Annotated in this window: 41 protein-coding genes, 2 tRNA genes, 3 rRNA genes and 5 pseudogenes (2 of these 51 only partly in view); 18 read left to right on the top strand and 33 right to left on the bottom strand. The window is 58.2% G+C overall.

Translation table 11 applies throughout. The features are described from left to right. The 4 genes from FFH21_RS03700 to FFH21_RS03680 form a co-directional block, all read left to right on the top strand. On the top strand, nt 1-1,153 hold the 3' portion of the coding sequence (locus FFH21_RS03700) for a sigma-54 dependent transcriptional regulator (protein ID WP_011167664.1). It extends 185 nt beyond the left edge of the window; the window shows 1,153 of its 1,338 coding nt (coding positions 186-1,338); the start codon falls outside the window, past its left edge; the stop codon is at nt 1,151-1,153. A gap of 330 nt (nt 1,154-1,483) precedes the next feature. After that, nucleotides 1,484-2,101: a TetR/AcrR family transcriptional regulator gene (locus tag FFH21_RS03690; RefSeq protein WP_041924425.1), complete on the top strand. Its 618-nt coding sequence runs from the start codon at nt 1,484-1,486 to the stop codon at nt 2,099-2,101. An 81-nt stretch (nt 2,102-2,182) separates the two neighbouring features. Further along, the gene (locus FFH21_RS03685; protein WP_041924424.1) at nt 2,183-3,292 is read left to right on the top strand and encodes an efflux RND transporter periplasmic adaptor subunit; all 1,110 of its coding nucleotides are present in this window, start codon (nt 2,183-2,185) and stop codon (nt 3,290-3,292) included. Then, nucleotides 3,289-6,378 carry an efflux RND transporter permease subunit gene (locus FFH21_RS03680; RefSeq protein WP_011167661.1) on the top strand — a complete coding sequence of 1,030 codons (3,090 nt, stop codon included), beginning with the start codon at nt 3,289-3,291 and terminating at the stop codon, nt 6,376-6,378. The genes FFH21_RS03685 and FFH21_RS03680 overlap by 4 nt, the downstream gene beginning before the upstream one ends. Nucleotides 6,379-6,380: 2 nt before the next feature. Here FFH21_RS03680 and thiO read toward each other — a convergent pair whose 3' ends face one another. Genes thiO through FFH21_RS03645 form a run of 7 tightly spaced genes read right to left on the bottom strand, consistent with a single transcriptional unit; the run spans nt 6,381 to nt 13,324 of the window. Beyond that, nucleotides 6,381-7,493: a glycine oxidase ThiO gene (thiO, locus tag FFH21_RS03675; protein ID WP_011167660.1), complete on the bottom strand. Its 1,113-nt coding sequence runs from the start codon at nt 7,491-7,493 to the stop codon at nt 6,381-6,383. 27 nt (nt 7,494-7,520) lie between these two features. Next, nucleotides 7,521-7,925, bottom strand: coding sequence for a type IV pilin protein (locus tag FFH21_RS03670; RefSeq protein ID WP_011167659.1), 405 nt, complete (start codon nt 7,923-7,925; stop codon nt 7,521-7,523). A gap of 11 nt (nt 7,926-7,936) precedes the next feature. After that, nucleotides 7,937-11,137: a pilus assembly protein gene (locus tag FFH21_RS03665; protein WP_011167658.1), complete on the bottom strand. Its 3,201-nt coding sequence runs from the start codon at nt 11,135-11,137 to the stop codon at nt 7,937-7,939. Continuing rightward, the gene (locus FFH21_RS03660) at nt 11,121-11,627 is read right to left on the bottom strand and encodes a PilX N-terminal domain-containing pilus assembly protein (RefSeq protein WP_019741791.1); all 507 of its coding nucleotides are present in this window, start codon (nt 11,625-11,627) and stop codon (nt 11,121-11,123) included. The genes FFH21_RS03665 and FFH21_RS03660 overlap by 17 nt, the downstream gene beginning before the upstream one ends. A gap of 11 nt (nt 11,628-11,638) precedes the next feature. Next, nucleotides 11,639-12,346: a PilW family protein gene (locus FFH21_RS03655; protein WP_011167656.1), complete on the bottom strand. Its 708-nt coding sequence runs from the start codon at nt 12,344-12,346 to the stop codon at nt 11,639-11,641. Beyond that, nucleotides 12,343-12,858 (bottom strand): type IV pilus modification protein PilV, encoded by a 516-nt coding sequence (pilV, locus tag FFH21_RS03650; RefSeq protein WP_011167655.1) that lies wholly within the window; start codon nt 12,856-12,858, stop codon nt 12,343-12,345. The genes FFH21_RS03655 and pilV overlap by 4 nt, the downstream gene beginning before the upstream one ends. Continuing rightward, entirely contained in the window at nt 12,848-13,324 is a 477-nt protein-coding gene (locus FFH21_RS03645; protein ID WP_004659632.1) for a GspH/FimT family pseudopilin, read from the bottom strand. Before FFH21_RS03645 ends, pilV begins: the two co-directional genes overlap by 11 nt. Before the next feature lie 131 nt (nt 13,325-13,455). On the opposite strand from FFH21_RS03645, the gene FFH21_RS03640 reads away from it, so the two are divergent. Then, a complete protein-coding gene (locus FFH21_RS03640) occupies nt 13,456-13,956 on the top strand; it encodes a GspH/FimT family pseudopilin (protein WP_011167654.1) in 501 nt (166 codons plus the stop codon). 6 nt (nt 13,957-13,962) lie between these two features. Here the strand turns inward: FFH21_RS03640 and ispH are convergent, their stop codons facing one another. From ispH to murJ, 6 genes are all read right to left on the bottom strand, one after another. After that, complete coding sequence (gene ispH, locus FFH21_RS03635) at nt 13,963-14,910, bottom strand: 4-hydroxy-3-methylbut-2-enyl diphosphate reductase (RefSeq protein WP_004659634.1); 948 nt, start codon at nt 14,908-14,910, stop codon at nt 13,963-13,965. 57 nt (nt 14,911-14,967) lie between these two features. Further along, complete coding sequence (locus FFH21_RS03630; RefSeq protein ID WP_011167653.1) at nt 14,968-15,444, bottom strand: peptidylprolyl isomerase; 477 nt, start codon at nt 15,442-15,444, stop codon at nt 14,968-14,970. Then, nucleotides 15,437-15,943, bottom strand: coding sequence for a signal peptidase II (gene lspA, locus FFH21_RS03625; RefSeq protein ID WP_011167652.1), 507 nt, complete (start codon nt 15,941-15,943; stop codon nt 15,437-15,439). The genes FFH21_RS03630 and lspA overlap by 8 nt, the downstream gene beginning before the upstream one ends. Beyond that, the gene (gene ileS / locus FFH21_RS03620; protein ID WP_011167651.1) at nt 15,936-18,767 is read right to left on the bottom strand and encodes an isoleucine--tRNA ligase; all 2,832 of its coding nucleotides are present in this window, start codon (nt 18,765-18,767) and stop codon (nt 15,936-15,938) included. The genes lspA and ileS overlap by 8 nt, the downstream gene beginning before the upstream one ends. Nucleotides 18,768-18,787: 20 nt before the next feature. After that, a complete protein-coding gene (ribF, locus tag FFH21_RS03615) occupies nt 18,788-19,714 on the bottom strand; it encodes a bifunctional riboflavin kinase/FAD synthetase (RefSeq protein WP_004659638.1) in 927 nt (308 codons plus the stop codon). 122 nt (nt 19,715-19,836) lie between these two features. Next, nucleotides 19,837-21,375 (bottom strand): murein biosynthesis integral membrane protein MurJ, encoded by a 1,539-nt coding sequence (gene murJ, locus FFH21_RS03610; protein WP_011167649.1) that lies wholly within the window; start codon nt 21,373-21,375, stop codon nt 19,837-19,839. Nucleotides 21,376-21,625: 250 nt separating this feature from the next. Here murJ and rpsT point away from each other — a divergent pair, with 250 nt between their 5' ends. Next, nucleotides 21,626-21,904: a 30S ribosomal protein S20 gene (gene rpsT / locus FFH21_RS03600; RefSeq protein ID WP_003344603.1), complete on the top strand. Its 279-nt coding sequence runs from the start codon at nt 21,626-21,628 to the stop codon at nt 21,902-21,904. Between the two features lie 201 nt (nt 21,905-22,105). Here rpsT and FFH21_RS03590 read toward each other — a convergent pair whose 3' ends face one another. From FFH21_RS03590 to rplU, 5 genes are all read right to left on the bottom strand, one after another. Next, nucleotides 22,106-22,576: a CreA family protein gene (locus tag FFH21_RS03590; protein ID WP_011167648.1), complete on the bottom strand. Its 471-nt coding sequence runs from the start codon at nt 22,574-22,576 to the stop codon at nt 22,106-22,108. Between the two features lie 27 nt (nt 22,577-22,603). Further along, nucleotides 22,604-23,722 (bottom strand): glutamate 5-kinase, encoded by a 1,119-nt coding sequence (proB, locus tag FFH21_RS03585; protein ID WP_011167647.1) that lies wholly within the window; start codon nt 23,720-23,722, stop codon nt 22,604-22,606. A gap of 89 nt (nt 23,723-23,811) precedes the next feature. Then, complete coding sequence (gene cgtA, locus FFH21_RS03580) at nt 23,812-25,035, bottom strand: Obg family GTPase CgtA (RefSeq protein ID WP_002551973.1); 1,224 nt, start codon at nt 25,033-25,035, stop codon at nt 23,812-23,814. A 216-nt stretch (nt 25,036-25,251) separates the two neighbouring features. After that, complete coding sequence (gene rpmA / locus FFH21_RS03575) at nt 25,252-25,527, bottom strand: 50S ribosomal protein L27 (RefSeq protein WP_002551972.1); 276 nt, start codon at nt 25,525-25,527, stop codon at nt 25,252-25,254. 32 nt (nt 25,528-25,559) lie between these two features. Next, on the bottom strand, nt 25,560-25,871 hold the full coding sequence (gene rplU / locus FFH21_RS03570) for a 50S ribosomal protein L21 (RefSeq protein ID WP_002551971.1): 312 nt from the start codon (nt 25,869-25,871) through the stop codon (nt 25,560-25,562). A 239-nt stretch (nt 25,872-26,110) separates the two neighbouring features. Between rplU and FFH21_RS03565 the strand changes: the two genes are divergently transcribed. After that, complete coding sequence (locus FFH21_RS03565; RefSeq protein WP_011167646.1) at nt 26,111-27,079, top strand: polyprenyl synthetase family protein; 969 nt, start codon at nt 26,111-26,113, stop codon at nt 27,077-27,079. A gap of 45 nt (nt 27,080-27,124) precedes the next feature. On the opposite strand, the gene FFH21_RS03560 is transcribed toward FFH21_RS03565, so the two are convergent. From FFH21_RS03560 to selD, 5 genes and pseudogenes are all read right to left on the bottom strand, one after another. Next, entirely contained in the window at nt 27,125-28,057 is a 933-nt protein-coding gene (locus FFH21_RS03560) for a LysR family transcriptional regulator (RefSeq protein WP_011167645.1), read from the bottom strand. A gap of 58 nt (nt 28,058-28,115) precedes the next feature. Further along, the gene (locus tag FFH21_RS03555) at nt 28,116-28,703 is read right to left on the bottom strand and encodes an NAD(P)H-dependent oxidoreductase (RefSeq protein ID WP_011167644.1); all 588 of its coding nucleotides are present in this window, start codon (nt 28,701-28,703) and stop codon (nt 28,116-28,118) included. A gap of 198 nt (nt 28,704-28,901) precedes the next feature. Further along, complete coding sequence (locus tag FFH21_RS03550; protein ID WP_041924423.1) at nt 28,902-29,666, bottom strand: sulfite exporter TauE/SafE family protein; 765 nt, start codon at nt 29,664-29,666, stop codon at nt 28,902-28,904. 32 nt (nt 29,667-29,698) lie between these two features. Then, nucleotides 29,699-30,799: a tRNA 2-selenouridine(34) synthase MnmH gene (gene mnmH, locus FFH21_RS03545; protein ID WP_011167642.1), complete on the bottom strand. Its 1,101-nt coding sequence runs from the start codon at nt 30,797-30,799 to the stop codon at nt 29,699-29,701. A 23-nt stretch (nt 30,800-30,822) separates the two neighbouring features. Further along, nucleotides 30,823-31,833, bottom strand: a pseudogene (gene selD, locus FFH21_RS03540) (selenide, water dikinase SelD). A gap of 235 nt (nt 31,834-32,068) precedes the next feature. On the opposite strand from selD, the gene FFH21_RS03535 reads away from it, so the two are divergent. From FFH21_RS03535 to phnE, 4 genes and pseudogenes are all read left to right on the top strand, one after another. Further along, nucleotides 32,069-32,920, top strand: coding sequence for a putative selenate ABC transporter substrate-binding protein (locus FFH21_RS03535; protein ID WP_011167641.1), 852 nt, complete (start codon nt 32,069-32,071; stop codon nt 32,918-32,920). Continuing rightward, complete coding sequence (locus FFH21_RS03530; RefSeq protein ID WP_011167640.1) at nt 32,917-33,714, top strand: phosphonate ABC transporter ATP-binding protein; 798 nt, start codon at nt 32,917-32,919, stop codon at nt 33,712-33,714. The genes FFH21_RS03535 and FFH21_RS03530 overlap by 4 nt, the downstream gene beginning before the upstream one ends. Then, the gene (locus FFH21_RS03525) at nt 33,708-34,535 is read left to right on the top strand and encodes an ABC transporter permease (RefSeq protein WP_004667304.1); all 828 of its coding nucleotides are present in this window, start codon (nt 33,708-33,710) and stop codon (nt 34,533-34,535) included. The genes FFH21_RS03530 and FFH21_RS03525 overlap by 7 nt, the downstream gene beginning before the upstream one ends. Next, nucleotides 34,532-35,299: pseudogene (gene phnE / locus FFH21_RS03520) on the top strand (phosphonate ABC transporter, permease protein PhnE). Before FFH21_RS03525 ends, phnE begins: the two are co-directional and overlap by 4 nt. A 67-nt stretch (nt 35,300-35,366) precedes the next feature. Here phnE and ggt read toward each other — a convergent pair. Further along, nucleotides 35,367-36,440, bottom strand: a pseudogene (gene ggt / locus FFH21_RS03515) (gamma-glutamyltransferase); the annotation flags it as partial. A 166-nt stretch (nt 36,441-36,606) separates the two neighbouring features. Here ggt and FFH21_RS03510 point away from each other — a divergent pair. The 7 genes and pseudogenes from FFH21_RS03510 (at nt 36,607) to FFH21_RS03475 (ending at nt 43,522) form a co-directional block, all read left to right on the top strand. Then, nucleotides 36,607-37,221, top strand: coding sequence for a hypothetical protein (locus FFH21_RS03510; protein ID WP_230383607.1), 615 nt, complete (start codon nt 36,607-36,609; stop codon nt 37,219-37,221). 103 nt (nt 37,222-37,324) lie between these two features. Continuing rightward, nucleotides 37,325-38,722 (top strand): annotated as a pseudogene (gene istA, locus FFH21_RS03505) (IS21-like element ISPsy20 family transposase); the annotation flags it as partial. 90 nt (nt 38,723-38,812) lie between these two features. Next, nucleotides 38,813-39,730, top strand: a pseudogene (locus FFH21_RS03500) (LysR family transcriptional regulator); the annotation flags it as partial. A gap of 159 nt (nt 39,731-39,889) precedes the next feature. Further along, entirely contained in the window at nt 39,890-41,149 is a 1,260-nt protein-coding gene (locus tag FFH21_RS03495; RefSeq protein WP_004666928.1) for an IS256-like element ISPsy17 family transposase, read from the top strand. A 232-nt stretch (nt 41,150-41,381) separates the two neighbouring features. Further along, nucleotides 41,382-42,551 (top strand): polymorphic toxin type 44 domain-containing protein, encoded by a 1,170-nt coding sequence (locus FFH21_RS03485; protein WP_011167635.1) that lies wholly within the window; start codon nt 41,382-41,384, stop codon nt 42,549-42,551. Continuing rightward, the gene (locus FFH21_RS03480) at nt 42,526-42,954 is read left to right on the top strand and encodes a hypothetical protein (RefSeq protein ID WP_038820017.1); all 429 of its coding nucleotides are present in this window, start codon (nt 42,526-42,528) and stop codon (nt 42,952-42,954) included. The genes FFH21_RS03485 and FFH21_RS03480 overlap by 26 nt, the downstream gene beginning before the upstream one ends. A 148-nt stretch (nt 42,955-43,102) precedes the next feature. Beyond that, on the top strand, nt 43,103-43,522 hold the full coding sequence (locus tag FFH21_RS03475; protein ID WP_038820019.1) for a hypothetical protein: 420 nt from the start codon (nt 43,103-43,105) through the stop codon (nt 43,520-43,522). 96 nt (nt 43,523-43,618) lie between these two features. Here the strand turns inward: FFH21_RS03475 and FFH21_RS03470 are convergent, their stop codons facing one another. From FFH21_RS03470 to FFH21_RS03430, 9 genes are all read right to left on the bottom strand, one after another. Then, a complete protein-coding gene (locus tag FFH21_RS03470) occupies nt 43,619-44,023 on the bottom strand; it encodes an NUDIX domain-containing protein (RefSeq protein ID WP_011167634.1) in 405 nt (134 codons plus the stop codon). Nucleotides 44,024-44,143: 120 nt separating this feature from the next. Continuing rightward, complete coding sequence (gene recD / locus FFH21_RS03465) at nt 44,144-46,237, bottom strand: exodeoxyribonuclease V subunit alpha (protein ID WP_011167633.1); 2,094 nt, start codon at nt 46,235-46,237, stop codon at nt 44,144-44,146. After that, entirely contained in the window at nt 46,234-49,926 is a 3,693-nt protein-coding gene (gene recB, locus FFH21_RS03460; protein WP_011167632.1) for an exodeoxyribonuclease V subunit beta, read from the bottom strand. Before recB ends, recD begins: the two co-directional genes overlap by 4 nt. Then, nucleotides 49,923-53,399 carry an exodeoxyribonuclease V subunit gamma gene (gene recC / locus FFH21_RS03455; RefSeq protein ID WP_011167631.1) on the bottom strand — a complete coding sequence of 1,159 codons (3,477 nt, stop codon included), beginning with the start codon at nt 53,397-53,399 and terminating at the stop codon, nt 49,923-49,925. The genes recB and recC overlap by 4 nt, the downstream gene beginning before the upstream one ends. A 194-nt stretch (nt 53,400-53,593) precedes the next feature. Beyond that, a 5S ribosomal RNA gene (gene rrf / locus FFH21_RS03450) occupies nt 53,594-53,709 on the bottom strand. Nucleotides 53,710-53,869: 160 nt separating this feature from the next. Beyond that, a 23S ribosomal RNA gene (locus FFH21_RS03445) occupies nt 53,870-56,762 on the bottom strand. Nucleotides 56,763-57,001: 239 nt separating this feature from the next. Continuing rightward, nucleotides 57,002-57,077 (bottom strand) — tRNA-Ala (locus FFH21_RS03440). A gap of 30 nt (nt 57,078-57,107) precedes the next feature. Further along, nucleotides 57,108-57,184 (bottom strand) — tRNA-Ile (locus FFH21_RS03435). 123 nt (nt 57,185-57,307) lie between these two features. Beyond that, nucleotides 57,308-57,671: ribosomal RNA gene (locus tag FFH21_RS03430) — 16S ribosomal RNA — on the bottom strand (it continues 1,175 nt past the right edge of the window). The 16S, 23S and 5S rRNA genes sit together here with 2 tRNA genes alongside, the layout of an rRNA operon.

The raw sequence follows: 57,671 nt of genomic DNA, 5'->3' as shown, positions 1-57,671 counted from the left end.
CGGCCTTGAGCTGGTGCAGCATATTCAGCACGGCTACCCCCATGTGCCAGTGGCGATGATCACTGCCCACGGCAACCTGGACACCGCGATTAATGCGCTCAAGGCCGGGGCTTTCGATTTTGTGACCAAGCCGGTTGACCTCGGCAGGCTGCGCGAACTGGTCAATAGTGCGCTGAGCCTGCCTTGCGCCCAGCCAGCCCGCAGCATCGACAGCCGCCTGCTGGGCGACTCGCTGGCGATGCGTACCTTGCGCAACCAGATCGGCAAGCTGGCCCGCAGCCAGGCACCGATCTACATCAGCGGCGAATCGGGCAGCGGCAAGGAGCTTGTAGCGCGGCTGATCCACGAGCAGGGTCCGCGCATCGATAAACCGTTCATACCGGTGAATTGCGGGGCCATTCCTTCCGAGCTGATGGAGAGTGAATTCTTTGGCCATCGCAAGGGCAGTTTCAGCGGTGCCCACGAAGACAAGCCCGGTCTGTTTCAGGCGGCACATACCGGGACGCTGTTTCTCGACGAGGTGGCCGACCTACCGCTGGCCATGCAGGTAAAGCTGTTGCGAGCCATCCAGGAAAAATCAATCCGCAGTGTAGGCAGCCAGCAAGAACAGATTGTGGACGTACGCATTCTGTGCGCCACGCACAAGAACCTTAATGCAGAGGTTGCGGCAGGCCGTTTCCGTCAGGATCTGTATTACCGGTTGAACGTGATCGAAGTGCGCGTCCCCTCATTGCGCGAACGGCGCGAGGACATCGATCAACTGGCAGCCAGTGTTCTAAAGCGACTTGCTGGCAATGGCACGCAACCGGTGGCGCGCCTGAATGCGCAGGCGCTCGACACGCTGAAGAGCTACCGATTCCCCGGCAACGTGCGCGAACTGGAAAACATGCTGGAGCGCGCCTACACGCTCTGTGAAAACGATGAAATCCATGCCAGCGACCTGCGCCTTGCAGAGTCCGCCAGCCCCCAGGAGCACAACGGTCCTAGCCTGGCCGACATCGACAACCTTGAAGACTACCTGGAAAGCATCGAGCGCAAGCTCATTCTGCAGGCCCTGGAAGAAACCCGCTGGAACCGTACCGCAGCGGCAGAAAGGCTCAGCTTGTCCTTCAGATCGCTGCGTTACCGGCTGAAGAAACTGGGCCTGGATTGAGCGCTCCGTACGGCACAGCCTGACCGACTATCGTGCGACGCTCCGCGTCGGCATGCGTTTCTGGACGCTCTGCGTCCTATCCTGAATAGGCGGCGCAGCGCAGATTTGTGACGCAGAGCGTCACGCAAGGCATTCCCACGCTGGAGCGTGAGGAACGATAAGTGTCTGGGCAACGATAATCTGCGACGCTCCGCGTCGGCATGCCATTTCTGGACGCTCTGCGTCCGGTCCCGGTTGGATGTCGCGTGCGTTGAGACCGTAATGTTCGTGACCAATCCCCAACAATGTCACTTATTGTCCACTTACTCCAATATCAGTAAGCTCCGCCCCATGAGCAAAAACATCAGCAATCCCGCAGCAGGTCGTGGTCCGGTGGACCATGAGATTCGTGATCAGATCGTGATTGCGGCCACCGAACATTTCAGCCAGTACGGTTACGGCAAGACCACCATGTCCGATCTCGCCAGGGCGATCGGCTTTTCCAAGGCGTACATTTACAAGTTCTTCGAGTCCAAACAGGCCATCGGCGAGATGATCTGCGCCCACTGCCTGAGTGAAATCGAGGCCGAAGTCAGCGCCGCAATCAGCCAAACGGACCAGCCACCGGAAAAGCTGCGACGCATGTTCAAATCAGTCGTTGAAGCCAGCATTCGCCTGTTTTCGCAGGACCGCAAGCTGTACGAAATCGCCACATCGGCAGCTACCGAACGCTGGCAGGCAACGTTGGTTTACGAGGAACACCTCAAGGCAACTCTCCGGGACATTCTGCAGGAAGGCCGACAGACCGGCGACTTTGAGCGCAAGACGCCTCTTGATGAAACGGTCATGGCGATCTATTTGGTCATGCGCCCCTACATCAACCCGCTGCTGCTGCAATACAGCTTCGAGCACACCGACGAAGGGCCGAGTCAGTTATCCAGCTTGGTGCTGCGCAGTCTGTCGCCTTAACAAAACAACACTTGTGACTATTGACTAAATTGGTCACTGGAATCAAAGTGCAGACACTGATCACTGCACATTGAGATTCCCATGCTCCGGCACCGATTCGTTTTGCTTGCTCTCGCCAGTGTTCTGCCGGCTGTCCTGACCGGCTGCAACGAAAAAACGCCAGCGGACCCGCGCACAGAAGCGCCATTGGTGCGCGTTGCGAGCCTCCAGGAGGCCGGCCTGGAGCCCCGTTCCTTCACCGGAACCGTAGCGGCGCGGGTGCAAAGCGATCTTGGTTTTCGGGTGTCCGGCAAGGTGCTGGAGCGGTTTGTCGATACCGGGCAGGCCGTCAACCGCGGTCAACCGTTGATGCGTATCGACCCAGCCGACCTGAAGCTCGCTGCCAACGCCCAACGCGAAGCAGTGAATGCGGCCAGAGCCAAGGCAAAGCAGGCCGCAGACGAAGAGATACGTTACCGAAGCCTGCGCAGCAGTGGCACCATTTCAGCGTCAAGCTACGACCAGATCAAGTCGACGGCGGATTCGGCCAAGGCTCGACTCAGTGCAGCCGAAGCGCAGGCAGAAGTTGCTCTCAATGCAACTCGCTACGCAGACCTTGTGGCGGATGCCGACGGCATTGTCATGGAAACCCTCGTTGAGCCAGGCCAGGTCGTCAGTGCAGGGCAAGCCGTGGTAAGCGTGGCACACGCCGGACCGCGTGAAGCGGTTATTCAACTTCCGGAAAACCTGCGCCCCCGTATCGGTTCTACCGCCCAGGCCACGCTGTTCGGTAATCAGGACCTCAACGCCACAACACGGTTGCGACAGCTGTCGGACGTTGCGGACCGTCAGACCCGCACCTTTGAAGCTCGCTGGATACTCGAGGGCGAGATGGCAAATACCCCACTGGGCACCACCATCACAGTGAAAATCCCCAGCGCAGATAGCGCCGGGCAAAGCACGTTGCGGGTGCCAATCGGCGCGCTGTATGACGCAGGCAAGGGACCGGGCATCTGGGTCATTCAAGGGGAGCCAGCACAGGTTTACTGGACGCCAGTAGTGGTTCAGCAGCTTGATGACGAGCAAGCCCGCATCAGTACGCAGCTCAAGCCAGGCACGCGAATAGTCGCACTTGGCGCGCACCTTCTGCACGAAGGCCAGCAAGTAAGAGTGACCGCTCAAGCGGCCTTGGCACAGAGCGCGCGCCCATGAGTAATGACCGTTTCAATCTGTCAGCGCTGGCCGTCCGCGAGCGCTCGATTACCCTGTTCCTTGTTTGCCTGATTTCGCTTGCCGGGATCATTGCCTTTTTCAAACTGGGCCGGGCCGAAGACCCGGCATTTACAGTCAAGGTAATGACCGTGGTGTCCGTCTGGCCGGGAGCAACCGCCCAGGAGATGCAGGATCAGGTGGCGGAGAAGATCGAAAAACGCCTTCAGGAGCTGCGCTGGTACGACCGCGCTGAAACCTACACCAGACCGGGCATGGCATTCACAACCCTGACTCTGCTCGACAGCACGCCGCCGTCGCAAGTGCCGGATGAGTTTTACCAGGCGCGCAAGAAAATCGGTGACGAGGCCATGCCCCTTCCGTCCGGGGTTATCGGGCCGATGGTCAACGACGAGTATTCGGACGTCACCTTCGCGCTATTCGCGCTGAAGGCCAAAGGCGAGCCGCAGCGCGTACTGGCGCGTGACGCCGAATCGCTGCGCCAGCGCTTGCTGCATGTGCCGGGAGTGAAGAAGGTCAATATCGTGGGTGAGCAGCCCGAACGAGTCTACGTCGAGTTCTCTCACGAGCGACTGGCAACGCTGGGAATAAGCCCTCAGACGGTATTCGCCGCGCTGAATGACCAGAACGCGCTGACTGCCGCGGGCTCGGTCGAAACCCGAGGACCGCAGGTATTTATCAGGCTCGACGGCGCTTTCGATGAGCTGCAGAAAATTCGCGATACGCCTGTTGTGGCACAGGGCCGGACATTGAAGCTGGCGGACATTGCCACAGTAAAACGCGGTTACGAAGATCCGGCGACGTTCATGATTCGCAACGGCGGCGAGCCTGCGCTGCTGCTGGGGATTGTCATGCGCGATGGCTGGAACGGGCTGGACCTGGGAAAGGCACTGGACCAGGAAGTGGGCGCGATCAACGCCGAACTGCCACTGGGCATGAGCCTGAGCAAGGTCACGGATCAGGCCGTCAATATCAGTTCGGCGGTCGATGAGTTCATGATCAAGTTCTTCGTCGCACTGCTGGTTGTCATGCTGGTCTGTTTTATCAGCATGGGCTGGCGTGTGGGTGTGGTGGTTGCTGCCGCAGTCCCGCTGACCCTGGCGGTGGTCTTCGTGATCATGGCCATGAGCGGCAAGAATTTCGACCGGATCACGCTGGGCTCGCTGATCCTGGCACTCGGGCTGCTGGTAGATGATGCGATCATCGCCATCGAAATGATGGTGGTGAAGATGGAAGAAGGATACGACCGCGTCGCTGCCTCTGCGTATGCCTGGAGCCACACCGCCGCGCCGATGTTATCCGGCACGCTGGTCACCGCCGTCGGCTTCATGCCCAACGGCTTCGCGCGCTCCACGGCAGGCGAATACACCAGCAACATGTTCTGGATCGTCGGTATCGCGCTGATTGCCTCGTGGGTGGTCGCCGTGTTTTTCACCCCGTATCTGGGCGTCAAATTGTTGCCTGATGTGAAGCAGATCGAAGGTGGACATCAGGCGCTTTACAACACGCCGCGCTACAACCGCTTCCGTCGGATTCTGGCGCGCGTCATTGCAGGCAAATGGCTGGTAGCAGGCTCGGTCATCGGGCTCTTTGTGCTGGCCGTGCTGGGCATGGGACTGGTCAAGAAACAGTTCTTTCCAGTGTCCGATCGTCCTGAAGTATTGATCGAACTGCAGATGCCTTATGGCACCTCGATTTCTCAAACCAGTGCAGCCGCTGCAAAAGTGGAAAGCTGGCTGGCCGAACAGGCGGAAGCCGGGATCGTCACCGCCTACATTGGTCAGGGTGCGCCACGCTTCTACATGGCGATGGGGCCGGAATTGCCTGATCCGTCATTTGCCAAGATCGTGGTACGTACCGACAGCCAGGAACAGCGTGAAACGCTGAAACACCGATTGCGCCAGGCTATTTCCGAGGGGCTGGCTGCAGAAGCGCGGGTAAGGGTCACGCAACTGGTCTTCGGCCCCTATTCGCCCTACCCCGTCGCTTACCGTATTGCCGGACGCGACCCGGAAACACTGCGCAGCATTGCGGCGCAGGTGCAACAGGTTCTGAACGCCAGCCCGATGATGCGCACCGTCAATACCGACTGGGGCACACGTACTCCGGCGCTGCATTTCACTTTGCAACAGGACCGTATGCAGGCCATGGGGCTGAGTTCCAGTCAGGTGGCTCAGCAACTGCAGTTTCTCCTGACAGGTCTGCCCGTTACGGCAGTGCGCGAGGATATTCGCACCGTGCAGGTGGTTGCACGCTCCGCTGGCGACACCCGACTTGATCCGGCAAGGATAATGGACTTCACCCTCACCGGCGTCGACGGGCAACGTGTTCCGCTGTCGCAGATTGATACCGTTGATGTGCGTATGGAGGAACCGGTGATGCGACGGCGCGACCGCACGCCGACCATCACTGTGCGGGGCAACATAGCCGACGGCCTGCAACCACCGGATGTGTCGACAGCCATAACCCGACAGTTACAGCCGATTATCGACAAGCTGCCCAGCGGTTACCGGATCGAGCAGGCAGGTTCAATCGAGGAGTCCGGCAAGGCCATGACAGCGATGTTGCCATTGTTTCCGATCATGCTGGCGGTCACGCTGATCATTCTGATTCTTCAGGTGCGTTCGATATCCGCCATGGTCATGGTCTTCCTGACCAGTCCGCTGGGGCTGATCGGTGTGGTGCCTACGTTGATTCTCTTTCAGCAGCCATTCGGCATCAATGCACTGGTCGGGCTGATCGCACTGTCCGGCATTCTGATGCGCAATACGCTGATTCTGATTGGCCAGATACACCACAACGAGCAGGCGGGGCTCGACCCGTTTCAAGCGGTGGTCGAGGCTACCGTACAACGTGCGCGTCCCGTGATACTGACGGCGCTGGCCGCCATTCTGGCCTTTATCCCGCTCACCCATTCGGTGTTCTGGGGCACGCTGGCCTACACGCTGATCGGCGGCACCTTTGCGGGTACGGTGCTGACCCTGGTGTTTCTGCCGGCCATGTACTCGATCTGGTTCAGGATCAGGGCGGATGGCAGCGGGCGACGACTGGAGACACAGCCCGCCTGAATTCAGTCAGTCGGTAAATGCAGACGCCCTGAAGGTGTATAAGGCGCAGGATCAATAATGGGCTCGCGGTTCAGCAGCAGGTCAGTGATCAACTGGCAGGAAGCCGGGGCCAGCACCAGACCGTTGCGGTAATGACCGCAGTTGAGCCACAGGCCATCAAACCCGGCCAAGGGCCCGATGAACGGAATGCCCTCGGGCGAGCCGGGACGCAGGCCTGCCCATTGGGCGACAGGCTCAGCGTTGGCCAGTTCCGGAAGCAATTCGATGGCCGACGCTTTGAGGCTTTCCAGCGCGGCATGCGTGGTGGTCTTGTCGAAACCTTCATGCTCCAAGGTGCTACCGATGAGTATGTGGCCGTCACGGCGCGGGATCGCGTAGCGCCCTTTGGCCAGCACCATGCTCGATAGAAAGTCCGACGCACACTTGTAGAGAATCATCTGGCCTTTTACCGGCTCGACTGGCAGGTCCAGACCAAGGGTCTTGAGCAGTTCACCACTCCACGCCCCCGCCGCCAGAATCACCCGATCCCCGGTTACATCGCCCGAAGGCGTGCTCACGCCCGAAACCCTGCTACCCTCGCGCACAAAACCGCTGACTTCGCACTGCTCGCGAATCTCGACATTGGGCATCGCCAGCAAGGCAGCCTTGAGCGACTTGACCAGCCGGGGATTGCGCACGTTGGCCACATCGGCCATGTAGATGGCCCGCGAATAGCCCCCCCCCAGAACCGGTACGGCATCATTCACCGCCGAGATATCGACACTGGTCAATGAGCGTTTCTCGCGCACCGCCCATTCAAGCGCGGCCTGTTCGTCGTCAAGGTCGAGCCAGTAAAGGCCTGTCTTGTGAACCTCGGGATCGATACCGGTCTGTGCGAACAAGCGCTCGGCGAGATGCGGGTAGAAGTCCTGAGACCAGTGCGCCAGCGCGGTGACTGCCGGGCTGTAGCGCCACGGATAAAGCGGCGAAACAATCCCGCCGCCCGCCCAGGAAGACTCCTGACCAACGCCCGAACGATCAAGCAAAACGACGCTGACCTGCTCGGAGGCGAGATTGAAGGCGGTCAGCAGACCTATGACGCCACCGCCGACAATGACTGTTTTTTGCTTGGACATCTTGGTCTCGGGACAAGAAAAACGGTTTTAGCGGCCCCAGCAGTCTTTGGTGGTCACGCCCGAGGTAGCGCCAGTGTTGCTGCGCGCACCGGTGTTGGTGATCACGAAACTGCCGCACTTGTCGCCGGCCATCAGCGTGCCTGCGATAGGTGTAGCCGTCAGGGTGAAGTCGGTGGCAGTGGGTACCAGCACTATCGTGTAATAGGAATTGCCTCCGCTCACGGTAGCGTTCACATAAGTAGACGTATTGCTTCGCGAATAAAAGCGCTCAAGCGCCTGGGTCTGCTCGGACAGCAGGCTGGCAATTGCAGACCGCTGGGTACGCTTCACGTATTCGGTGTAAGCAGGATACGCAACAGCGGCAAGAATACCGACTATCGCCACGACGATCATGAGTTCGATCAACGTAAAGCCCCTGGATGTCGCTCGCATGATTCGTTTCCCTATTGGATTTGTCGCCACATGATGCGTTGGTTATTCCCAACTTCAGGCACTCCCGAGGGTGGTGCACCGCTGGAATCTTGCATAGTCTTGGTCTCAGTTCCATTGGGGTTATTGAAAATAGCAGCCACTGTGGGTATGCCCGAACCGACAGCGAACCCTGCTACACCCAGATCGAAGCTGTTGACAAGATTATCGCCGTTGGTATCAAGCACCTGATAATTAAGCATACTCCCGGTGGCGGCATTCAGTTCAAACACGCGCCCGGTCCCCGTGCTCTCACAGGGATCAGCTGAGTTCACGGAAGCGGTGGAAAATATTATGCGGTCTCGGCTGGTCAGCGCAGGGTAGATAATCCGCTCCCCCACATAAGGCGCCACTGTGGCGAGCGGCATGAACCAACCCTTCTTGGCTGACCAATCCACATGATTCGAGGTTGACGTGAAATAGGTAGTCCCATTACTGACAATACTGCCATTGACCGCCTGCGCCTGTAGATTTGCCTCGACAACACTGCCTGTTCCGCCGTCGGCATCCCAGATGGCATAGAAGTCCTGGAGGTCTGTGGTTTGTTTGTCTGCAACCTCAAGAAACTTGCCAGTTCCAAAATAAACGATCTTGCCGTTGAGTGGATGATCGAGCAAAAACGGCTGAACTGTTATCGGCTGATTGGCCCCGCGCGGTGCGGTAAACAGCGGTGCACCCGAAAACGCGACTTTCCAGCTGGCAGCACTGGCCCCGCTCATGTCGAATTTCCACAGTCGTCCTTTCAGGTCGCCCGCGTAGGCGGCCTGAACCACATTCTGAGAGTTGACCCGTAGCTTGACCGATGACAAACCGTTATCGGTTTCGTTGTTCAGGACAGGCGTTTGAATCTCGGCAATCAATGCCCCGGTGTTGGCATTCAGCACAAAGAGCGAAGCTCTGCCGGTGAAGCTGCCATAACCGTTACCGACCACAACGATTCCGGTGCCATTTGCCATTCGGGCGACATCGGGTTCTGAATATGCGTACCCCAAATTGTTAAACTTATTAGTGGTATCCGAGGAGTCCGGCGCTTTGACCTCCCACAATGCGCCGATGGTGTTACTGACGCCTTCAAACAACTTGATCGCAAAAAACGCCTTGCCCCCAGCTCCGGTACCACCATAAGCAACAGTCCGCCATGCGGAGCCGGTGGAAAGCTGCGTGTCAAAAACGGCTATTTGCCCATCCACAGTGAACTTGTGAACGCCTGATCCATAAGTAGTCGATGCAATAGTCGCCAGCGACGTCAGAGCAGTCGACGGCATATAAGCATATCGTCTGGAGCCGTCCGCAGGATTAATTACGTTGAAAAAACCATCGTTGGCATTGGCCAGAATGCTGGAATTCATATTGCTGGCTTTGGTAGCCAGATAGGTGATGTAACTGGTATCGCCTAACAGGCTGATAGCTGTCTTTTGTGCGGGTATCGCCATGCCAAGTGATGAATTGACAATATCGCCCAATAGCCGGGTGCGTGTACGCAGCTTTGAATTGGCGGTGCCTTTGGCCCAGGAAATTAACTCTGTCCCGCTGACATTGGTCGGCAACGTGGCATTCAAGGCAGCCTGCTGGGCAGCGCTGAAGTTTGCGTAATCCAGAGTTATTTTCACCGGAGTGGCAACGGTGCTCCATGACTCGAATACCGGGGCAGTTGATCCGCTGACAATGGCCGTATCGGTGGTCCAGACAGGAGCACCCAACGCCCCTGTTGAAGGGTTCAGATTAAAAGCCTTGATGGTGCCGTGCCAGTCGGTCGGATCGTAAAGCGCTTGATAGAACTGAGTACCCACCTGGAGCGTTGATGAGTTGCCTGTCCCGGCAGCAGCCGACCCCATCCTGGCATAGATGTCACTCAGCGCCAGATTCAACGCCGAGCTAAGCGCCGAACTGTCATTGGCTTGAAAGTACTTTCCATGGCCATGATCATTGTCGGCCGCATCGATCAACATCTGGTTTGAAAGGGTAAAACCAACGGTGTAGGTACTTATGTTCTGCTTGGCGAAACCTGCCGTATCCCAGCTTTTACCGGTCAGATCCCCCCCCGCGTTGACGGCATCACGGCGCAGATCAATATCGTAGGCAAACTTGGCCAGATCATCGAGATAGAGTGTGTCCCCCTCACCGTCACCAGCCAGATTGTCACCGTCGTTAACGGCGTTCAAATCCCAATTGGGTAGTGAACGGGTGGTATCCAGAACGTCGTCAGGGTCGTTGACCGGGAAAGTTCGGTCATAGGTTGGCAAACCGTCAGTGATCACGACGCCATAGTTTTTCTGACAGCGATACTGAATCGGGCTGACATACGTCGCGCCACTTTGATAGAACGGCGTCATGCCTCGAAAGTAGCGGGTAATCTCGTAATAGGTTTCAGCCAGCGGCGTGTTGGCCGAGGGCGTCAGGTTGCTAATCGCCTGTTTCAGGGCATTGACGTTGGCCATAGCTTGCGCCTGGGTAACGCCAGCGGGCTGATAAGTGGTGGCCGCCACCGGAGAAAGATCCGTAACGACCCGGGCAATTTTTCCTCCAGGCCCCGGATCGCCGCTAATGGGCTCGTTGTATGAAGCAAGCCCGATCCTGAGCGTCAGGTTATTGGAGACCAGGCTGGTCGCCACAGTTTTCGCAACATTCATCCGGTAATCGTTGGGTATGACACCATTGGTGTAGTTACGAACCCCAAACAGATTCGGGCTGACCAGGTCAATCAGATAGGAAAGATAATTAGCGGTATAACGCGTGAGTCCGTTTCCGGCAGGGTCGGGCAGATTGAGGCAATATTGGATGCCGTTGCGAAAAACCGCGCGTCCGCCAAAGAGACACATTAATGACAGATTGACCACGCTGGTGGCGTTGATATCGCCCAGCGTCAGGGTATCGTCTCCAGAAATCGTACTCATGAAAGGACAAACTACGGTAATCAGGCCACTCAAACATTGGGTGGAGTAATAACCGATGCTGGGACGATTGATCGTAGAATCAAAACCCGATGCCCAAATAATGTTGTACATGCTGCCCGAATTATCCACGAGCAGCATCAGGTTAGGAGGCACGGCAGGTGCGCTGAGCAACGGAACCTGTGCCGGGGTAAATGCATAGACCGGCGTTGTCAGATACAACGCCAGAAAAAACCCGTAAATATACCTGGAGAAGTGGCGGAGCGACTTAGCAACCCGTGACATAGATACTCTCCAGAACAGTGCGCGATGTACCTTGAATGGCAACAGCCGTCACCCTGTATACCGTCTTTTTAAGCAGGTCCGGGTTTATGCATTTAACAAGAGGCCCGAACGGGGAGCCCAGGTTCTGAATGCCGTAAAACGCGCCATTTCCGCCAATCCATTTCACACCGGATGCACCTACGCCAGCAGCTGTAATCACAGTGGACTCCGCAGGCGGCGCGCAGCTGGCGGTAGTATTGCAAGCTGCGAGCGCAAAATTGGCAGCCAGTATCGAGGACTCCCCCAAGCGCAACTGCGCCTCAGCGGACTGGAACGATTGATTGCGAATCGTCACGCTACCCGCCATTTTTTCCTGCAGGGTAGCGTTCTGCATCGAAGAAATCCCCAGCAGCGTGAGAAGTAACAGAAATACCAGACTGACCAGCAACACCATGCCACGCTGCCTGACGGGAAAAGGCCTTATCGTTTGATATTGCACGGTCTTGTTCATGCTCGACCCGTTCAAAAGCGGTTACGCAAGTAGGCAACGACGTTGTACTGCTGACTCTTGACCAAGCCGTTCTGACCATCTTGAAGCGTCAGACTTATGCGAACACTACGTACGTTGGCAGCATTGGCGTTGGTGACGGCCGTGGTATAGGACATCGGGTTGCCTGCCATTCCAAAGGAAACTGAAAAATCCACTACATTCTGCAACAGCGGTTGCACAGCGCCCCCCGTTCCGTACTGGATATTCAGATTTGTTCCGGTCAGCGTGTAGAGCAGTTGCCGTAGCGGAAAAGCCGTCTGCCCTGCGAGCGGAGCTTGGGCACCCGCATAAAGCTGAGTATCGGTCCTGCAATCCGAAACAATGGTCCACGTCGGTTGGCTGCCTCCTGTACCGACATCGCTGGTTATCAAGGTCAACGTTTTGTTCGTATTATCCCAGAAAATAGGATTATCAAGCGCGATAGGCCAATTGATCGCAGGCGGCGTTGGAGTATAGTCCTTGAAACTCAGGCAACCATACATACCCGTCATCCGGATTTCCTGAATCAGTTTACTCAGTATGAACCGGGCATCTTCCTGCATTCGGGCAGCAGCATTCTGGCTTTGATAAGTGCCTCTGGCGGCAGTGAATATCTGCACGATCCCCAGGCTGACAACCAGCCCCAGCACCAGCGCCACCATGATTTCGACCAGACCGAAGCCTTGGGACGGTTTTCTCATGGGTTGACCCCGATCCGGGAGACCAGTTTGAAGCTCTGAGTGGTCGGACTGACGGTCGTACTCCCTGTTGCCTGATTGCTCGAACCCGCAGCGCGTGCATCGCTCCAACCAATGATGATAGTCACCTCCGGAGCCTTGCTGACATCAATACTGCCCGTGCCGCTTGCGCCTGCAAAATTAACGATATTGGTTTTGAAATCATACAAATCCTGCACCCTGGCATCGTTCGGGTTGGCGACTTGCTCCGTAGCCAGACTCGCCAGGGCATAGTTCGCCAGGACATTGGTCGACCCGTTGGCACTCGCATTGCCATCAACATTCGCCCGAATACGATCCATCATGTCGTACGCAATGAAGCTGGCCTGGCTGGTCATGGCCGAACTGTCGGTGTATTTGAGGGCATTAAGCTGGATAGCGGCGGCCCCCAGCAGGCCTATAGCCAGGATCAGTACCGAAACCAGCACCTCGATCAGGGTCATGCCGGTCTGGCGATGTCGGGTTTCATTGGGCATTGCAGCTTCCACTGAGGACGATCCGGCCTGTCAGGCAGATACTCATGGTTTTGGTAGTACTGCCTCGGGTGTAGGTCATGGTTACCAGCGAAGACGGCGCGATTAGCCCGCCCAGATTGTTGAAATCGAATGCCGCCACATTGGGATCCGCCACCAACGTACCGCCGCTGCTCATTGCAGCCACTGTACGAAGCGCCTTCTTGTTGGCATCGGAAACCAGATAAACCTGCAATTCGCCAGTCCACGCCGTCCCGCTGGTCGGTGCAATACGCACCGTCACTCCCCGGTTTATCGCCTCAAGTCGCGCATAGTTGAGCGCCCGCTGCAAATCGCTGAGCTCGGTGTCGGCCTTGTTGCTCTGAATGGAACTGGTGAAACTCGGGATAGCGATAGCCGCAAGGATGCCCACCAGGGACACAGTGACTAACAATTCGATGAGGCTGAATCCCTTGGCTATATGACGCATTGAGTGTCTCCTAGACGTTACGACTATAAGGCAGCAATGCCGCAGGAAAATCCATAGCGGGACGTACGGTTGTTTTGTGACGACGAACGCCCGCAAGGTTCTGAAACCGCGGTTTCCAGGGAGGAAAGCATATGAGGCATGCAGGGTTCACACTGATCGAATTATTGATCGTCGTTGCACTGATCGGCATTCTGGCCAACGTCGCAACACCTTCTTTCAAGCAACTGATCGAATCCAGTCGCGGGCTCGCCGCCGCTCAGGAGCTGGCCAGCGGTATCCGTTCAGCAAGAGTCGCCGCTATAACGCGCAATCAGATTGTGACGATTCATGCCATTGAAGGTGACTGGAGCAACGGCTGGCGGATCATACTCGACCTGGACGGCAAAGGCCCCGACGAAAACGATACGCTGCTTGTAGAGCGCGCCAATGGCGGAATGACCCGCGTGGTCGGCAACCAGAAAGTGACGGAACGACTGAGTTTCAACGGCCTGGGCAACTTGCGCAACAGAACCAACGGCACGTTGCATGTGTGCCTAAACGACCAGCCGGTCAGCAGCTATCGCGTGATAGTTGCGCCGACTGGACGGGTCAGGATAGAGGACACGAAGCGTGATGTTGCGTTGTGCAGGTAGGCAGCTTCAGAGCAGCGACTTGACGCGCAATTCCTTGGGCATGGAGAACGTGATGTTCTCCTCGCGACCGGCGAGTTCATCCGCACCGGTGGCGCCCCAGGCTTGCAATTGCTGGATCACACCACGCACCAGAACTTCCGGGGCCGACGCACCCGCGGTGATGCCAATACGCTCGACGCCTTCGAACCAGCCTTGTTGCATGTCCTCGGCACCGTCGATGAGGTACGCCGGAGTCGCCATGCGCTCGGCCAGCTCGCGCAGGCGATTGGAGTTGGAGCTGTTCGGGCTGCCCACCACCAACACCACATCGCACTCATCGGCCAGTTGCTTGACCGCGTCCTGACGGTTTTGCGTGGCGTAGCAGATGTCGTCCTTGCGCGGCCCGCCAATGGCCGGGAAGCGCTTGCGCAACGCGTCGATCACCCGGCTGGTGTCGTCCATCGACAAGGTGGTCTGGGTCACGAACGCCAGGGAATCGGGGTTGCGCACCTGCAGGCTGGCGACGTCCTCTTCGTCTTCGACCAGATAGATCGCGCCGCCATTGCTGGCGTCGTACTGGCCCATGGTGCCTTCGACTTCCGGGTGACCGGCGTGGCCGATCAGGATGCACTCGCGGCCGTCACGGCTGTAACGGGCAACCTCGATATGCACCTTGGTCACCAGCGGACAGGTGGCATCGAATACTTTCAGGCCACGGCCAGCTGCTTCGGTGCGCACCGCCTGGGAAACACCGTGGGCGCTGAAGATGACAATGACGTCATCCGGCACCTGGTCCAGCTCTTCGACGAAGATCGCACCGCGAGAGCGCAGGTCTTCGACGACAAATTTGTTGTGAACGACTTCATGGCGCACATAAATCGGCGGACCAAACACTTCCAGAGCGCGATTGACGATTTCGATCGCGCGGTCCACTCCGGCACAAAAGCCGCGGGGGTTGGCGAGTTTGATTTGCATGCTGTGCCTCATGGTTGGTACGGGCAGCCCGGCCTGGGCCGGGCTTGATGGCGAAGGTCAGGAAGCCAGAATCACCTTCACTTCGAAGATTTCCACTTCAAAGCTCAGTGTCTTGCCTGCCAGCGGGTGATTGAAGTCGATGGTGACCTGATCATCATCGAAAGCCTTCACCACGCCGGGCAATTCGGTATTGGCGGCGTCGTTGAAGATCACCAGCAACCCTTCGGACAGTTCCATTCCCACAAACTGCGAGCGTGGCATGATCTGCACGTTTTGTGGGTTGGGCTGACCAAAGGCGTTTTCCGGCGGAATTTCCACGGTCTTACGATCGCCCGCCTTGAAGCCGAAAATCGCCATTTCGAAACCGGGCAACAGGTTGCCGTCACCAACCTTGAACGTGGCCGGAGCCTTTTCGAAGGTGCTGTCGACGGTATCGCCGTTTTCCAGACGCAGGGCGAAGTGCAAGGTGACCTGCGTATTCTGACCGATGCGCAGCTCACCAGACGAGCCTTGAGTCGAAGACTGCTCAGTCATTGACGGTTTCTCCGGTTTTCTTGCTCTTGAACATATCCAGCGCCAGCATGATTGCGCCGACAGTGATCGCGCTGTCAGCGACATTGAACGCCGGGAAGTACCAGCGGTTCTGCCAATGGATCAGAATGAAGTCGATCACATGGCCCAGCACAATACGGTCGTATAGGTTGCCCAGTGCGCCGCCAAGTACCAACGCCAGTGCAACAGCCAACCATGTATCGTCGCGCACCAGACGCTTGAGCCAGACGACCAGCACGGCACTGACCACAATGGCGATCAGGGCAAACAACCAGCGCTGCCAGCCGGCACCGTCTGCCAGAAAACTGAAGGCAGCACCGGTGTTATAGGCCAGGGTCCAGCTGAAGAAGTCCGGAATCACAATGATCTGCTGGTACAGGCTCAAGGCGTTCTCGAAGTAGTACTTGCTGGCCTGGTCAATGACCAGAACCAGCACGCTCAACCACAGCCAGGCCAGACGGCCAAACGAGGTGTCAGGCATAGTGACGGACCTCGCCTGCACCGCTGATGTTGTCTACGCAACGGCCGCAGATTTCCGGATGCTCAGGGTTTACCCCCACATCCTCGCGATGGTGCCAGCAACGGGCACACTTGGCGTGGCTGGACTTGAGCACTTTGAGTTTCAGGCCCGCGACCTCGGTAACCACCGCATCAGCCGGAGCAGACACCAATGGAGCAACGCTGGCAGTCGAAGTGATCAGCACGAAGCGTAGTTCGTTGCTCAGCTTCGACAGATCGGCGATCAGCGAATCTTCAGCGTACAGGGTCACTTCGGCCTGCAGGTTGCCGCCAATCGCCTTGGCCGCGCGCAGGTTTTCCATTTCCTTGTTGACCGACGTCTTCACCGCCATGATCCGTTCCCAGTAGGCGCGGTCCATTTCGAAGTCGGCAGGCATTTCAGTCAGGCCTTCATACCAGGTGTTGAGCATCACCGATTCGTTGCGCTCGCCTGGCAGGAACTGCCATAGCTCGTCGGCGGTGAACGCCAGGATCGGCGTGATCCAGCGTACCAGCGCTTCGGAGATGTGGAACAGTGCGGTCTGGCAGGAACGACGCGCGGTGCTGTCGGCAGCCGTGGTGTACTGACGATCCTTGATGATGTCCAGATAGAACCCACCCAGCTCCTGCACGCAGAAGTTGTGGATCTTCGAGTACACGTTCCAAAAGCGGTATTCGCCGTAATGCTCTTGCAGCTCGCGTTGCAGCAGCAGCGTGCGGTCAACGGCCCAACGGTCCAGCGCGAGCATTTCTTCGGCCGGCAGGATATCGGTTGCCGGGTTGAAGCCCGACAGGTTGGAGAGCAGGAAGCGCGCAGTGTTGCGGATACGACGGTAAGCATCGGCGCTACGCTGCAGGATCTGGTCGGAAACCGCCATTTCGCCCGAATAGTCAGTCGCCGATACCCACAGGCGCATGATGTCCGCACCCAGCGAGTCGTTGACCTTCTGCGGTGCTACCACGTTGTTCAGCGACTTGGACATCTTGCGGCCGTTCTCGTCGACCACAAACCCGTGGGTCAGCAGCTCGCGATACGGTGCGTGGTCGTCCAGCATGCAACCGGTCAGCAGCGACGAGTGGAACCAGCCACGGTGCTGGTCGGAACCTTCCAGATACAGATCGGCACGTGGACCGCTTTCATGGCCCATCGGATGCGAACCGCGCAATACGTGCCAGTGCGTGGTGCCCGAGTCGAACCAGACGTCCAGGGTGTCGGAGATCTTGTCGTACTTGGCAGCCTCGTCACCCAGCAGTTCGCTGGCGTCCAGCTTGAACCAGGCTTCGATGCCCTCTTTCTCGACACGCTGCGCCACTTCTTCCATCAGCTCGACGGTGCGTGGGTGCAGGTCGCCGCTTTCCTTGTGCAGGAAGAACGGAATCGGCACGCCCCAGTTGCGCTGACGCGAGATGCACCAGTCAGGACGGTTGGCGATCATTGAATGAAGACGCGCCTGGCCCCACGCCGGAACGAACTCAGTGTCTTCGATGGCCTTGACCGCACGCTTGCGCAGGGTCTCGCCGCTCTCAGGCTGTTTGTCCATGCCCACGAACCACTGCGCGGTGGCGCGGTAGATCAATGGCGATTTGTGGCGCCAGCAGTGCATGTAGCTGTGGCTGATGGTTTCGGTGTCCATCAGGCTGCCGACTTCGACCAGCTTGTCGATGATGTTCTGGTTGGCCTTGAAGATGAACTGGCCACCGAAGAACTCCAGAGACTCGACATACACGCCGTTGCTCTGCACCGGGCTGATGATGTCGTCGTTGCTCAGGCCGTACTGCTTGCAGATATTGAAGTCGTCTACGCCATAGGCAGGCGAGGAGTGAACGATACCGGTGCCGGCACCCAGCTCAACATAGTCAGCCAGATAGACTGGCGACAGGCGGTCGTAGAACGGGTGGCGGAAGTTGATCAGCTCCAGCGCCTGACCGGTGGTGGTCGCGATGACCGTGCCTTCCAGCTTGTAACGGGCCAGACAGCTTTCGACCAGTTCGGCGGCCAGTACCAGCAGTTTGTCGCCGACATCGACCAGCGCGTATTCGAACTCGGGATGAACGTTCAGCGCCTGGTTGGCAGGGATCGTCCACGGTGTGGTGGTCCAGATCACGATGGAGGCAGGCTTGCCTAGCGCGGGCAAGCCGAACGCCGCCGCAAGTTTTGCCTCATCGGCGATCAGGAACGCGACGTCGATGGTCGAGGACTTCTTGTCCTGATACTCGACTTCAGCTTCAGCCAGTGCCGAGCCGCAATCGAAACACCAGTTGACCGGCTTGAGGCCCTTGAAGACGAACCCGCCCTTGACCATCTCGGCCAGCGCGCGGATTTCCCCGGCTTCGTTGGCGAAGTTCATGGTCAGGTATGGATTGCTCCAGTCGCCCAGCACACCCAGGCGGATGAATTCTGACTTCTGGCCTTCGATCTGCTCGGACGCATAGGCGCGGCACAGCTCACGCGTACGGTCTGCGGAGAGGTTCTTGCCGTGGGTCACTTCAACCTTGTGCTCGATCGGCAGACCGTGACAGTCCCAACCCGGCACGTACGGGGCATCGAAGCCCGCCAGGGTCTTGGAACGCAGGATCATGTCCTTGAGAATCTTGTTGACCGCATGACCGATGTGAATATTGCCGTTGGCGTACGGAGGACCGTCGTGCAGGACGAACTTGGGACGATCCTTGCCAATCTCGCGCAGCTTCTGGTACAGGCCAATGCTGTCCCAGCGCTGCAGAGTTTGCGGCTCGCGCTGGGGCAGGCCGGCCTTCATAGGGAAGGCGGTGTCCGGAAGGTTTAGCGTGGCTTTATAGTCAGTCATTTCAGGCTCTTGTTTAGCGGTTAGCCATGCCAATGGGCACGGGCGGCGGCGACGTCCGCATTGATCGCCGTCTTGAGCGCCTCCAGTGAGGCGAAACGCTGCTCATCACGCAGCTTGTGGTGGAAAGCCACCGTCAAACGCCGGTCGTAAAGATCGCCGGCAAAATCCAGAAGGTGCACTTCAAGGTGGGCACTGCCATCACCCGCTACCGTCGGGCGCACACCGATGTTGGCGACCCCCGGCCAGGTTTTGCCATCGATTTCCGTGCTGACCAGGTAAACCCCGCTCAACGGCACACGACGACGCTTGAGTTGCACATTGGCGGTGGGCGTACCCAATTGACGCGCCAGCTTCTGACCATGCAATACCCGTCCAGTGATCTGGAACGGACGACCAAGCATGCGTTCGGCCAGGGCAAAATCCGACGCAGCCAAGGCCTTGCGTACCTTGGTACTGCTGACCCGGATGCCATCTATTTCAACGGTCTGCGCCGCTTCTACAGTAAATCCATACGTCGTGCCGGCCTGTTGCAGGAAGTCAAAATCGCCAACCCGGTCAAAACCGAAGCGAAAATCGTCGCCCACTTCGAGGTGCTGAACGCCGAGGCCGTCGATCAGCACGGTTTCGACGAAACTCGCGGCACTCAGCTTGCACAGTCGCTGATTGAAGGACAGGCAAAGTACCCGGTCAACGCCTTCGGCACTCAGCAGCTCGAGTTTGTCACGCAGTCGGGCCAGACGTGCCGGAGCGGTCTCGGGAGCGAAGAACTCACGCGGCTGCGGCTCGAAAATCACCACACAGCTGGGCACACCCAATTCGACGGCACGCTCGCGCAGACGCGCCAGGATAGCCTGGTGGCCGCGGTGAACGCCGTCGAAATTGCCAATCGTGGCGACGCAGCCCCGATGTTCGGGGCGCAGGTTGTGAAGGCCTCTAACCAGCTGCATAACGCACTTCTTGCTCATAAAGTGGCCGATTATAACCACACACGGCCGTGGGCGACAGGCAACACACCAAGACCGGATGAAGGTTCTTGGCGTGGCCCCAGAAAACAACGATCAAACCGGGCCTACATAATGGCCTTGCGGGCGAAATCCCTCAGGCGAAAGCCCAGCAACAGAAGCATGGCGAAGTAAGTCACGACACCCGCCGCAACCAGCGCACCCAGACGCAGAAAGCGCTCCAGCATATGACCTTCGTCCCACGCCGGCATGACGTGCATGAGCCCGAGCAGCACAGCCGACATCACCGCAACAGCCACCACCAGCTTAAACAGAAACACCGTCCAGCCAGGTTGCGGCTGAAACAGATCCTGTTTGCGCAGCTGCCATAACAGCAACCCGGCGTTGATACACGCCCCCACACTAATGGCCAGCGCCAGACCGGCATGTTGCAAGGGCACGATGAAGGCCAGGTTGAGCAACTGAGTCACTATGAGGGTGAAGATCGCGATTTTCACCGGGGTGCGGATATTTTGTTGGGCATAAAAGCCGGGAGCCAGCACCTTGATCAGGATGATCCCCAGCAACCCGACTGAATAGGCAACCAGAGCACGCTGGGTCATGGCTGAATCAAGCGCATCGAATCTACCATACTGGAACAACGAAACGGTCAACGGCTCGGCGAGCAACCCCAGCGCCAATGTGCAAGGCAGGACCAGCACGAAACACAGTCGCAGCCCCCAGTCGAGAATCCGCGAATATTCCTGACGATCGCGCTGCGCGTAGGTTTTCGACAGGATCGGCAGCAGGATCGTACCCAGCGCAACACCCAGTACGCCGGAGGGTAATTCCATCAGACGGTCGGCGTAGTACATCCATGACACCGAACCGGCGACAAGGAACGAGGCAAATATCGTATTGATGATCAGAGAAATCTGACTGACAGAAACGCCAAGGATGGCGGGCAGCATCTGTTTCATTACGCGCCAGACGCCGGTATCACGCAAATTCAGGCGCGGAAGTACCAGCATGCCGATCTTTTTCAGGTGTGGCAGTTGGTAGAGCAGCTGTAGCAGGCCGCCGACCAGCACCGCCCAGCCCAGCGCCATGACAGGGGGATCGAAGTACGGGGTCAGAAAAAGCGCGAAGAAGATCATGCTGACATTGAGCAGCGTCGGCACGAACGCAGGCACCGAGAAACGGTTCCAGGTATTGAGGATCGCCCCGGCCATCGATGACAGGGAGATCAGCAATATATAAGGAAAGGTCACCCGCAGCAGGTCCGAGGTCAGCGCAAACTTCTCCGGGGTGTCGACAAAGCCGGGCGCGGTGGCCCAGATCACCCAGGGTGCAAAGATCACTCCGAGCAGCGTCACCAGCGCCAGCGCCAGGGTCAGCAACCCGGTGACGTAAGCGACAAAGGTGCGGGTCGCCTCCTCCCCTTGCTGGCTCTTGTATTCCGCCAGGATAGGCACGAACGCCTGGGAAAAAGCGCCCTCTGCGAAAATCCGGCGCAGCAGGTTGGGCAGTTTGAAAGCGATGAAGAACGCATCGGTGGCCATTCCGGCTCCGAAAGTGCGCGCGATGATGGTGTCGCGAGCAAAGCCCAGAACCCGGGAAACCATGGTGATAGAGCTTACGGCGGCGAGTGACTTGAGTAGATTCATTGAAAGAGTTGTGCGCCTTGGCAAAGGATGGGCGATTAAGCCCGCCATTTATGCGATACTTCGCGCCGCAAAAACGCCCGAAGCAAAGGCCGCGAGTTTACAGGTCACAGGCCGGAAATAAATCCTCCGGTCAAATGTAGCAACCACTCAGCGGAACACCTTAACTGCCCTTGACAAGACTTCAACTCATCGGCATGATTCGCGGCCTATTTTGTTTGCTATTTCACAAAGTCTTTCGAGGAGCTCGACGGTGGCCAACACACCTTCCGCCAAAAAACGTGCAAAACAGGCTGAGAAGCGTCGCAGCCACAACGCCAGCCTGCGTTCCATGGTTCGTACCTACATCAAGAATGTAGTTAAAGCCATCGACGCAAAAGACGCAGAAAAAGCGCAAGCCGCTTATGTTCTGGCTGTTCCTGTTATCGACCGTATGGCCGATAAAGGCATCATCCACAAGAACAAGGCTGCTCGCCATAAAGGTCGTCTGAACGGTCACATCAAGGCTCTGAGCCTTGCTGCTGCAGCCTAAGCGACCCGCTTGTTAAAAAACCGACCTCAGGGTCGGTTTTTTATTGCCTGCTGGAAAGTAGCCGGTGCAACGGAACTTGTGACGCAGAGCGTCACGACAGACATTCCCACGCTGGAGCGTGAGGAACGGTAATTCAACTATCGTGCGACGCTCCGCGTCGGCATGCCGTTCTGGACGCTCTGCGTCCACCCCTGAGCCACATCAAGGCGCGGGCGCGGTTGTCCATGGCAGGATAGGAATGGCGGTCACGGCATTCTGCGGGCTGCCTTCAATGACCCGGTCGCTATAGACCAGGTACACCAGCGCATTGCGCTTCTTGTCGAAGAAGCGCACCACCTGCATGGTCTTGAAGACCAGCGACGCACGCTCCTTGAAGACCTCATCGCCATCCTTGAGGGTTTCCTTGAAGCGGATAGGCCCGACCTGACGACAGGCAATGGACGCCTCGGCACGGTCTTCGGCCAACCCCAGACCACCCCTCACGCCACCGGTCTTGGCGCGCGACAGATAGCACGTCACACCGTCGACCTTGGGATCGTCAAACGCCTCGACCACGATGCGGTCGTTCGGCCCGACCATCTTGAACACCGTCGACACCTGACCGATCTCTTCAGCCGAGACCAACACCGGCATCAGCAACGCGGCCGCCAACAAACCTTTCATGAAGCGCATCAAATAGTCCTTTTTTGCAGCCTCGAGTCAGACGAGGATCAGGTTATCCCGATGAATCAGCTCAGGCTCGGCCATATATCCCAGCTCGCGCACGATGGATTCGGAAGAGTGACCAATGATTTTCTGGGCTTCGATAGCACTGTAGTTGCTCAGCCCGCGAGCGATCTCGCGACCGTCCGAGGCAACGCATACCACCATCTCGCCACGCCGGAAGCTGCCCTGGACCAGCTTGACACCCACCGGTAGCAGGCTTTTCTGATCCTTGGCCAGCGCCGCAACAGCGCCATCATCCAGCACCAGCGTGCCGCGAGTTTGCAGGTGCCCTGCCAGCCACTGCTTGCGCGCCGCGAGCATGCCGCGCTCGGGAGACAGCAATGTCCCCAAACGTTCGCCACCCTTGAGCCGCGCCAGCACGCGCTCTATACGCCCACCGACAATGACGGTATGCGCACCGGAACGCGCCGCCAACCGCGCAGCGCGTAACTTGGTCTGCATACCACCGCGCCCCAGTGCGCCACCTGTACCACCAGCCACAGCATCCAGCGCAGGGTCATCGGCGCGCGCTTCGTAGATCAGCTGAGCCTCCGGGTTGTTGCGCGGATCAGCGTCGAACATGCCGTCGCGGTCAGTCAGGATGACCAACAGATCTGCCTCGACCAGATTGGCAACCAGCGCCGCCAGCGTGTCGTTATCGCCAAAACGGATTTCGTCGGTGACCACTGTGTCATTTTCGTTGATGACCGGCACAACCCCAAGCTCGACCAGCGTGCGCAGGGTACTGCGGGCATTGAGGTAGCGCTTGCGGTCCGACAGGTCGTCATGGGTCAGCAGAATTTGCGCGGTATGCCGGCCGTGCTCGGCAAAACTCGATTCCCACGCCTGCACCAAGCCCATCTGACCGATGGCCGCAGCAGCCTGGAGCTCATGCATGGCGCTGGGTCGGGCCGTCCAGCCAAGACGGCTCATACCGGCAGCCACCGCCCCGGAAGACACCAGCACCAGCTCGACACCCGCCTCATGCAGCGCCGCCATCTGCTCCACCCAAACACCCATGGCGTTGCGATCCAGGCCCTTGCCATCCGCGGTCAGCAAGGCACTGCCAATCTTCACAACCCAGCGCTGGGCGCCCGTCACTTTGCTGCGCATCTTCTTCCAACCTTAGCCAGAGATTTTCAAATTCAGGATACAAAAACGCCGCTGACAATCGTAGCGGCGTTCAAGTTTACTTCAAGCGATCAGTCACGGACGTAAATGATTTCCGGACCGTCTTCATCGTCCACATCTTCTTCGTCCCAGTCATCGTCACCAATGTCATGCACGCTCTTCACGCCGCTGCGACGCAGTGCACGCTGATCATCCAGCGCCTGCAACTGAGCACGGGCTTCGTCTTCGATGCGCTGATCCAGCTCGGCCAGCTCTTCAGCATAACCAGGCTCCTCGGCGATACGCTGGCTGCGCTCTTCGAGGTAACGCATGATGTCGCGGGTCAACTGCTCGGTGCCTTCTTTGGCAATCGCAGAGATCACGTAAACAGGGCCGGTCCACTCCAGACGATCAACGATCTCCTGCTTGCGCGCTTCCTGCTCCTCTTCGAGGATCTGGTCACACTTGTTCAGCACCAGCCAGCGATCACGCTCGGCCAGCGACGGGCTGAATTTTTCCAGCTCGTTGACGATCACTTCAGCGGCATCCGGAGCACTGCTTTCATCCAACGGCGCCATATCGACGAGGTGCAACAGCAGGCGGGTACGCGCCAGATGCTTGAGGAAGCGAATCCCCAGACCGGCACCATCGGATGCACCTTCGATCAGACCTGGAATGTCGGCCACCACAAAGCTCTTCCAGCGATCGACACTGACAACGCCCAGGTTTGGCACCAGCGTGGTAAATGGATAGTCGGCGACTTTTGGCTTGGCAGCGGATACCGAGCGAATGAAGGTGCTCTTGCCAGCGTTTGGCAAGCCCAGCAAACCAACATCGGCCAGCACTTTCAGCTCGAGCTTGAGATCACGCTGATCACCCGGCTTGCCCGGCGTGGTCTGACGCGGAGCACGGTTGGTACTGGATTTGAATCGAGTGTTACCCAGACCATGCCAGCCGCCCTGGGCGACCATCAGACGCTGACCGTCTTTAGTCAGGTCACCGATGATTTCCTGGGTAGTGGCGTCGATGATGGTGGTCCCGACCGGCACACGCAGTACCAGCTCCTCACCCTTGCGACCCGTGCAGTCTGCGCTGCCGCCATTGGAGCCGCGCTCGGCATCGAAGTGACGGGTATAACGGTAGTCGACCAGCGTATTCAGGTTGACGTCGGCGACCATGAAGATCGAGCCACCATCACCACCATCACCACCGTTCGGACCACCGTTTTCAATGAATTTTTCGCGACGGAAGCTCATGCAACCGTTGCCACCGTCACCGGCTTTTACTCGAATGGATACTTCATCTACAAATTTCATAACGCACGACTCCCGCCACAGGGACGAGCAGAACCACATAAATTACATAAGACTCTTGCAAAAATGAGCGTTGCGATACCGATCAGAAACCAGCGACCCCAGGGGTCAACATCACAACAGCCCGCACAAACAGTTTTGCAAGAGACTCACCTGCCTCTCTACCTCTACAAACAAAAAAGCCCCGTCGCAAGACAGGGCTTTTAAGCAACTGCGTGATTACGCTGCGGAGACTTCAGTCTTCGGAACGATGCTCACGTAGCGGCGACCGAAGGCGCCCTTGACCTGAAACTTGATCACGCCTTCCACTTTCGCGAACAGGGTGTGATCCTTACCCATGCCAACGCCGTAGCCAGCGTGGAATTGGGTACCGCGCTGACGCACGATGATGTTGCCAGGAATGATAGCCTGGCCGCCATACATCTTCACGCCAAGGCGTTTGGCTTCTGAGTCGCGCCCGTTACGGGTACTACCACCAGCTTTTTTGTGTGCCATGAGTCAATTCTCCAAATGAGGATTAGGCTGAATTAAGCCTGAATACCTGTGATTTTGATCTCGGTGTACCACTGGCGGTGGCCCATACGCTTCATGTGGTGCTTACGACGACGGAACTTGATGATACGAACCTTATCGTGACGACCTTGCGAAACCACTTCAGCCACAACGGTAGCGCCAGCAACAACTGGAGCACCGATGTTGACGTCGTCGCCATTGCCAACCAGCAGAACGCGGTCGAAAGTGACGGATTCGCCAGTAGCGATTTCCAGTTTTTCAATTTTCAGGTATTCACCTGGGGCGACTTTGTACTGCTTGCCACCGGTAACAATTACTGCGTACATGGTATTTCTCCGAAAATCCTGCTCACCCAGCTCTTTATAAGAAGAGTATCGGCTGGCATGGCTGCATGGGGCTGGAACGGCCCGTTTGCATTGCGTAAGGCAGGTGCTGCCCAGGAAAGTTAGGGTGCGCGATTGTACGCAAGGCATTCGTGTGTTGCAAGAGGCGGGTCGTCATACCTTGACACGCTCTACCCCGCGACCTAGCATGCGGCGCAACCTATCCGGAGCACGTGTCGCTGATGCAACCCCAAGCCTTCTATCGCGCGGTGGCGGACGACTTTAGTGCCGTTGACCTTATCATCAAAAAGCAACTGACGTCGCGCGTACCGCTGGTCTCGAAAATCGGTGATTACATTACGTCGGCAGGCGGCAAGCGTCTGCGTCCGTTGCTGGTACTGCTGTGTGGCAAGGCGCTGGGCCGCGAAGGCGATGACCTTCGCCTGCTGGCCGCCACCATCGAATTCCTCCACACCGCAACCCTGCTGCATGACGACGTCGTCGACATGTCCGGCATGCGTCGTGGCCGATCCACCGCCAACGCACTGTGGGGCAATGCGCCCAGCGTGCTGGTCGGCGACTTCCTGTATTCGCGCTCGTTCGAAATGATGGTCGAACTGGGCTCGATGGAAGTCATGAGAATCCTGTCCAAGGCGACCCGTATCATTGCCGAAGGCGAAGTGCTGCAGTTGTCGAAGATTCGCGACGCCAGCACCACTGAAGAAACCTACATGGAAGTGATTCGCGGCAAGACAGCCATGCTGTTCGAAGCCTCGACTCACAGTGCCGCAGCCCTGTGCAACGCACCAGAGGTACAGAGCGAAGCGCTGCGCACCTTCGGCGACCATCTGGGCGTGGCTTTCCAGCTGGTCGATGACTTGCTGGACTACCGTGGCGATGCCGAAACCCTGGGCAAGAACGTCGGCGACGACCTTGCCGAAGGCAAGCCTACCCTGCCGCTGATCTACACCATGCGTGAAGGCAGCCCGGAGCAGGCCGCGCTGGTTCGTCAGGCGATCCAGAAAGGTGGTCTGGAAGATCTGGAAAGCATCCGCGATGCTGTGGAAAGCGCTGGAGCGCTGGACTACACCGCACAACTGGCCCGTGACTATGCCGCCCGCGCGATTGCCTGTCTGGACGCCCTGCCGCCCAGCGAGTACCGGGATGCACTGGTCGAGCTGAGCGAGTTTGCGGTCGCCCGCACACACTGACAGCCATCGCAGCCGAAAAGCCCGTCCAGCGTGACGGGCTTTTTATTACCTGCGCACAACGCCCATCGCGCTCAAGCACCTTAAGTATATGTAGCCAGCAAGTTTCTCCTGCATGAAATCCAGAAAACACTGAATCCTCAACGCCAGTCGCGAATTGCGGTAGTACACGGCATGAATCGGCTGACGATAGCCACTGTTGGCGCCCTTCAACAGACAGACCAGCCGCCCCTCGCGCAGGTCATCATTGGTCATGAAGTCGGAAAGACAGGCGATTCCCACGCCCTCCAGCACCAGATGGCGCAAGGTGTCACCGCTGGATGCCGAGATGACAGGCTTGATGGACAGGCGATCGCCCTCAGCGTGGCGCAACGGCCATTGATTGAGAGATTCCACGTGTGTGAAACCCACCAATACGTGTTGCGCCAGGTCTTCTGCAGTTTTCGGGGAGCCGTGGCGTTGCAGGTAAGCCGGGCTGGCGACGATATTCAGCAGGCAACTGCCCAGCGAGCGGGCATGCAGGGTCGAGTCAGGCAGCACGCCGATTCGAATGGCGATATCGGTGCTCTGCTCAAGCAGGTCGATGAACCAGTCATCACTGTTGAGCTCCAGTTCGATATCCGGGTAACGCTGACGAAACTCCGCCACATGCGGCACGATGCAATGCAGCATGAACGGTGATGCGGCATTGATACGCAAGCGGCCGGCGGGCGTCTGCCGGGAGGAAGAGAGCCTTTCTTCCAGGCTTTCCATCTGCTCAAGAATATGGCGGGCCCGTTCCAGAAAGAACTTGCCCTCCTCGGTCAGGTCCATGCGCCGCGTCGTGCGGTTGATCAGCGTGGTTTCAAGCTTGGCTTCCAGACGTGACAGGGTACGGCTGACACCGGAGGGCGTCTGGCCCATTTTCTCTGCCGCCGCGGAAATCGAACCGCTTTCGATGACCGAGACAAACACCTGCAATTCATCAGATCTGGCTTTCACTGTTGTCCCCTGCTCAACGCTCAGAGGATATTAGCGCTGTTCAGTGCAAAGGTTGCGCTTACTGCGCACCAAACACTTTGCCCAGGTGAGCCTCGTAACGCTGCACATCCGCTTCGATATTCGGCATTTTCATCACGTCCACTGCCAGAAACGTCGGCAGCCCGGTCATACCCAGAAACTCGTTGGCCTTGTGAAACGGGAAGTACACCGCGTCGACGCCCTTGGCCTCGAAGAAATCAGAAGCGTCATCGAAGGCTTTCTGTGGCGCATTCCAGGTCGCGGAAATCATGTATTGCTTGCCCTGCAGCAAGCCACCGCTGCCATACGTCTGCGACGCATCCGAACGGGTGCGGCCATCATTGGCGTACAGGCTGCCGTGCCCTTCAGTGAATACTTCATCAATGTATTTCTTCACGGTCCAGGGTGCGCCCATCCACCAGCCAGGCATCTGCCAGACGATGACATCAGCCCAGAGAAACTTCTGCACTTCCTCGGCCACGTTGTAACCGCCGTCAATGAAGGTTTCCTTCACATCAAAACCGGCGCGGTCCATGAACGCTACGCCCGCCTCGTGCAGGGTCGCGTTGTAGCGACCATCGGAGTGCGCGAACTGCTTGCCGCCGTTGAGGAACAATACTTTTTTCATGGCTGATCTCTCGCAACCCGACCCCGGCCGTCTTGAGGCTGAGGTGGAGGTGATTAATGGATGAGCAGAGAGTAAAGAGATGCGCGCCTGTGAGTAAGACAGCGAAGGGCAAAATACTCTTGCCTCACAGTCACGAATGGCGCGAAGACTATTGAGCGAAATGCGTGAGCGGATGAAGACAGGTTTACCTCATCAGGCTCAACCTTTTATCAGCAGGTGCAGCCCCAAAAGGCCCATGCCGATGAAGAACACGCGCTTGAACAGCACCGCACTGATTCGCTGGCGCAGCCGTTGCCCCAGCAGCATGCCCAACAGGGCCGGTATCAGCGCCAGCGTGGATGCGCCCAGTTCTGCGCCGCCCAGTGCACCGTTCCACGACAAGCCCGCGGCCAGCGCCAGCGTCGAAACAGTGAAGGACAAGCCCAGCGCCTGCACCAGTTGATTGCGCTCAAGCCCCAAAGCCTGCAAATAAGGCACTACGGGAATCACGAACACACCGGTGGCCGAAGCGATAACCCCGGTAATCAGGCCGCACAACGGCCCCAGCCAGCGCTCTTTGGCGGCCGCAACCTTGAAGGTCGGCAGCAATAGCCCGCTCAACGCATAAAGAAACAGCGCACCGCCCAATGCTCGTGTCATCGAATGACTGCCGCTCATGCCAAGCCAGAAAGCCCCGGCCAGAGTACCGATGAGAATCATGCCCAGCATCGGCCATAGCCGCTTCAGCAGCGGTCGCAGGTTTCCGCCCGTCGCCAGTTGCCAGACGTTGATGAAGGTCGATGGAATGATCAGCAGCGCCGCAGCCTGCGCCGGTAGCATGGCCAGCCCCAGCAAGCCCATCGCCACAGTGGGCAGGCCGAGGCCGATGACACCCTTGACCGTTCCGGCCAGCAGAAAGGTGCCGATCACCAAAGCCGAAAGGCCCCAGCCGAGGGTTTGATAGAAGTCGAAGATCGAATGCATGGCATCCCTGGCCAGGTTGATAAAGGGTGGGCCTAACGTTTGTCAGACCGCTCGCGCAAATAGTCCAGCACGTCCACCTGGTTGCCGGCGAACTCGATACGCGCCGCTTTGTGTTCGCGCTGATAAGCGTACATCGGGTCGTAATATTCGCCGAGCAGACCTTCGATCCAGCCCCTGTGCAGGTCAACCGTACCGCTACGCTGTTGCTCTTCCAGCGCTGTCTGCATAAGGCCTGACAGGCGCTGGTGACGCTCGCCGCCGAGGCGTTTGTGAATGTTGTTCAGGCTTTGCAACAGGCGCTCGGCAAACAAGCCAAAGCCCTGCTCTTCGCCCTTGACGGTGATGAACTCTGCACAGAGGTTGATCACATAGTCGTCGAGAATGCGCTCGACACGGTTCTCGAAGCTGTCTTCCAGCCAGACCATCGGGCAGCCCTGCATTGTTTGATGCAGCTCCAGCGGCACGTTGCAACTGCCGACCAGACGGCTTTCATCTTCCACGACGAATTGTTCGATACCGGCTGCACGCTTCTTGAGCAGGTCGATGGCCAGCCGGTTCTCGAAGTCGATCTGCGCCGGTTGCCCGGTGGCACGCTTGCCGAAGCTGGAGCCGCGGTGGTTGGCGATGCCTTCCAGGTCCAGGCTGTTGCGCAGCTGCGTCAACACTTCAGTCTTGCCCGTGCTGGTCATTCCGCCGAGCACGACGATATCGCACTCGCTCACTGCCTCGTGCAGGGTATCCAGCAGGAACGTGCGCATCGCCTTGTAGCCGCCAATGATGCGCGGGTAGTCGACCCCGGCATCCTTCAGCCAGCGCTGGACCGTCTGCGAGCGCAGCCCGCCGCGAAAGCAATACAGGTAGCCATCCGGATTGGCCTTGGCGAACTCGACCCACGCATTGACGCGTTCATCCTTGACCTGACCACAGACCAATTGATGCCCAAGCTGGATAGCGGCGTCCTGGCCGTGTTGCTTGTAGCAGGTGCCGACCTTCTGCCGCTCGATGTCGTTCATCAGCGGCAGGTTGATCACGCCAGGAAAAGCCCCCTTGGAAAACTCCACCGGAGCACGAGCGTCCATCATCGGCACGTCGTTGAGAAACAATGCGCGGTAGTCGCTGCTGTTGTCGGCCATCAGAACACCTCGACGGCGTGGGTCTATCGCTCACGCAGGGTGCCGATAGGGTTGAGCAGCAGACCCAGTTCGGCGGCCACGATCAGAAACTCGGCTTCACCTTCAGGGCTGACCGCGACCAGCAGACCGCCGCTGGTCTGCGGGTCGCACAGCAGGTCGCGCTGGGCATCGCTCAGCGCAGCGATCCTGTCGCCATAGCTTTCAAAATTGCGCAACGGGCCGCCCGGCACACAGCCCTCGGCAATGTAATGCTCGACGCCGGGCAGGCGCGGTACAGCGGCGTAATCCAGACGAGCGGTCAGGCCTGCACCATCAGCCATTTCAACCAGATGCCCGAGCAGACCGAAGCCGGTGACATCGGTCATTGCCAGCACCCCGGCCAGCTTGCCGAAGCGACTGCCCGGCTTGTTCAAGGTGCACATCCAGTCGCGCGCCAGACCGATGTCTTCATCGCGCAATTTCGACTTTTTCTCGGCAGTAGTGAGAATGCCAATGCCCAACGGCTTGGTCAGCTACAGCGTGCACCCCGCCTGGGCGGTGTCGTTGCGTTTCATGTGCTTCTTCTGCACCACGCCAGTTACAGCCAGACCGAAGATCGGCTCCGGCGCGTCGATGGAGTGCCCGCCCGCCAGAGGAATACCGGCCGCGTCGCAGACGGCACGGCCACCGCGAATGACTTCACGAGCGACCTCGGGTGGCAGCACGTTGACCGGCCAGCCGAGAATGGCGATGGCCATCAGCGGGTCGCCGCCCATCGCGTAGATATCGCTGATGGCATTGGTCGCGGCGATACGGCCGAAGTCGAACGGGTCATCGACGATAGGCATAAAGAAGTCAGTGGTCGAGACCACGCCGCGCTCGTCATCCAGCGCATAGACCGCTGCGTCATCACGCGAAGCATTGCCAACCCAGAGCTTGGGGTCGAGGTTCTGAGCGCCGCTGCCAGCGAGGATCACGTCCAGCACCTTGGGGGAAATCTTGCAGCCACACCCTGCTCCATGACTGTACTGGGTCAGGCGGATTGGCTCATTCATTGCGACACTCTCGGTTACTGGGAAACAGGCTGTGGAGTCTAGGGGCTGTTCCCTTATCAGCGCAAACCGCGTCGTGCGCCGATCGTGCACTCGGGCGATGAATCTGCCGAACTGGCCTTTCTCGCCATGCCTCTTATAATCCCCGCGCATCACCACCGAATCCTGTGAAGCGCCGCCTGCTCGTGCTGGCGGGCGTCACGTTATCCTTTTTCCGCTATTGAACCGGAGAACCTCCATGCTCAAGCGTACCCTGGCGCTCGCCGCCGGCCTTGCCCTGTCCTTCTCCGCCCTGACCAGCCACGCTGCCGACACCCTGCGCGTCTCGGCCATTCCCGACGAAGCGCCCACCGAACTGCTGCGCAAGTTCAAGCCGCTGGGTGCCTATCTGGAACAACGCCTGGGCATGAAAGTCGAGTTCGTTCCGGTCGCCGATTACCCGGCAGTGGTCGAAGCACTGGCCACTGACCGGCTCGACATGGCCTGGCTGGGCGGCTTCACCTTCGTTCAGGTCAACCTCAAGACCGGTAACGCCGTGCCGCTGGTACAGCGTGAGCAGGACGCCAAGTTCACCAGCAAATTCATAACCTCCGATCCGGACGTGAAAACCCTGGCAGACCTCAAGGGCAAGACGTTTGCCTTTGGCTCGGTGTCGTCCACTTCCGGCAGCCTGATGCCGCGTTATTTCATGCTCAAGGAAAACATCAAGCCGGAAACGTTCTTCAGCCGCGTCGCCTACTCCGGCGCGCATGACGCAACCGCTGCCTGGGTTCAGGCGGGCAAGGTCGATGCGGGCGTGCTCAACGCCAGCGTGTGGGACAAACTGGTCGCCAGCGGCAAGGTCGATACCAGCAAGGTTCACGTCTTCCAGACCACGCCAACGTATTTCGACTACAACTGGACTGTACGCGGCAGCCTCGACCCGGCGCTGGCGGCGAAGATCAAACAGGCCTTCCTTGACCTTGACCCGGCCAACCCGGAGCAGAAGGCAATCCTTGATCTTCAGGCTGCCAGCCGCTTCATCGAGACCAAACCAGAGAACTACAAAGGCATCGAAGAAGCCGCTCGCGCTGCCGACCTGGTGAAATGACCCTGCGTCTGTCCGGCATCGAACTGCGCCACAGCGACGGCACACTGGCGTTGCGCGGTCTTGATCTGAACATCGCTGGTGGCGAGCGGGTTGCGATCATCGGGCCGTCGGGTGCGGGCAAGACAACGCTGCTCAACCTGCTGGCCAGCGCGTTGCCGCCCAGTGCCGGACAACTGGAAGTGCTGGGGGCTGATCCCTGGCAGCTCTCCAGCAAACGCCGCCAGCGACTGCGCAGCCGCATTGCGCTGGTCCATCAGGCACCGCCGTTACCCGCGCGCCAGCGGGTCATCACTGCGGTGTCGGCGGGCAAACTTGGTCAATGGGGGCTGGGCAAAAGTCTGCTGAACCTGCTGCACCCACTGGACGTTTCTGGCACCCGCGAAGTGCTGGCACGTCTGGACCTCGCGGACAAACTGTTCGAGCGCTGCCAGCAGTTGTCTGGCGGGCAGCTGCAACGCGTTGGCATCGCCCGCGCCTTGTATCAGGCACCTGAACTGCTGCTGGCCGACGAGCCGGTTTCGGCGATGGACCCGCGTCTGGCCGATCACACCCTTGCGCTGTTATGCCAGCACGCCATCGAGCACCACGTGACGCTGGTCGCCAGCCTGCATGCGGTGGAGCTGGCGCTGGCGCACTTTCCGCGAATCATCGGGGTGCGCGACGGGCAAATTCACTTCGACCTCGCCGCAAACGAGGTCGACCGGCAGCATCTCGACACCCTGTATGCCAATGAACAACTGAGCCCTCAGCCTGCCCCGGATGTGTCTGAAACACCCTGGACGCCACGATGCTGACTCAGGATCAGCGCGACCCGGCGGCAACGCCACGCCTGTTGCTGACGCTGCTGGCGGTCGCCCTGCTCTGGCCGGGCATTCGTCTGGCCGAACTGAATCCGCTGGTACTGCTGCAAGCCGATAATGCGCGGACGATGGGCAGCTTTCTCGCTGGGTTCTGGCCTGTGGCGCACTCTGCAGAATTCCTCGGGCTGTTGCTGGAGGCGACATTGCAAACGCTGGCTATCGCCACGGCTGGCATCGCCCTTGCTCTGCTGCTGGCTGTACCGGCAAGCCTGCTCGCCAGCAAGGCGCTGTCCCTGTCGGCCGCCTCACGCGGCGGGCGTCCCGGCTGGCTCGGCCAATGCCTGCGCTGGCCGGTACGCGGCGTGTTGATCTTCCTGCGCAGCGTGCCGGAAATCGTCTGGGCGCTGTTGTTCGTGCGCGCGGTCGGCCTGGGTCCGACCGCGGGCGTACTTGCAATCGCCATCACTTACGCAGGCATGCTCGGTAAGGTATACGCCGAGATTTTCGAATCGGTGGACCAACGCCCGGCCCACGCCCTGCTTCAATCGGGCAGCGGACGCCTCGCCGCGCTGGCTTACGGCATCCTGCCCAACGCGGCAGCCGAATTGACGTCCTACACTGTGTACCGCTGGGAGTGCGCCGTGCGCGCTTCGGTGGTCATGGGTTTCGTCGGCGCAGGCGGACTGGGTCAGCAGATCGACCTGTCGATGCGCATGTTCGCCGGTGACGAAGTGGCGAGCATGCTGCTGACCTTCCTGCTGCTGGTGCTGCTCGCCGACCAGCTCAGCCGCCTGCTGCGCAGGCAGTTCACATGAAGCGCGCAGGCAATCTGCTGCTGGTGCTGGCGATGATTACGGCAGTGATCGCATCGTTTATGTACCTCGGCCTCGACCTCTTCACCCTGGGCAGTCATGACAACCTGACGCAGATGGGCCGTTATGCATTGCGCTTCATGAGCCCGGACCTCAGCAGTGAGCATTTGCAGGCAATCGGCAAGGGCGCTCTGGAAACTCTGGCAATGTCTGCACTGGGCACATTGCTGGCGGCCATCGCAGGTTTGTTGCTGGCATTGCCCGCTGCCGGTCGCCTGGGCTGGCCGTTGCGCAGCGTGAGTCGTCTGCTGCTCAATGCACTGCGTGCCATTCCGGAACTGGTGTGGGCCGTGTTGATGGTGCTGGCTGCCGGGCTCGACCCCAATGCAGGCACGCTGGCGCTGGCACTGCACACCACGGGCGTTCTGGGCCGTCTGTTTGCCGAAGCGCTGGAAAACACCGCGCCCGAGCCCGCCGCTGCCATTCGCCTGCAAGGCGGTAGCGCCTGGCAGGCATTCGGCTATGGCACCCTGCCCAACCTGTGGCCGCAGTTGCTGGCCTACACGCTGTAACGCTGGGAGAACAACATTCGCATGGCCAGCGTGCTGGGTTTTGTTGGCGCGGGTGGGTTGGGCCAGATGCTTTACATAAGTCTCAGCCTGTTTCAGGAAGCGCAGGCCAGCACCGTGATTCTGGCGATGCTGATCCTGGTGTTCGCCGTTGACGCGTTGAGCAGCTGGAGCAGACAGCGCTGGGTAAGCAACTGACCCGACACCAGAAACGAAAACGCCACGGTCCTGAAGCTCGGAACCGTGGAGTGATCAGCAGCGTGACTCAGTAGCCCAGTGACAACCCGGTGTTGCGACGCGGGTCGTTGGCACCGTAGAAGCGGTTGTTACCGACCGGTTTGCCGCCCAGCGAAGGCGCGCCGACCAGAATCGCTGCCACATGATTGAGTGGCTGCGGACCGGCAAACTTGTGGCCCCAGCTCTCAAGAATCTTCAGCGTGTCGGGGCTGACCGCGAAGGTATCGATGTTGGTCGCCTCAGGCTGCCATTGCTGGTGGAAACGCGGCGCATCCACGGCCTCCTGAATGTTCATGCCATAGTCGATGACGTTGAGCATGGTCAACAAGGTCGCGGTAATGATGCGACTGCCGCCCGGCGTGCCGACAACCATTACGGCCTTGCCATCCTTGGTGACGATGGTCGGGCTCATCGAAGACAGCGGCGTCTTGCCCGGCGCGATGGCGTTGGCTTCGCCCTGCACCAGACCATACATGTTGGGCACGCCGACCTTGACGGTGAAGTCATCCATTTCGTCGTTGAGAATCACACCGGTCTTGCTGGCCATCACGCCCGCGCCGAACCAGTTGTTCAGGGTGTAGGTCACCGAGACCGCATTGCCCCATTTGTCGACGATCGAATAATGGGTGGTGTTGCTGCCTTCGTGCGGCGCGACGCCCGGTTTGATCTTGTTCGAGTCGCCAGCCTTTTGCGGCTCGATGGCCTCACGCAGCTTGGCCGCGTACTTCACGTCCAGCAGGTGCTCGACCGGGTTCTTGACGAAATCGGGGTCGCCCAGATAGCTGTTGCGGTCTACGTATGCATGACGCATGGCTTCGATCTGATAATGCATACCCTGCGCCGAGCGGAAGCCCAGCTCTTTCATCGGGTAGCCCTCGAGGATGTTCAGAATCTGGCAGATCACCACGCCACCGGAACTTGGAGGTGGCGCTGACACCACGTGGTAGCCACGGTAGTCGCATTCGACCGGAGCCAGCTCGCGGGTCTTGTAATGATCGAGGTCGGCCTGGGTGATGATGCCCTTGCCAGCCTGGCTTGAATCGACCAGCGCCTTGGCGACCCAGCCCTTGTAGAAACCATCGCTGCCCTTATCCACTATTTCCCCATAATGTATTTTCTTGTCAACCTAACAAACCCGTCTAGTATGGGCACAAGAAAGAACTTAATGGTTACCAAACTCAATGACAATCATCAAATACTCAAGGTCACTACCCAACTACCCTCTCCAGTGGGTATCGGCGGAATCTGAGGAGATAATCGGAGCGCATATGGTCGCTGCAGACGCTTCGGACAGCCAAGCTCTACGCCTGATCGAGTGTGTCGCCCACGTGTCGGAGACACCACTGGGTGCGACCTGCCTGACTGATGGCACGATTGAAAAAGTGGTTGGATTGCTCGTGGCGGCCCTTAAAGACGGCAGCCTCGTAGATTTAGGCGCGCAGGCACGCCGCAGGTACATCAGAAAATTCACATCGCTACTCGTGCCTGATCCGAGCAATGACAGCTCATTCGACTCGGAGCACCTCTCAGACGGGGCTATAGAAGACTGGGAGCAGATGCTTGCTGCCTGTTCTAAAAACACTCTACGGTATTGGAATGGTTGGCCTTTGTTCAGCCGGAAGCGTCACACCAAGTACCTGAGCATCCAGCAGGTCTGGATTTCCCATGGCAGCGCCTTTGCAGAGCAAGTCTACGGAGCCCTGCACAGCTACTACCTAAAACAGGCAAGGCCCGCCATCGCGGTTCACAACAGAGTCCTCAATCACGTCGCCCTGAACCAAGAAAAATGGCCGGTAGAAGCGTTTCAAGACCCCGACCGAATGGGCGAGCTTTTCACGGACGTGATGAACGACTCGTTCCTGGACATGTATTGTTGCCGCTGACCGAAAACTGACCCAGTAGAGGCTGTTCTGCCGACTGAAAACTGACCCAGGTGTTCAACTGCTTCTGCTCACTTTTTGAGCAGGAGAACACAGGGTGATCAGCATGGAAATGTTGGGAAAAATCCGGCGGATGTACTTCCGCGACAAGCTCTCGCTGCATCAGATAGCCAAGCGTACCGGGCTGTCGAGAAACACCATCCGAAAATGGGTCAGAGCGCCCGAAGCCAATCAACCAGCGTACCAACGGTGCGCATCCTTCAATAAGCTCAACCCTTTTCACGAGACCTTAGAGCAGGCGCTCAAGGCTGATTCGTTCCGGCCAAAACACAACCGTAGGAGCGCCAAGGCACTTTTTGAGCAGATCAAGGCCGAGGGTTATGACGGCGGTTACAGCCAGCTCACGGCGTTTGTCCGCTCTTGGCGGTGCGAGCAAGGCAAGTCTGTACGCGCTTTTGTACCGCTGACTTTTGCCCTCGGTGAGGCCTTTCAGTTTGACTGGAGCGAAGAAGGCCTGCTGATCGGTGGCCTGTTTCGACGTATCCAGGTCTCCCATATGAAGCTGTGCGCAAGTCGCGCGTTCTGGTTGGTTGCGTACCCCAGTCAAGGCCACGAGATGCTGTTTGATGCCCATACACGTTCGTTTGGAGCGTTGGGTGGCGTGCCACGTCGCGGCATCTACGACAACATGAAAACGGCTGTCGACAAGGTTAACAAAGGCAAAGGCCGCACGGTCAATGCCCGGTTTTCCGTGATGTGCGCGCACTATCTGTTCGATCCGGACTTCTGCAACGTGGCCTCTGGCTGGGAGAAAGGCATCGTCGAAAAGAACGTGCAAGACAGCCGGAGGCGAATCTGGCTCGATGCTCAAAATTGCATGTTCCATACCTTCGAGGAGCTGAACGTCTGGCTCGGCCAACGCTGTCGTACGCTCTGGGCTGAACTTGTACATCCGCAGTACAACGGTTTGACGGTGGCAGAAGTCCTGGAGCTGGAGCAGGCTGAAATGATGCCGATGCCGACGGCCTTTGATGGCTACGTGGAACGCACCGTCCGTGTCTCTAGCACCTGCCTGATCAGCGTGGCGCGCAATCGTTATTCGGTGCCTTGCGAGCGTGTGGGTCAATGGGTCAGCAGCCGTTTGTACCCTTCGCGAATCGTGGTCATTGCCGACGAAACGGTGATCGCCAGTCACGAGCGCCTCTTTGATCGAGATCAGGTCGGTTTTGACTGGCAGCACTACATCCCACTCATCGAACGCAAGCCTGGTGCACTGCGCAATGGCGCTCCATTTGCTGATCTGCCAAAACCGTTACAGCTTCTTAAACGCGGACTGAGGCGTCACACCAACGGTGATCGAATCATGATGCAGGTACTGGCTGCTGTGCCCATCGCCGGTCTCGAACCAGTGCTGGTGGCGGTGGAGCTGGTACTTGAATCGGGAAGTCTGAGCGCCGATCACATCCTCAATGTCGTTGTGCAGATGGATCGCCGTGGTCTCCCGGCAGTCTTGTTTTTGAGTTGGTCAGGGGGCGTGCTTTGGAGTATAGATGTGCAAACTTCTAACAAGAATGCAGATAAAAGCAGGGTCAACATGCAAAAAAACATCACCTCCCTGGGGCTGTTGAACTGGGATGACCTGAAGTTTTTCCTCGAAGTGGCACGCACCCGTAAAGTCAGCAGCGCAGCCCGGCGCCTGGCCGTTGACTGCACCACCGTGTCGCGACGCATCAACTCGCTGGAAACCTCGCTCGGCACATTGCTGTTCGAAAAGTCGCGCAACAACGGCTTCATCATGACCGCCGAAGGTCAGCGCCTGCTGGGTTACGCCGAGTCCATCGAAAGCACGCTGCACATGGCCTACGAACAGGTTTCCGGGTCCAGCGTCGCGTTATCCGGGCATATCCGCATGGGCTGCACTGAAGGATTCGGCAGCTTTTTCATCACCCCGCAACTGAGCCACTTTCTCGACAGCTACCCGAGCATTTCGCTGGATATCCTGCCGCTGCCGCACTTCATCAGCCTCTCGAAACGCGAGGCAGACATCGTCATCGCCCTGGAGCGCCCGGAACACGGCCCCTACGTGTGTTGCAAACTCTGCGACTACAGCCTGCGCCTGTATGCGACCCAGGCGTATCTGGATAGCCACCCGGCCATCGAGCAAAAAGCCGACCTGAGCGGACACGTCTTCATCAGCTACGTCGACGATCTGGCGTTCAGCTCCGAGCTGCTGTACCTGAGCAACCTGCTGCCCAACGCCCAGGCACAGCTGCGCAGCACCAGCGTCATCGCCCAATACACCGCCGCGCTACAAGGCCGCGCACTGGCGATCCTGCCGTGCTTTCTGGCCGCCCAAGACCCGAGGCTGCTGCCGGTACTGGCAGAAGAAGTGAACATTACTCGGCAATTCTGGATGTATTGCCGCGAGGATTTGAGGAAGCTCAAGCGGATTACGTTGCTGTGGGATTACATTCGGGAAGTGACGGAGTTGAATAAGGGTTTTTTGTTGGGGGGAAAATTGCGCTGTCCGCTTCCTTCAGTGACAGATTTTCAAGGGATCAGGTGGCCTTTAGTAGCGGGGCAGACCGGAATTGGCGGTTTGTCACACGGATGCTGGTGAGACTGTCAGAAATTTTGTGTTCGGGCATAACATGTAGCTAGAGGTGCATGTATGCCGACCAAAAAGAAGTCCGCCAATGCAACAGCGAGGGAGTTGCCCTCGATTCCCCAAGAGCTGATCGAGCAGTTTGTTAAAGGCCCGATGAGCGCCGAAGCCATTCAAGACGCGTCCATGGCGTTCAAGAAGGCTCTGATCGAGCGTGCGCTAGGCGCCGAGCTGGGTCACCACCTTGGTTATCCTCAGGGCGCGGAGCGCCCTGAGGAGTCGACCAATCAGCGCAATGGCAAAAGCAGCAAGACGGTTCTGACCGACGACGGGCCGCTTCGCCTGGATATCCCCAGAGACCGCGATGGTAGCTTCGCCCCGATCCTGATTCCCAAGCACGAACGACGTTTTACAGGCTTCGACGACAAGATAATTGCCATGTACGCCCGGGGCATGACGGTGCGTGAGATCCGCGCTTTTCTATCTGAGCAGTATGGAACTGACGTGTCCCATGACTTCATCAGCTCAGTCACCGATGCGGTCATGGAAGAGGTGGGCGCTTGGCAGCAACGACCCTTGGAACCGATGTATCCGGTGATCTTCTTCGATGCGTTACGGGTCAAAATCCGGGACGAGGGGTTAGTGTGCAACAAGGCTATTTATCTGGCGCTGGGGGTATTACCTGATGGCACGCGCGACATTCTGGGTATATGGATCGAGAGCACCGAGGGTGCCAAGTTTTGGATGAAGGTGTTCAACGACCTCAAGACTCGTGGCGTTGAAGATGTTCTGATCGCCGTCACGGATGGCCTCAAAGGAATACCGGAGGCGTTGGGGGCGGTTTTTCCTGCCACGACGCTGCAAACCTGCATCGTGCATCTGATCCGCAACAGCTTGGACTATGCCGCTTGGGATAAACGTCGGGCACTGGCCAAAGCACTCAAGCCGATCTACCAGGCGATCAATGCCGATGTGGCTGAGCAAGAGCTTAACGCCTTTGAAGCGGGCCCCTGGGGCAAGCAGTATCCGACTGTAGTTGCTGCATGGCGTCGCGCCTGGGATCGGGTTATACCGTTTTTTGTTTTTCCGGCGGGCATTCGCAAAGTGGTTTACACGACCAATGCCATCGAGAGCATCAATGCCCAGTTACGCAAGATCATCAAGACTCGAGGGCACTTCCCGACCGATGAGGCTGCGACGAAACTGATATGGCTTGGGTTGCGCAACATCACCGCCAACTGGGGTCATGCGGCACACGACTGGAAAGTGGCAATGAATCAATTTGCGATCCTGTACGGAGACCGATTTACCAGACCGAGCTGGTAAAACAAGGGCCTGCCTGACGGCAGGCCCTAACCAGCCCGAACACAAAAAAACTGATACTCCCATGCTGGTCCGCTCCCATTGAGGTGACCCCGACTTTTAGATCAGGTTCTCAAGGTCCTTCGCAAAACTAAGATTTCCCCTACATACCGCCTTTTGCGCTTCCGGTAGCCTCCCACGCGTCAACTAAACGCTGGTTGTTGTCTACGGATCAAAAACGCAGGGACGGCATGCAATGATTTCTTCAGCCCGATTGGGCGACAAGCACGCCTGCCCATTACCGGGTCACGGTACAACACCTATCGCTTCGGCGTCCGGTGACGTCAACATCAACGGCAGGGGTGCGGCACGTGTGGGTGATACCTGCGGGTGTGGTGCGGTCATCACTACAGGCTTTCCTTCCATTCTGGTGAATGGCCGCCCCATGGCCCACTTGGGAAGCCTCACCAGTCACGGCGGGACAATCATCACGAGCTCAAGTGATGTTGGTGGCGGCTTCGTCATGGGCGGCGCTGCTGGCGCGGCCATTATCAACTTCATGGCGCTGGGAGCCTTCCGGCCAGACGGTTCCGTGGACAATGAGAAGATGGCGACCTTGCTGGCTGATCCGAAGCTCACGGAGAAAGCCTTGGCGGCGAACGCTTTGGTAGGTCCTGAGGCTGGCGGTAAGGCCTCAGATGCGGAGCCTGAGTCAAAAGCGGAACCTGTTGTTTGCAAACACCCTGACAGGATGGAAGAGCTGGCGACTTATATTGCTGGAGAGATGAACGTCAACATCAATAGTCCAGAAGTTCGTCAGATGAAAGACCTCAATAGCTTCGATGCGGCGGCAAAGATGAAGGAGTATGAGGCGCTTCCATTTTACCTGCGCCTTGGTCCCGGCCCGGATTTCTACAGCATGGCGGCCGGTATGCAAGCAAAGGCTTTTGCTATCTGGGCAGAACGTGTTGGTCAGAATCGCCCGTGGGACCACAAACCGACACTCGCCGCGAAATACGATGGCGTCGTCTACCACAAACAGGGCGATTACGATTACTTCTATGACATCTGGTCGAACATTCACTATGGATACGTCGGGCGAGTTGGTGGGCTTTCCGAAAGCATCCTTTTGGATGGCGCAGGTGCTGAGCAGATCGTTTCAGACACACTCAGGAAAGCAGTCGAGGTCCTACAGAAACCGAAAGAGGAAAGAAAACTTCCGGGGCCTAATCGCTCGGCCGACATTGATGGACTCCGTGCATGGGACGACGCCCCAGACCGGATTTCGATTAGCATTGGGATCAAGCTGTTCAGCCAAAACCCCACCGGTGGAATTACGGCACAAATGGTAATGAAGGAAGTTCTTGCAGTAGCACCTGGAGCACGGGGAAAAGGCATCCGTGAACACAAATGCAAGCAAAACTAAAACCGGGTATGGCCGTTGGCTGCTTGTTGGCCTATTGGTCGGCCCTATCGCTTTTTGGTACTTAGCTTCTCCAGTCGTGGCAGTAAATTTTTCTCATGAAGGAAAGGAAGAGTTTCGATACATCTGGAACACTCAGCATCAAATCTATAAGGGTGACATGCCCGCAGGTGGCGGCTCAGCGGTCGAGTGGGGCCAAATCTTCCCTGATAAAGATTTCTTCATGAGGTTCGATTGGTGGACCGACACGGGATTTCAGAGGTGTTTCTACGTAACACCGAAATGGGGGCGGATGATAGAAATTTACCTTGATGATAAAGGTCGAATCGACACTGCTGCGACTGACCATGATGTTATCGCTCGTTTAAAACAGTGTGCAGGGGAACCTGACCCTTTTCGGTCCTAAAGTGCCCTATCAGCACTACCAAAGTAACCCCATCACAGCACCCAAGCAGAACGCGGACGACATCTTAAAGGAAGCGTCACTGCAAAGATGGTCATGGACGAAATGCTTGCAGTACCGCCCCAGCCATGGGGTAAAGGGGTCCAAATACATGCCTGTCCATAAACCCAAGATCCGATATGGCTGCAGGATGTTTCTTCTACTCGGCATCCTTCCTGTGGCTTTTTGGTATTTTTCCTCGCCGGTCGTAGCTGTCAATTTTTCTCCGAATAGCAAGGAGGAGTTTCGATACGTGTGGAACACTCAGGACAGAATCCACAGGGGCGATATCAGGCACGGCGGCTCAGCCGTTGAGTTCAGCTACATATTCCCTGATGGGGACTTCTTCATGATGTTCGATTGGTGGACCGATAAGGGTTTCAAGCAGTGCATCGACATCACGCCTAAATGGGGAAGTACGATAGACATCTATCTTGATGATATCGGCAGGATCGACACGGCGAAAACGGCGCCTGAGGTCATTGCTCGTCCGAAACAGTGTCCTGGGCGAGCAGACCCCTTCCAGCCCTGAGGCGTGCTACCCGCGCCACGTCAAACTCGGCACAGCCAATGAGTAAACACAGAAGACACTCCCGGCACCTAAAGAAGAGCTGACCCATACCCAGATTCAAGTAACGGTCTCCCTGAGAAAGCTCAAGGCATCCTTGAAAATATGGTGCCATCTGTCAGACGGCTCACTCATCAGCGGATGCCAGAAGAATCTGAAATCGTGTCCTCCATCATCCTCTGCAAAATGCACCCAGCTATCGGGAAGGTCTTGAGCCACCTCACATTCATGAAATGCCCAGATATGTCCCGTTATGGTGGAGTGCCACTCACCCAGGTTTCGCTTTGCTGTCGCTTGAATCCCGGCCTCCTCCATTAACTCCCGCACAGCAGTCGCGCAAGTTGATTCGCCTGCTTCCACACTGCCTTTGACCAATTGCAGGCCTGCCAACGGATGCTCAAATGCCAGAATCTCCAGCACTCCCCGGTCTCGCAGAACCACAGCACACGCTTTATCCACCGTCATGCAGTTACACCTTGGCCTTTTAAATTGCCCCCTGAACCCGGTTGAAGAGCATGGGGATTATGACCCTCGACTTCGTACTTATACTGCCCGGTAACGGATTACCGGACAGCATGGACATGCTCAAAGCCCCAACATCAGCCCACTCAGGCGTTTGACCTTGCGGCGCAGGGCTTCTTCGAAGATGCCCTGGCGGGGTTCGATCAGGCTGAACCAGTGTTTGGCGCGGGTGATGCCGGTGTAGATGAGTTCTTTGGTCAGTACCGGGTTGAGCGCTTCGGGCAGGATCAGGGCGGTGTGGGCGAATTCCGAGCCCTGGGATTTGTGTACGGTCATGGCGTACACGGTTTCTACCTCATTGAGGCGGCTGGGCAGGACGAAGCGCACGCCATCGCTGCCGTCGTTGCGCGGGAACGCGACACGTAGCACTTGCTTGCCGTCGCCGTCGCGCTCGGGCAGGCGCAAGGTGATGCCAATGTCGCCGTTCATCAAGCCCAGGCCATAGTCGTTGTGGGTCATCAACACCGGGCGGCCTTCGTACCATTGCTGTTCGCTTTCGATCAGCTTTGCGTTGAACAGCGCATGAGTAATGCGCTGGTTCAAGCCTTCCACGCCCCACGGGCCTTTGCGCACAGCGCACAGCAGTTGAAAGGCGTCGAAGGCGCTGAGTACCGAGCGCGCCCAACGGGTCCAGCACGCGTCGTCCAGTGCCGAATCGTGGGCGGGCCGCTCGGCGGCGAGTACGTTCAGGTAATGCCGGTAACCCTGCGGACCTTGCTCGCCCCTGCCAAGACCGTCGAGGACCAGGCGTTCGAACTTGAGGTCCTGTTCGCCCTTGAGGGCCAGGGCGAACAGGTCGTCGTGACTGCCAGCCGCAAGCAGCGCGCGGGCCTGTTGGTCCTGCTGCTGGTTGACCAGTCGGGCCAACTGGCCGATACCGCTGCCTTGGCCAAAACGACGCGAGTGGCGCAGCATCACCACTTGCTGGGCCAACGGATGGTGCTGCGCATCGCCTTGGCGCAAGGCACCTTTGCTGAGGTCTTCGCCGCTGACAGCTTCAAGCCAGGCCTGAGTTTCAGGGCTGTAAAAACCTTCTTCGGCGTCGCGACACAAATCGCCCAGTACGGCACCCGCCTCAACGGACGCCAACTGGTCCTTGTCGCCGAGCAGCACCATGCGCGCATGCGGCGGTAATGCGTCGAGCAAATTAGCCATCATTTCCAGGTCGATCATGGATGCTTCATCAACCACCAGCACGTCCAGTGGCAGTAAGTTGCCTGCGTGATGGCGAAAGTGCCGGGTACCGGGGCGGCTGCCCAGCAGGCGGTGGACGGTGGTGACTTCGCTGGGGATTTTCTGCCGTACGTCGTCGCTGACGTCCAGGCTCTGCACTTGCTGGCTGATGGACTCGGTCAGCCGGGCCGCCGCCTTGCCGGTAGGTGCCGCCAGACGGATGCGCAACGGCTGGCCACTCTGCACCGCCGGGGCCTGCAATAACGCCAGCAAGCGCACCACGGTTGTGGTCTTGCCGGTACCGGGGCCGCCGGTGATGATGCTGAAGCCCTTGCGGGTCGCCAGCGCGCAGGCAAGTTTCTGCCAGTCGATAATGGCTTGAGGTGCTGAGTCCGCAGGCCCGAACAGGGCATTCAGGCGTTGCGGCAGATCCTCCGGCGGCGCTTCGCTCTGCGCCAGGCGCTGACGCAAGGCTGTGGCGATACGCCGTTCATAGGTCCAGTAGCGGCGCAGGTATAAACGTCGCTCGGCAAGCACCAATGGTTTTTGCAACGCCTCGGCACTTGAGTCTCCTACTTCGGCCACCAGCATGCTGCGCGCCAGCGCCTGGCACCACGCGGCACCGTCCAGCGCGGCCAGCAGTTGTGAGGGCAGCAGCATCGTCCCGCCTTGCTGATCGCCCTCGGGTGGCAGTGACAGGGCGAAGTCCGGTTCTTTGAGGGTCTCGTACAGGTCAAGGCAGACGTGACCGTGGCCGAGCTGATGGCTAGTCAACGCCGCAGCCACCAGCACCAGTGGATCGGCGTGCGGATCGAGGTCACTGAGGAACGCGACAAATGCTTTGTCCAACGCACGCAACCAGCCGCGCTCGACCCAGCGCTCCAGCAGGATCAACAGATCGCCGACGCGCGTCAGCGGACTCAATTCAGCGAGGCTGATGTCGTCCAGCGCGGTGGGCAACAGATCGTCGAACGAGCGGCTCATGCCAATGCTCCCGGCAGGTCATGCGCTAACGGTTTACCCTGAAACAAAAGGTCCAGACTCTCTATCAGTTCGCGTGGTGGACGGACGAAATACGCGCCCTGAGAGACCGAACGGCTGCCGCGCAGGAACAGATACAGCGCACCGCCCATGTGCTGGTCGTAATCATAGTCGGCCATCCGTGCCTTGAGCTGACGATGCAACGCCAGCAAGTACAGGACGTATTGCAGGTCGTAGCGGTTGTCGAGAATGGCGGTTTCCATCGCCAGTTCGGTGTACGCAGTGTCGTCGGTGCCCAGCCAGTTGGACTTGTAGTCAGCCACGTAATAACGGCCTTCGTGTTCGAACGTCAGGTCGATAAAGCCTTTGAACATGCCGTTGAGCGAGACCGTTTCGGTCGCAGCACGCGGCGCGTTGTTGTGGGTGAAGCGGCGCACAAGAGCGTCCATCTGCGCCACATTGACGTTGTTGCTGGCGAACCAGAATTCCATCTCTATGCGGTACTGATTGGGCTGGTCCAGCTCACCCAGCGCGACCGGTGTGGCATCCGGCGACAGACGCAACGGCATGTTCAGCATGTGCTGCAGCCAATCGCTCAGGGTATTGATCCAGCCCGCCCAATCGCGCCGATTGCAGCGCCGGGCAACGGCGTCCTGCAGTTTGTCCGGCGCGTGAGCGGTCACCGCAAAACCTTCGTTGCCAGCCCACTCAAGCAGTCCATGCAGAAAGGTGCCGGGATTGGGGCCACGCGGAAAGCGGTGGATATCGCCGCCGCTGGTCAAAATGTCACGCGGCGCTTCAGGGTCCAGGCGCTCGTCGTCGAACAGCTTCTGTGCCTGCGGACTGTCAGGCGATTCATCGGCACCGGTGGTTACGGTGTCGCCGATACGCAGGGCGCTGTAGGAGGCGATCCACCAGTTCTCGGCAGCGCGACGTTTGGGTACCAGCAGTTTGACCAGCGCGGCTTCGTTGCGCGGCGCATTGAAGCGTTCGTCAGTGGGCTCGGGAACAGGCTGCAAGGCAATCGCATCACAGCCTTGCGCGAGATCACGCAGCCAGACTTTCAGCTCTGCCGACTCGGCCAGCGCAACACCGCCACCCAGCAAATAACCCAACGCCGAACGGTGCAGCATCGAGTTGCTGGCATTGCCGCGTTTGAGGTCGGCAACGCCCAGCCAGCAAGCGTGTTCGGAACGGGTCAGCGCCACGTAGAGCAAGCGCAGGTCTTCGGCCAGACGTTCGTCATCGGCTTGCTGAATCAGCGCTTCGGTGGGCTGCAGGCTGATCTGCGAGTTGCCGTCGGCGTCATGAAACTGCAGTGGCAGGCGACTGCCGTCCACGGGTTTCGAGGAGCAAATGAATGGCAGGAACACCAGCGGATATTGCAGGCCCTTGGACTTGTGGATGGTCACCACCTTGACCAGTTGCTCGTCGCTTTCCAGACGCAAAATCTGTTCTTCGCCAGCCTGACCGGACAGTGCCAGGTGGTCGCCCAGATGCCGAATCAAGGCCTGTTCGCCGTCAAGTTCGGCGGCGGCCTGCTGCAGCAGTTCAGACAAGTGCAACAGGTTGGTCAGTACTCGCTCACCGTCGGTGCGCGTCATTAATGTCTGCGGCAGGGCAAAGTCGTGTAGCAGGCGGCGCAGCATTGGCAGGACGCCCTGGCTGCGCCACACGGCACGATAGCCACGGAACTGCATGACGCGCCGTTCCCACGCCAGTTCGTCCTGATTCAGACGCTCCAGCTCGGCCAGCGGCAGGTCCAGCGTGATACAAGCCAACGCGGCACGCAGCGTACGTTCGGAATCGGGTTCGGCACAGGCTTTGAGCCAGGACAACAGGTCGTGGGCTTCCTGAGCGGCGAACACTGAGTCCTTGTCCGACAGATAAACGCTGCGCACGCCACGCGCACTGAGTTGCTGACGCACCGCCTGCGCTTCCTTGCCGTCGCGGACCAGAATCGCAATGTCGGCCGGACGCAGCCCGCGCAGCGGTTTATCAAGCATGGCGAAACCGGCACGGCCCTGCTGACCGGCGTTGAGCAGGCGCACGATCTCGCTGGCGCAACTGGCCGCCAACTGTTGGCGATAAATAACCCCGGACACCGGCTGTTCGCTTTCAAGATGCCAGACCGTGAGTGCAGTCAGTGGCGCGCCGTCGACTTCCAGGGTCTCTTTGCGCCCCTGGGCCAGCGCATCGGAGAACGGCACCTGATTGCTTTGATCATTACGAAACAGGAACGCTCCGCGACCTTGTGTACGTTGTTCTGCGCGCCTGAAGACATGGTTGACCGACGCGACCATTGCATGGCTGGAGCGGTAGTTGGTGTCCAGCGTGTGCCAACGGCCATCGGTGGCCTGCCGGGCGCGCAGGTACGTATAGATATCGGCACCGCGAAACGCATAGATCGCCTGCTTCGGGTCGCCGATCAGGAACAGCCCGGTCTGCTCGTCGTTACCCTCAAGGCGATAGATGCTGTCGAAGATCCGGTACTGCACCGGGTCGGTGTCCTGAAACTCATCGATCAACGCTACCGGAAACTGCTCACGAATCAGGGTGGCCAGACGTTCGCCGCCAGCGCTGTGCAGGGCGGCATCGAGCCTAAGCAGCATGTCGTCAAACCCCATCTCGGCACGGCGCCGCTTCTCTTCTTCAAAGCGGGCGCTTACCCACTGCGCCGCATGCTGCAACACCGCGGCATCCGGCTTGGGCAGGCTGTCCAGCGCAGCTTTCAGCTGTGCCATGGCCTCGAAAGCGGGGAGTGAAGGCGGATCACTTTTCCAGGCCTCGGCAACACCCTCCGGGGTCAGGCGCGTGAAACCGGTACCCAGATCCAACGCTTCCTGTGTGTCGTCAGCGGCCCATGCGGCAAGCTTTTCAAACCAGGGCTTGAAGTAGCGCTCCTGCATCTTGCGGCCATCGACCACTTTGCGGGCTACGGCGTCCTGACAGAGCACATACAGCTCTTCAGCCCAGGCGGCCCAAGGCCCTTTCAGGGCAGCGAGCGCTGCTCGGCGCTCCTGCAATGACGCCTCGATCAGTTCGGCGGGCTCTTGAGTGAGCGGGCTGCGACCACGACCAAACAAACCTCGCACACGCGGCAACAACGCCGCCGGACCGCTCAGATTTTCCCGCACCCAGGTCAACGCGTCGCCGCTCATGGGGTAGCAGAAGCGGCGCCAGTAGTCGCGCAGCACTTCACCGAGCAAATCGCTGTGGTCGGTTTCCAGGGTCTGGGTGAACAGGCTGCCGCTGTCGAATGCGTGCTCGCGCAACATGCGCTGGCACCAGCTGTGGATCGTCGAGACGGCGGCTTCGTCCATCCACTGTGCGGCGATGTCCAGACGGCTGGCACAGGCCGGCCACTGCTCGGCCTCGAACTGCTCGCGCAGCTCGGCAATCAAACCGTCAGGTGCGGCAATCTCGTCACGAAAGAACCGCGCAGCTTCCGCCAATCGGGTACGAATCCTGTCACGCAGCTCCTTGGTAGCGGCGTCGGTAAAGGTCACCACGAGGATCTGCGGCGGCAGCAATTCACGACCAAAGCCTGAGTGTTCGGTGCCGTGCCCAAGCACCAGGCGCAAGTACAGGGCGGAGATGGTGAAGGTCTTGCCGGTCCCGGCGCTGGCCTCGATCAGTTGACTGCCGCGTAGTGGAAAGCGCAGCGCCAGAGGAAGGGATTGTTTGTTCATGCGCCACCCTCCCCGCCAGACAACGACTGCCAGGGCGCATCGTAAACCGGTTTGTAGAGCGTCTCGCACCAGCCTGCAAACTCTTCACTGTCGACCAGCGCGTCAAAGTCCGGAAACTGTCGGGCCAGCGCGGTGCTTTCGCGGCGCTCACCATCAGTGGTCTGCCCGTCACCCTCGTAGGCCTTGCGGGCTGCTGCTTCGGCTTTGTCGGCGGGCTGGCCCAGCCAGGCAAATGCGGTTTTGACGGCGACTGGTAAAGGCTCTTGCATGCCGCGTAGCCAAGCCATAAGCAAATGATTCAGCGTGGTAATGGCCGCGTCCTTGTCCAACGGTTCGAGCATGAGGGTTTCGTCACTGGCCACCAGTGCCGTGTGCAACGGCAGCTCGCAGGCGCAGGCAACCAGGTGATTGACCCACGGCCGAATCAGCCGGTGCCATTTGCGAGTCTTTTTCGAGCCGATGCTGTTGGGAATCGCCGTGACCAGCAACAGCTCACCACGAGCGTTACGGTGCAGCCCGCCAAGCCAGCCATCGATACTCACACTGCCATGGCTGAAACTGATCGGTAATGCGCTGCTCAACGTTTCGGGCCAGAGGGTCAACAGGTCGTGGTAACGCTTGAGGACGTCTGGCAACGGCTCGATCAGCTCGCTCTGCATCAAGGTGCCGAACCCCGCGAGCGGCAGCAGGCCACTGGCTTGCAGTTTCAGTGCCTGGGCTTTCAGGGCGACATCCATATCGTCAGGGGAAGCCATCGCTGCGCTGAGCAGGCTTTCACTGAGGCCGTAACGCTCAAGCGCGTCCAGCACGAACGGTTCCTCATCGGCGAGCGGCGCTTCGGCGACTTCGAAATAGATCTTCAGGCGCTGGCTGAAGAAATGCTTCACCGGGTTTCTCAGGAAGTCCTGTAACTGTGCAATGGACAGGGGTTCTTCCTGCTCATGGGGGGGAAGCGCTTGAGGTACGGGCACCTGAAGGTCGGTTTCATGCAGCAGGCGCCACTCGCGGGCGAAGCTGAAATACCCCGTGCCTGCATGGAAGTAACTGGCACTGAAAGGCTGCAGCGGGTGATCCACAGTCAGCGCGTTCAGCAAACGCTCGCCATCATCCTGCTTGCCGTCCGGTTCGGTCTCGCCAGTCAGTTTCCAGCCACGGGCCAGGTGATCGCGCAATTGGCCAATCAACACCGATGCAGGACGCTCGCTGTTGTCCCGAATGCTGTGGCCAACCCAGCTGATATAGAGCTGGTCTCTGGCCGAGAGCAGCGCCTCCAGCAACAGGTAGCGATCGTCTTCACGCCGCGAACGGTCGCCGGGACGGTAGTCGCTGCCCATCAGGTCGAAATCCAGCGGCGGTTGCGCGCGCGGGTAATCGCCGTCGTTCATGCCCAGCAGGCAGACCACTTTGAATGGAATGGCGCGCATGGGCATCAGGGTGCAGAAGTTGACCGAGCCCGCCAGAAAGCGTTGGGATAGACGCCCCTGATCAAGCCCGGCCAGCCAGGCCTCACGCACAACGGTCAACGGCAGCTCATCGGTCAGCCTTACAGCTTCACAGGTTTCCAGCCAGTTTTCGCGCAGTGTTTCAAGCTGAGCGAGCAGGTAATCGTCGTGTTCGCTGTCGGCGAGGAAGAACAACTGCAACAGCGATTGCAGGCGCGTTCCCCACGCGTACGGAGTTGCGGGTGTCGATAATTCCGTATGGGCCACCTGAAGCGCGTCAATCAGCGCTACCAGTGGGCCGATCAATGCGGCATCAAGCCCGCCAATCTCATCGTAAGGCTCAATGCCGTCGTAAGCGTCACCTGCACCCACGGCGTAACCCAGCAGCATGCGCCGCAGACCAAAATGCCAGCTGTTCTGCTCCAGCGCATCCGGCAACCCCAGACCGGCACGCTGCTGTGCGTTGAGGCCCCAGCGAATGCCGGCGCCTTCTATCCAGCGGTGCAGCGTTGGCAGATCGCGCTCCTGAATCCTGAAGCGCGCGCGCAAGGCGGGAACGTCGAGCAGGTCAAGGATTTCGCTGACCGGGAAGCGGCTGTCCGGGAGTTTGAGGAGGTGTTCAACGGCAATCAGCAAGGGTTCGCGGCCACGTTGCCCCTGGTCGGCCAGCGTAAAGGGAATGAAGCGACGATCTTCGCGTTCGATTTGCCCGAATACTGCTCGTATGTGTGGGGCGTAGCTGTCGATATCCGGGACCATGACAATCACGTCACGCGGGCGCAGGCCCGGGTCTTTGCTGAACCGTGCCAATAGCTGGTCATGCAGCACTTCCACTTCGCGCTGCGCACTGTGCGCAACATGGAAACGGACCGAGCGATCTTCCAGCGGATCGACTGCCGGCCAGAGCTCACGGGTTTCATCCAGCGGGCGCAGCTCGAGAATATCGTCCTGCAACTGGTTCAGCAGATTGGTGGGCTCGACTTCACTGAACAGATCAATCCGCTCGTCCTTGAACGAAGAGCGGTAGCTGCGCGGATCATCATGGCTGTCCAGCAAATTGATGTAATCGCGCCCCTGCTTGCCCCAGGCAGCGAGCAGCGGATGAGCATGCTGATGCAGCGCTTGCGGGTCGAGGACCATCGGCATTCCGGTCTTGCGCACTTGGCGTTTGTACTGGTGACGCAGCAGGTCTTTGTCGGCAACGATATCAGTCCAGTGATGGCGGCACGGGTTGTGAACGCAGAGCAGAACCTGGCTGAACTTCGCCAGACCCGCCAATGCCTCGAGCGCTTGTGCGGGCAACGAGGAAATGCCAAAAACGATGACGCGTGCCGGCAAACCCGGGGGCGCTTCGGTCATGTTGCCGATGCGCTCGATGAAGCGCTGATGCACACCCGCTCGACTCTGCGACATACCTTCGGCACCGACATCATCCAGCAGCGCGCGCCACAGTTCGGCTTGCCAGCAATTGGCGGCTGACAGCGGTCTGGCCTGACCTCGGCCGTCGCGCAATTGATGGCGGCCAGCGGCCCAGTCCTCCAGCCAGTCGGCGCGGTAAACCTGATATTGGTCGAACAGATCTGACAGGCGCTCGGACAATTGATAGCGCTTGCGTAGATCAGTGTCGTCGGTCAGGAAACGCTGCAGGGGCTCGAAGTGTGGCTGATTGATGAGTTCAGGGAGCAAGCGCATCAAGCGCCAGGTCAGCGGGGTCTTGTCGAGCAAGGAAGTCGACGGTATTTCATCGCTTCCGAGAACCATGCGGTACAGCGTCCACATGAAGCTACCGGGCAATTGGACGTCTATGGCTGCGGCAATGCCACAGCCACCGCTATCTTCATCCTGAGCGTCCTCGGCCAACGCCAGTTTCAACCACTGCGCAATGCCGTTGCTCTGGACCAGCGCAATCTCGTTTTCCAGGGGGGCCAATGGATAACGTCGCATCCACGACACAACCAGGCTGCGCAGCTCATCCGGGCGGTTGCCTTGAACCACCATGAAACCTGCACTCAGAGAGGTTGTAACGGACATGCTTGCTTCCTTGACCGGTGCGTAGAACCTGATGCCGAACCATAAGGGCAAGCGCGCTGGATTGCCATAAGCATGTTGGTCTGAATGACTGCCGGAGAGGTGGGGTTATGAGTTCAGGAGAATGCAGAGGTTTGTGGAACCCCAGACAAACAAAAACCCTCAACGCGTAAGCGATGAGGGTTTCTGGAATTTAATCTTGACGATGACCTACTCTCACATGGGGAAACCCCACACTACCATCGGCGATACATCGTTTCACTGCTGAGTTCGGGATGGGATCAGGTGGTTCCAATGTTCTATGGTCGTCAAGAAATTCGGGTACCGAATCGTGCCATGCGGCGCGCTTCAGCAAATCGGGTATGTGATAGCTCGGTGCGTTTGTGACGCAAACTTTCGGTTCGTGTCGTCTTCACAGTCACCGCAATCTGATGCTCCTGTCAGGAAGTCCACTCAAATTGCTTGGGTGTTATATGGTCAAGCCTCACGGGCAATTAGTATTGGTTAGCTCAACGCCTCACAGCGCTTACACACCCAACCTATCAACGTCGTAGTCTTCGACGGCCCTTTAGGGAACTCAAGGTTCCAGTGAGATCTCATCTTGAGGCAAGTTTCCCGCTTAGATGCTTTCAGCGGTTATCTTTTCCGAACATAGCTACCCGGCAATGCCACTGGCGTGACAACCGGAACACCAGAGGTTCGTCCACTCCGGTCCTCTCGTACTAGGAGCAGCCCCTCTCAAATCTCAAACGTCCACGGCAGATAGGGACCGAACTGTCTCACGACGTTCTAAACCCAGCTCGCGTACCACTTTAAATGGCGAACAGCCATACCCTTGGGACCGGCTTCAGCCCCAGGATGTGATGAGCCGACATCGAGGTGCCAAACACCGCCGTCGATATGAACTCTTGGGCGGTATCAGCCTGTTATCCCCGGAGTACCTTTTATCCGTTGAGCGATGGCCCTTCCATACAGAACCACCGGATCACTAAGACCTACTTTCGTACCTGCTCGACGTGTCTGTCTCGCAGTCAAGCGCGCTTTTGCCTTTATACTCTACGACCGATTTCCGACCGGTCTGAGCGCACCTTCGTACTCCTCCGTTACTCTTTAGGAGGAGACCGCCCCAGTCAAACTACCCACCATACACTGTCCTCGATCCGGATAACGGACCTGAGTTAGAACCTCAAAGTTGCCAGGGTGGTATTTCAAGGTTGGCTCCACGCAGACTGGCGTCCACGCTTCAAAGCCTCCCACCTATCCTACACAAGCAAATTCAAAGTCCAGTGCAAAGCTATAGTAAAGGTTCACGGGGTCTTTCCGTCTAGCCGCGGATACACTGCATCTTCACAGCGATTTCAATTTCACTGAGTCTCGGGTGGAGACAGCGCCGCCATCGTTACGCCATTCGTGCAGGTCGGAACTTACCCGACAAGGAATTTCGCTACCTTAGGACCGTTATAGTTACGGCCGCCGTTTACCGGGGCTTCGATCAAGAGCTTCGCTTGCGCTAACCCCATCAATTAACCTTCCGGCACCGGGCAGGCGTCACACCCTATACGTCCACTTTCGTGTTTGCAGAGTGCTGTGTTTTTAATAAACAGTCGCAGCGGCCTGGTATCTTCGACCGGCGTGGGCTTACGCAGTAAATGCTTCACCCTCACCGGCGCACCTTCTCCCGAAGTTACGGTGCCATTTTGCCTAGTTCCTTCACCCGAGTTCTCTCAAGCGCCTTGGTATTCTCTACCCAACCACCTGTGTCGGTTTGGGGTACGGTTCCTGGTTACCTGAAGCTTAGAAGCTTTTCTTGGAAGCATGGCATCAACCACTTCGTGTTCTAAAGAACACTCGTCATCAGCTCTCGGCCTTGAAATCCCGGATTTACCTAAGATCTCAGCCTACCACCTTAAACCTGGACAACCAACGCCAGGCTGGCCTAGCCTTCTCCGTCCCTCCATCGCAATAACCAGAAGTACAGGAATATTAACCTGTTTTCCATCGACTACGCTTTTCAGCCTCGCCTTAGGGGCCGACTAACCCTGCGTCGATTAACGTTGCGCAGGAAACCTTGGTCTTTCGGCGTGGGTGTTTTTCACACCCATTGTCGTTACTCATGTCAGCATTCGCACTTCTGATACCTCCAGCAAGCTTCTCAACTCACCTTCACAGGCTTACAGAACGCTCCTCTACCGCATCATCAAAAGATGATACCCGTAGCTTCGGTGCATGGTTTGAGCCCCGTTACATCTTCCGCGCAGGCCGACTCGACTAGTGAGCTATTACGCTTTCTTTAAAGGGTGGCTGCTTCTAAGCCAACCTCCTAGCTGTCTAAGCCTTCCCACATCGTTTCCCACTTAACCATGACTTTGGGACCTTAGCTGACGGTCTGGGTTGTTTCCCTTTTCACGACGGACGTTAGCACCCGCCGTGTGTCTCCCATGCTCGGCACTTGTAGGTATTCGGAGTTTGCATCGGTTTGGTAAGTCGGGATGACCCCCTAGCCGAAACAGTGCTCTACCCCCTACAGTGATACATGAGGCGCTACCTAAATAGCTTTCGAGGAGAACCAGCTATCTCCGAGCTTGATTAGCCTTTCACTCCGATCCACAGGTCATCCGCTAACTTTTCAACGGTAGTCGGTTCGGTCCTCCAGTTAGTGTTACCCAACCTTCAACCTGCCCATGGATAGATCGCCCGGTTTCGGGTCTATTCCCAGCGACTAGACGCCCTATTAAGACTCGCTTTCGCTACGCCTCCCCTATTCGGTTAAGCTCGCCACTGAAAATAAGTCGCTGACCCATTATACAAAAGGTACGCAGTCACCCAACAAAGTGGGCTCCCACTGCTTGTACGCATACGGTTTCAGGATCTATTTCACTCCGCTCTCCGCGGTTCTTTTCGCCTTTCCCTCACGGTACTGGTTCACTATCGGTCAGTCAGTAGTATTTAGCCTTGGAGGATGGTCCCCCCATATTCAGACAAGGTTTCTCGTGCCCCGTCCTACTCGATTTCATTGCAAAGGGATTTTCGCGTACAGGGCTATCACCCACTATGGCCGTCCTTTCCAGAACGTTCCGCTAATCTCAATACAACTTAAGGGCTGGTCCCCGTTCGCTCGCCACTACTAAGGGAATCTCGGTTGATTTCTTTTCCTCAGGGTACTTAGATGTTTCAGTTCCCCTGGTTCGCCTCTTGCACCTATGTATTCAGTACAAGATAACCATCTTATGATGGCTGGGTTCCCCCATTCAGACATCTCCGGATCACAGTCTGTTTGCCGACTCCCCGAAGCTTTTCGCAGGCTACCACGTCTTTCATCGCCTCTGACTGCCAAGGCATCCACCGTATGCGCTTCTTCACTTGACCATATAACCCCAAGCAATCTGGTTATACTGTGAAGACGACATTCGCCGAAAGTTTGCATTCACAAACTTTACCTTAGCCCGGACACGCACCAGTGAAAGAGGTGCCCGGTCTATTTCTTTCTATCACATACCCAAATTTTTAAAGAACGATCTAATCAAAGACTAGAAATCAACATTCATGCACTGATCATCAGGATCAATGGAATGCTCATTTCTAAGCTTTCAAACAGAAGCAGTAAGTGGTGGAGCCAAGCGGGATCGAACCGCTGACCTCCTGCGTGCAAGGCAGGCGCTCTCCCAGCTGAGCTATGGCCCCGTATTTCTACAGGCGTTTCCCACACAAAATTGGTGGGTCTGGGCAGATTCGAACTGCCGACCTCACCCTTATCAGGGGTGCGCTCTAACCAACTGAGCTACAGACCCAATTTCGAGCTTGTAGCCGCTAGCGTTGAGCTATCAGCTTGGAGCTTAAAGCTGCTTCTAATCGTCTTCTTCAATGAATCAAGCAATTCGTGTGGGTGCTTATGGTGCAGCTGAGTCGTCGATTAAGGAGGTGATCCAGCCGCAGGTTCCCCTACGGCTACCTTGTTACGACTTCACCCCAGTCATGAATCACACCGTGGTAACCGTCCCCCCGAAGGTTAGACTAGCTACTTCTGGTGCAACCCACTCCCATGGTGTGACGGGCGGTGTGTACAAGGCCCGGGAACGTATTCACCGCGACATTCTGATTCGCGATTACTAGCGATTCCGACTTCACGCAGTCGAGTTGCAGACTGCGATCCGGACTACGATCGGTTTTGTGAGATTAGCTCCACCTCGCGGCTTGGCAACCCTCTGTACCGACCATTGTAGCACGTGTGTAGCCCAGGCCGTAAGGGCCATGATGACTTGACGTCATCCCCACCTT

This window comes from Pseudomonas sp. KBS0707 (assembly GCF_005937945.2).
GTDB classification, from domain to species: domain Bacteria; phylum Pseudomonadota; class Gammaproteobacteria; order Pseudomonadales; family Pseudomonadaceae; genus Aquipseudomonas; species Aquipseudomonas amygdali.
Note: the sequence above shows the minus strand (reverse complement) of the source record. Positions and strands in the feature narration are given on the sequence as shown.

Excerpts from the sequence above, each read along its gene's own strand:
- FFH21_RS03690 (WP_041924425.1), top strand. The coding sequence starts at position 1,484 with ATGAGCAAAAACATCAGCAATCCCGCAGCAGGTCGTGGTCCGGTGGAC.
- FFH21_RS03685 (WP_041924424.1), top strand. The coding sequence starts at position 2,183 with ATGCTCCGGCACCGATTCGTTTTGCTTGCTCTCGCCAGTGTTCTGCCG.
- FFH21_RS03680 (WP_011167661.1), top strand. The coding sequence starts at position 3,289 with ATGAGTAATGACCGTTTCAATCTGTCAGCGCTGGCCGTCCGCGAGCGC.
- thiO (WP_011167660.1), bottom strand. The coding sequence starts at position 7,493 with ATGTCCAAGCAAAAAACAGTCATTGTCGGCGGTGGCGTCATAGGTCTG.
- FFH21_RS03670 (WP_011167659.1), bottom strand. The coding sequence starts at position 7,925 with ATGCGAGCGACATCCAGGGGCTTTACGTTGATCGAACTCATGATCGTC.
- FFH21_RS03665 (WP_011167658.1), bottom strand. The coding sequence starts at position 11,137 with ATGTCACGGGTTGCTAAGTCGCTCCGCCACTTCTCCAGGTATATTTAC.
- FFH21_RS03660 (WP_019741791.1), bottom strand. The coding sequence starts at position 11,627 with ATGAACAAGACCGTGCAATATCAAACGATAAGGCCTTTTCCCGTCAGG.
- FFH21_RS03655 (WP_011167656.1), bottom strand. The coding sequence starts at position 12,346 with ATGAGAAAACCGTCCCAAGGCTTCGGTCTGGTCGAAATCATGGTGGCG.
- pilV (WP_011167655.1), bottom strand. The coding sequence starts at position 12,858 with ATGCCCAATGAAACCCGACATCGCCAGACCGGCATGACCCTGATCGAG.
- FFH21_RS03645 (WP_004659632.1), bottom strand. The coding sequence starts at position 13,324 with ATGCGTCATATAGCCAAGGGATTCAGCCTCATCGAATTGTTAGTCACT.
- FFH21_RS03640 (WP_011167654.1), top strand. The coding sequence starts at position 13,456 with ATGAGGCATGCAGGGTTCACACTGATCGAATTATTGATCGTCGTTGCA.
- ispH (WP_004659634.1), bottom strand. The coding sequence starts at position 14,910 with ATGCAAATCAAACTCGCCAACCCCCGCGGCTTTTGTGCCGGAGTGGAC.
- FFH21_RS03630 (WP_011167653.1), bottom strand. The coding sequence starts at position 15,444 with ATGACTGAGCAGTCTTCGACTCAAGGCTCGTCTGGTGAGCTGCGCATC.
- lspA (WP_011167652.1), bottom strand. The coding sequence starts at position 15,943 with ATGCCTGACACCTCGTTTGGCCGTCTGGCCTGGCTGTGGTTGAGCGTG.
- ileS (WP_011167651.1), bottom strand. The coding sequence starts at position 18,767 with ATGACTGACTATAAAGCCACGCTAAACCTTCCGGACACCGCCTTCCCT.
- ribF (WP_004659638.1), bottom strand. The coding sequence starts at position 19,714 with ATGCAGCTGGTTAGAGGCCTTCACAACCTGCGCCCCGAACATCGGGGC.
- murJ (WP_011167649.1), bottom strand. The coding sequence starts at position 21,375 with ATGAATCTACTCAAGTCACTCGCCGCCGTAAGCTCTATCACCATGGTT.
- FFH21_RS03590 (WP_011167648.1), bottom strand. The coding sequence starts at position 22,576 with ATGCGCTTCATGAAAGGTTTGTTGGCGGCCGCGTTGCTGATGCCGGTG.
- proB (WP_011167647.1), bottom strand. The coding sequence starts at position 23,722 with ATGCGCAGCAAAGTGACGGGCGCCCAGCGCTGGGTTGTGAAGATTGGC.
- cgtA (WP_002551973.1), bottom strand. The coding sequence starts at position 25,035 with ATGAAATTTGTAGATGAAGTATCCATTCGAGTAAAAGCCGGTGACGGT.
- rpmA (WP_002551972.1), bottom strand. The coding sequence starts at position 25,527 with ATGGCACACAAAAAAGCTGGTGGTAGTACCCGTAACGGGCGCGACTCA.
- rplU (WP_002551971.1), bottom strand. The coding sequence starts at position 25,871 with ATGTACGCAGTAATTGTTACCGGTGGCAAGCAGTACAAAGTCGCCCCA.
- FFH21_RS03565 (WP_011167646.1), top strand. The coding sequence starts at position 26,111 with ATGCAACCCCAAGCCTTCTATCGCGCGGTGGCGGACGACTTTAGTGCC.
- FFH21_RS03555 (WP_011167644.1), bottom strand. The coding sequence starts at position 28,703 with ATGAAAAAAGTATTGTTCCTCAACGGCGGCAAGCAGTTCGCGCACTCC.
- FFH21_RS03550 (WP_041924423.1), bottom strand. The coding sequence starts at position 29,666 with ATGCATTCGATCTTCGACTTCTATCAAACCCTCGGCTGGGGCCTTTCG.
- mnmH (WP_011167642.1), bottom strand. The coding sequence starts at position 30,799 with ATGGCCGACAACAGCAGCGACTACCGCGCATTGTTTCTCAACGACGTG.
- FFH21_RS03535 (WP_011167641.1), top strand. The coding sequence starts at position 32,069 with ATGCTCAAGCGTACCCTGGCGCTCGCCGCCGGCCTTGCCCTGTCCTTC.
- FFH21_RS03530 (WP_011167640.1), top strand. The coding sequence starts at position 32,917 with ATGACCCTGCGTCTGTCCGGCATCGAACTGCGCCACAGCGACGGCACA.
- FFH21_RS03525 (WP_004667304.1), top strand. The coding sequence starts at position 33,708 with ATGCTGACTCAGGATCAGCGCGACCCGGCGGCAACGCCACGCCTGTTG.
- FFH21_RS03510 (WP_230383607.1), top strand. The coding sequence starts at position 36,607 with ATGGTCGCTGCAGACGCTTCGGACAGCCAAGCTCTACGCCTGATCGAG.
- FFH21_RS03495 (WP_004666928.1), top strand. The coding sequence starts at position 39,890 with ATGCCGACCAAAAAGAAGTCCGCCAATGCAACAGCGAGGGAGTTGCCC.
- FFH21_RS03485 (WP_011167635.1), top strand. The coding sequence starts at position 41,382 with ATGATTTCTTCAGCCCGATTGGGCGACAAGCACGCCTGCCCATTACCG.
- FFH21_RS03475 (WP_038820019.1), top strand. The coding sequence starts at position 43,103 with ATGCCTGTCCATAAACCCAAGATCCGATATGGCTGCAGGATGTTTCTT.
- FFH21_RS03470 (WP_011167634.1), bottom strand. The coding sequence starts at position 44,023 with ATGACGGTGGATAAAGCGTGTGCTGTGGTTCTGCGAGACCGGGGAGTG.
- recD (WP_011167633.1), bottom strand. The coding sequence starts at position 46,237 with ATGAGCCGCTCGTTCGACGATCTGTTGCCCACCGCGCTGGACGACATC.
- recB (WP_011167632.1), bottom strand. The coding sequence starts at position 49,926 with ATGAACAAACAATCCCTTCCTCTGGCGCTGCGCTTTCCACTACGCGGC.
- recC (WP_011167631.1), bottom strand. The coding sequence starts at position 53,399 with ATGTCCGTTACAACCTCTCTGAGTGCAGGTTTCATGGTGGTTCAAGGC.